This is a genomic window from Acidaminococcus sp. (assembly GCF_057597765.1).
Genome location: NZ_DBMBXK010000001.1, coordinates 1 through 57,671, shown reverse-complemented (window position 1 = coordinate 57,671; position 57,671 = coordinate 1). Strand labels below are relative to the sequence as shown.

48 protein-coding genes, 2 pseudogenes, 1 riboswitch and 1 other annotated feature (1 of these 52 running past the window's edge) are annotated in these 57,671 nt (G+C 57.3%); of the genes and pseudogenes, 42 read left to right on the top strand and 8 right to left on the bottom strand.

The window, feature by feature from the left end; all coding sequences use genetic code 11:
* From nusA to ttdB, 15 genes and pseudogenes are all read left to right on the top strand, one after another.
* On the top strand, window positions 1-41 hold the end of the coding sequence (gene nusA / locus ACZOF8_RS00250) for a transcription termination factor NusA (protein ID WP_279127009.1). 1,048 nt of this gene lie to the left of the window's left edge; only the last 41 of its 1,089 coding nucleotides appear in the window; the start codon falls outside the window, past its left edge; it ends in the stop codon at window positions 39-41.
* The gene (gene rnpM / locus ACZOF8_RS00245) at window positions 38-310 is read left to right on the top strand and encodes an RNase P modulator RnpM (protein ID WP_022487822.1); all 273 of its coding nucleotides are present in this window, start codon (window positions 38-40) and stop codon (window positions 308-310) included. Before nusA ends, rnpM begins: the two co-directional genes overlap by 4 nt.
* Window positions 297-593 carry a L7Ae/L30e/S12e/Gadd45 family ribosomal protein gene (locus tag ACZOF8_RS00240; RefSeq protein ID WP_022487823.1) on the top strand — a complete coding sequence of 99 codons (297 nt, stop codon included), beginning with the start codon at window positions 297-299 and terminating at the stop codon, window positions 591-593. The genes rnpM and ACZOF8_RS00240 overlap by 14 nt, the downstream gene beginning before the upstream one ends.
* 16 nt (window positions 594-609) lie before the next feature.
* The gene (gene infB, locus ACZOF8_RS00235; RefSeq protein WP_303226399.1) at window positions 610-3,213 is read left to right on the top strand and encodes a translation initiation factor IF-2; all 2,604 of its coding nucleotides are present in this window, start codon (window positions 610-612) and stop codon (window positions 3,211-3,213) included.
* A gap of 9 nt (window positions 3,214-3,222) precedes the next feature.
* Window positions 3,223-3,579 (top strand): 30S ribosome-binding factor RbfA, encoded by a 357-nt coding sequence (rbfA, locus tag ACZOF8_RS00230; protein ID WP_022487825.1) that lies wholly within the window; start codon window positions 3,223-3,225, stop codon window positions 3,577-3,579.
* On the top strand, window positions 3,572-4,528 hold the full coding sequence (locus ACZOF8_RS00225) for a DHH family phosphoesterase (RefSeq protein WP_022487826.1): 957 nt from the start codon (window positions 3,572-3,574) through the stop codon (window positions 4,526-4,528). Before rbfA ends, ACZOF8_RS00225 begins: the two co-directional genes overlap by 8 nt.
* A complete protein-coding gene (gene truB, locus ACZOF8_RS00220) occupies window positions 4,528-5,421 on the top strand; it encodes a tRNA pseudouridine(55) synthase TruB (RefSeq protein WP_481143717.1) in 894 nt (297 codons plus the stop codon). Before ACZOF8_RS00225 ends, truB begins: the two co-directional genes overlap by 1 nt.
* Complete coding sequence (locus ACZOF8_RS00215) at window positions 5,418-6,371, top strand: bifunctional riboflavin kinase/FAD synthetase (protein WP_279127001.1); 954 nt, start codon at window positions 5,418-5,420, stop codon at window positions 6,369-6,371. Before truB ends, ACZOF8_RS00215 begins: the two co-directional genes overlap by 4 nt.
* Window positions 6,372-6,466: 95 nt before the next feature.
* Complete coding sequence (gene rpsT / locus ACZOF8_RS00210) at window positions 6,467-6,730, top strand: 30S ribosomal protein S20 (RefSeq protein WP_012938698.1); 264 nt, start codon at window positions 6,467-6,469, stop codon at window positions 6,728-6,730.
* 140 nt (window positions 6,731-6,870) lie between these two features.
* Complete coding sequence (gene lepA / locus ACZOF8_RS00205) at window positions 6,871-8,676, top strand: translation elongation factor 4 (protein ID WP_022487829.1); 1,806 nt, start codon at window positions 6,871-6,873, stop codon at window positions 8,674-8,676.
* 21 nt (window positions 8,677-8,697) lie between these two features.
* Window positions 8,698-8,883: pseudogene (locus ACZOF8_RS00200) on the top strand (GntR family transcriptional regulator); the annotation flags it as partial.
* Between the two features lie 144 nt (window positions 8,884-9,027).
* On the top strand, window positions 9,028-9,702 hold the full coding sequence (locus ACZOF8_RS00195; RefSeq protein ID WP_368509238.1) for a GntR family transcriptional regulator: 675 nt from the start codon (window positions 9,028-9,030) through the stop codon (window positions 9,700-9,702).
* A gap of 227 nt (window positions 9,703-9,929) precedes the next feature.
* On the top strand, window positions 9,930-11,021 hold the full coding sequence (locus ACZOF8_RS00190; RefSeq protein WP_022487831.1) for an SLC13 family permease: 1,092 nt from the start codon (window positions 9,930-9,932) through the stop codon (window positions 11,019-11,021).
* Window positions 11,022-11,082: 61 nt separating this feature from the next.
* Window positions 11,083-11,982: a L(+)-tartrate dehydratase subunit alpha gene (gene ttdA, locus ACZOF8_RS00185; protein WP_022487832.1), complete on the top strand. Its 900-nt coding sequence runs from the start codon at window positions 11,083-11,085 to the stop codon at window positions 11,980-11,982.
* Window positions 11,982-12,602 (top strand): L(+)-tartrate dehydratase subunit beta, encoded by a 621-nt coding sequence (gene ttdB / locus ACZOF8_RS00180; protein WP_487426409.1) that lies wholly within the window; start codon window positions 11,982-11,984, stop codon window positions 12,600-12,602. The genes ttdA and ttdB overlap by 1 nt, the downstream gene beginning before the upstream one ends.
* Window positions 12,603-12,700: 98 nt before the next feature.
* On the opposite strand, the gene ACZOF8_RS00175 is transcribed toward ttdB, so the two are convergent.
* Window positions 12,701-14,062, bottom strand: coding sequence for an APC family permease (locus ACZOF8_RS00175; protein WP_308664143.1), 1,362 nt, complete (start codon window positions 14,060-14,062; stop codon window positions 12,701-12,703).
* A gap of 265 nt (window positions 14,063-14,327) precedes the next feature.
* Window positions 14,328-15,557, bottom strand: a complete 1,230-nt coding sequence (locus ACZOF8_RS00170; RefSeq protein ID WP_308664086.1) for a MalY/PatB family protein — start codon at window positions 15,555-15,557, stop codon at window positions 14,328-14,330.
* Between the two features lie 275 nt (window positions 15,558-15,832).
* On the opposite strand from ACZOF8_RS00170, the gene ACZOF8_RS00165 reads away from it, so the two are divergent.
* From ACZOF8_RS00165 to leuA, 6 genes are all read left to right on the top strand, one after another.
* Window positions 15,833-16,537, top strand: a complete 705-nt coding sequence (locus ACZOF8_RS00165; protein ID WP_308664085.1) for a helix-turn-helix domain-containing protein — start codon at window positions 15,833-15,835, stop codon at window positions 16,535-16,537.
* 109 nt (window positions 16,538-16,646) lie between these two features.
* A complete protein-coding gene (locus tag ACZOF8_RS00160; protein ID WP_308664084.1) occupies window positions 16,647-17,528 on the top strand; it encodes a DMT family transporter in 882 nt (293 codons plus the stop codon).
* A gap of 801 nt (window positions 17,529-18,329) precedes the next feature.
* A complete protein-coding gene (locus ACZOF8_RS00155; protein WP_487426407.1) occupies window positions 18,330-18,968 on the top strand; it encodes a hypothetical protein in 639 nt (212 codons plus the stop codon).
* 57 nt (window positions 18,969-19,025) lie between these two features.
* Entirely contained in the window at window positions 19,026-19,940 is a 915-nt protein-coding gene (locus tag ACZOF8_RS00150) for a radical SAM protein (RefSeq protein ID WP_487426405.1), read from the top strand.
* Window positions 19,941-20,005: 65 nt separating this feature from the next.
* Window positions 20,006-20,084, top strand: a riboswitch (ZMP/ZTP riboswitch).
* A 47-nt stretch (window positions 20,085-20,131) separates the two neighbouring features.
* Complete coding sequence (locus tag ACZOF8_RS00145; protein ID WP_022487209.1) at window positions 20,132-21,307, top strand: phosphoribosylaminoimidazolecarboxamide formyltransferase; 1,176 nt, start codon at window positions 20,132-20,134, stop codon at window positions 21,305-21,307.
* Between the two features lie 122 nt (window positions 21,308-21,429).
* Window positions 21,430-21,675 (top strand) — a binding site (T-box leader).
* A 59-nt stretch (window positions 21,676-21,734) separates the two neighbouring features.
* Window positions 21,735-23,423, top strand: coding sequence for a 2-isopropylmalate synthase (gene leuA, locus ACZOF8_RS00140; RefSeq protein ID WP_487426403.1), 1,689 nt, complete (start codon window positions 21,735-21,737; stop codon window positions 23,421-23,423).
* A 45-nt stretch (window positions 23,424-23,468) separates the two neighbouring features.
* On the opposite strand, the gene sfsA is transcribed toward leuA, so the two are convergent.
* The 4 genes from sfsA to ACZOF8_RS00120 form a co-directional block, all read right to left on the bottom strand.
* Complete coding sequence (sfsA, locus tag ACZOF8_RS00135; protein ID WP_154487889.1) at window positions 23,469-24,146, bottom strand: DNA/RNA nuclease SfsA; 678 nt, start codon at window positions 24,144-24,146, stop codon at window positions 23,469-23,471.
* A 17-nt stretch (window positions 24,147-24,163) separates the two neighbouring features.
* A complete protein-coding gene (locus tag ACZOF8_RS00130; protein ID WP_154487888.1) occupies window positions 24,164-24,787 on the bottom strand; it encodes a Flp family type IVb pilin in 624 nt (207 codons plus the stop codon).
* Between the two features lie 25 nt (window positions 24,788-24,812).
* Window positions 24,813-25,613, bottom strand: a complete 801-nt coding sequence (locus ACZOF8_RS00125) for an MBL fold metallo-hydrolase (protein ID WP_022487203.1) — start codon at window positions 25,611-25,613, stop codon at window positions 24,813-24,815.
* Window positions 25,614-25,792: 179 nt separating this feature from the next.
* Window positions 25,793-26,968: a PP-loop family protein gene (locus tag ACZOF8_RS00120; RefSeq protein WP_022487204.1), complete on the bottom strand. Its 1,176-nt coding sequence runs from the start codon at window positions 26,966-26,968 to the stop codon at window positions 25,793-25,795.
* Window positions 26,969-27,052: 84 nt separating this feature from the next.
* Here ACZOF8_RS00120 and ACZOF8_RS00115 point away from each other — a divergent pair, with 84 nt between their 5' ends.
* The 20 genes from ACZOF8_RS00115 to yaaA all read left to right on the top strand — a co-directional run bounded on the left by ACZOF8_RS00115 (window position 27,053) and on the right by yaaA (window position 53,712).
* On the top strand, window positions 27,053-28,426 hold the full coding sequence (locus ACZOF8_RS00115; protein WP_329777883.1) for an SLC13 family permease: 1,374 nt from the start codon (window positions 27,053-27,055) through the stop codon (window positions 28,424-28,426).
* 877 nt (window positions 28,427-29,303) lie between these two features.
* Complete coding sequence (locus ACZOF8_RS00110; protein ID WP_279126975.1) at window positions 29,304-30,344, top strand: hypothetical protein; 1,041 nt, start codon at window positions 29,304-29,306, stop codon at window positions 30,342-30,344.
* 270 nt (window positions 30,345-30,614) lie between these two features.
* Window positions 30,615-33,626, top strand: a complete 3,012-nt coding sequence (locus ACZOF8_RS00105; protein ID WP_487426399.1) for a PD-(D/E)XK nuclease family protein — start codon at window positions 30,615-30,617, stop codon at window positions 33,624-33,626.
* 4 nt (window positions 33,627-33,630) lie between these two features.
* Window positions 33,631-36,969, top strand: coding sequence for a UvrD-helicase domain-containing protein (locus tag ACZOF8_RS00100; protein ID WP_154487885.1), 3,339 nt, complete (start codon window positions 33,631-33,633; stop codon window positions 36,967-36,969).
* 584 nt (window positions 36,970-37,553) lie between these two features.
* Entirely contained in the window at window positions 37,554-38,216 is a 663-nt protein-coding gene (locus tag ACZOF8_RS00095; protein WP_487426397.1) for an HAD-IA family hydrolase, read from the top strand.
* Between the two features lie 15 nt (window positions 38,217-38,231).
* A complete protein-coding gene (mtnP, locus tag ACZOF8_RS00090) occupies window positions 38,232-39,059 on the top strand; it encodes an S-methyl-5'-thioadenosine phosphorylase (protein ID WP_022486840.1) in 828 nt (275 codons plus the stop codon).
* Window positions 39,060-39,067: 8 nt separating this feature from the next.
* Entirely contained in the window at window positions 39,068-40,351 is a 1,284-nt protein-coding gene (locus ACZOF8_RS00085) for an amidohydrolase (RefSeq protein ID WP_022486841.1), read from the top strand.
* 92 nt (window positions 40,352-40,443) lie between these two features.
* The gene (locus ACZOF8_RS00080) at window positions 40,444-41,286 is read left to right on the top strand and encodes a sulfide/dihydroorotate dehydrogenase-like FAD/NAD-binding protein (RefSeq protein ID WP_022486842.1); all 843 of its coding nucleotides are present in this window, start codon (window positions 40,444-40,446) and stop codon (window positions 41,284-41,286) included.
* The gene (gltA, locus tag ACZOF8_RS00075; RefSeq protein ID WP_288174301.1) at window positions 41,271-42,671 is read left to right on the top strand and encodes an NADPH-dependent glutamate synthase; all 1,401 of its coding nucleotides are present in this window, start codon (window positions 41,271-41,273) and stop codon (window positions 42,669-42,671) included. The genes ACZOF8_RS00080 and gltA overlap by 16 nt, the downstream gene beginning before the upstream one ends.
* Before the next feature lie 9 nt (window positions 42,672-42,680).
* On the top strand, window positions 42,681-43,847 hold the full coding sequence (locus ACZOF8_RS00070; protein ID WP_308664395.1) for a hypothetical protein: 1,167 nt from the start codon (window positions 42,681-42,683) through the stop codon (window positions 43,845-43,847).
* 173 nt (window positions 43,848-44,020) lie between these two features.
* A complete protein-coding gene (locus ACZOF8_RS00065; protein ID WP_487426393.1) occupies window positions 44,021-45,079 on the top strand; it encodes an OmpA family protein in 1,059 nt (352 codons plus the stop codon).
* Window positions 45,080-45,175: 96 nt separating this feature from the next.
* The gene (locus ACZOF8_RS00060; protein ID WP_154487882.1) at window positions 45,176-45,673 is read left to right on the top strand and encodes an HD domain-containing protein; all 498 of its coding nucleotides are present in this window, start codon (window positions 45,176-45,178) and stop codon (window positions 45,671-45,673) included.
* Between the two features lie 3 nt (window positions 45,674-45,676).
* Window positions 45,677-46,801 (top strand): flagellar basal body-associated FliL family protein, encoded by a 1,125-nt coding sequence (locus ACZOF8_RS00055; RefSeq protein WP_441373883.1) that lies wholly within the window; start codon window positions 45,677-45,679, stop codon window positions 46,799-46,801.
* 16 nt (window positions 46,802-46,817) lie between these two features.
* On the top strand, window positions 46,818-48,389 hold the full coding sequence (locus ACZOF8_RS00050) for a DUF4127 family protein (RefSeq protein ID WP_022486848.1): 1,572 nt from the start codon (window positions 46,818-46,820) through the stop codon (window positions 48,387-48,389).
* Window positions 48,390-48,440: 51 nt separating this feature from the next.
* A complete protein-coding gene (locus ACZOF8_RS00045; protein WP_022486849.1) occupies window positions 48,441-49,739 on the top strand; it encodes an amidohydrolase in 1,299 nt (432 codons plus the stop codon).
* 372 nt (window positions 49,740-50,111) lie between these two features.
* Window positions 50,112-50,633 carry a hypothetical protein gene (locus ACZOF8_RS00040; protein WP_487426390.1) on the top strand — a complete coding sequence of 174 codons (522 nt, stop codon included), beginning with the start codon at window positions 50,112-50,114 and terminating at the stop codon, window positions 50,631-50,633.
* Between the two features lie 2 nt (window positions 50,634-50,635).
* Window positions 50,636-51,070: an HD domain-containing protein gene (locus tag ACZOF8_RS00035; RefSeq protein WP_154487880.1), complete on the top strand. Its 435-nt coding sequence runs from the start codon at window positions 50,636-50,638 to the stop codon at window positions 51,068-51,070.
* Between the two features lie 37 nt (window positions 51,071-51,107).
* Window positions 51,108-52,010, top strand: a complete 903-nt coding sequence (locus ACZOF8_RS00030) for a tetratricopeptide repeat protein (RefSeq protein WP_487426387.1) — start codon at window positions 51,108-51,110, stop codon at window positions 52,008-52,010.
* A gap of 494 nt (window positions 52,011-52,504) precedes the next feature.
* Complete coding sequence (gene bcp / locus ACZOF8_RS00025; RefSeq protein WP_022486596.1) at window positions 52,505-52,960, top strand: thioredoxin-dependent thiol peroxidase; 456 nt, start codon at window positions 52,505-52,507, stop codon at window positions 52,958-52,960.
* Entirely contained in the window at window positions 52,957-53,712 is a 756-nt protein-coding gene (gene yaaA / locus ACZOF8_RS00020) for a peroxide stress protein YaaA (protein ID WP_022486595.1), read from the top strand. The genes bcp and yaaA overlap by 4 nt, the downstream gene beginning before the upstream one ends.
* A 468-nt stretch (window positions 53,713-54,180) precedes the next feature.
* Here the strand turns inward: yaaA and ACZOF8_RS00015 are convergent.
* A pseudogene (locus ACZOF8_RS00015) lies at window positions 54,181-54,897 on the bottom strand (Rpn family recombination-promoting nuclease/putative transposase); the annotation flags it as partial.
* A gap of 397 nt (window positions 54,898-55,294) precedes the next feature.
* Window positions 55,295-56,260, bottom strand: a complete 966-nt coding sequence (locus ACZOF8_RS00010) for a hypothetical protein (protein ID WP_487426384.1) — start codon at window positions 56,258-56,260, stop codon at window positions 55,295-55,297.
* Window positions 56,261-57,152: 892 nt separating this feature from the next.
* Here ACZOF8_RS00010 and ACZOF8_RS00005 point away from each other — a divergent pair.
* On the top strand, window positions 57,153-57,671 hold a 519-nt coding region (locus ACZOF8_RS00005), incomplete at its 3' end, for an HNH endonuclease (RefSeq protein ID WP_487426383.1).

The window sequence follows — 57,671 nt, the reverse complement described above, 5'->3', positions numbered from 1 at the left end:
AGGCTCAGGAAGCCCCTGAGGAAAGTGGTGAGGACGCATGAAAGTAAAGAAGATTCCCCAGCGGACCTGCATCGGCTGCGGGGAAATCCACAATAAGAAGGAAATGGTCCGGATCGTCCGGTCTCCGGAAGGAGCCGTGAGCCTGGACCGTTCCGGGAAGAAACCGGGCCGGGGTGCCTATGTGTGCCCCCAGGCTTCCTGTATCGAAAAGGCCTTCCAGAGCAAAGCCCTGGAAAGAGCCCTGCAGGTGAAGGTTTCTCCGGAAACGAAGGAAGCATTGCTGGCGGAGCTCACCCATGAAAACGGATGAACAGCTCTGCTTTGCCCTGAGTCTGGCGCAGAAGGCCGGGAAGCTGGCATCCGGCGATCAGGGCGTATGGGACACGCTGAAAAAAGGCCGTGCCCGTTACGTGCTGATTGCCGCTGATGCCTCGCCCCGTACGGTGGAGAAGATCCAGCGCTGGTGCGATGCCGGGAAGATCCCTTACGGGAAGATCCTGGACCGTGCCCGGCTGGGTGCCGCCATCGGAAAAGCGCCCCGGGCGGCTGTGGTCCTGATGGATGACAACTTCCGGAAGATGATGGGCTTTTGACTATGGAGGTGTGCGGATGACAAAATACAGAATCTATGAGATCGCCAAAGAATTGAACCTGGACAACAAAAAGGTACTGGGGTTCCTGGCTGACCATAAAATCACGGTGAAGAACCACATGAGCACGGTGGAAGCCGGGGTCCGGGACATGATCGTCAAGGGCCTGAAGAACAACCAGGGTGCCGTGAAGGCGGCTGCCCAGAAGGTCCAGGAAAAAGTGACCCAGGCAGCGGCTCCGGTAGCGGCCAAAGTGGCCCAGGTAAAGAGCGATGTGGCAGTGGGCAAAGCAGCCATCCAGGCCCATCATGCGGCCCAGGCCCAGCAGAAGGAACAGAACCGGAACAGCCAGCGTCCGGAAGGCCGGAACGACCGGAATGACCGGAGAAACGACAGCCGTCCGGAAAACCGGTCCAACGACCGGAACCATGGCCAGAACCGGAACGACCGGAGAAACGACCGTCCCCAGAACGGCCAGAACCAGAACCGGGACAACGGCCGCCGGAACGACCGTCCCCAGAATGGCCAGAACCGGAACGGGAACGGCAGCGGGAACAGCCGGTTCAGCCACAACGACCGGAACAACGGCCAGAACCGGAACGGAAACAATGGGAACAACAACCGGAACAAGCCCCAGAACAACCGGGGCGGGAAAGCCGGTGCCCCCATCAACGGCAACAGCGCCCATGCCGGCAAGGATATGGGCAAACGGAACGGCAGCCACAACCATCAGGAAAAACGGGAGAAAATCAAGGGCTCTTACGCCACCCGGGAGGACCGTCCTACCCGCAGTGCTGATCATATGATGAAAAACCATAAACACAAAAACAACAATAACAACAACCGGAACGCTGCTCCTGCAAGAAAGACCGAAGTGGTCCGTCCCACCAGCGTGGAAGTGGGGGAAAGCATCAGCGTGAAGGATTTCGCCAAGCTCCTGTGCCGGGACGTGAACGAAGTGATCAAAAAGCTGTTCATGCTGGGCAAGATGGTCACCATCAACCAGGAAATCGACCATGAAACCGCCGAACTGGTGGGCATGGACTTCAACTGCGAAATCAAGGAACCGCCTCCTGAAGCGGATCCCACGGAAGTGCCGGAAGTGGAAGACGACCCGGCTCTGCGGGTGCCCCGTCCCCCTGTGGTGACGGTTATGGGCCACGTGGACCACGGCAAGACCTCCCTTCTGGATGCCATCCGGAAAACCAACGTAACCGCTCGGGAAGCCGGCGGGATCACCCAGCACATCGGTGCTTACCGGGTGGTGTGCCAGGGCAAGCCCATTGTGTTCCTGGATACTCCCGGCCACGAAGCCTTTACCGCCATGCGTGCCCGTGGGGCCCAGGTGACGGATATCGCCGTGCTGGTGGTGGCCGCTGACGACGGGGTAATGCCCCAGACCATCGAAGCCATCAACCATGCCAAGGCCGCCAAGGTGCCTATTATCGTGGCCATCAACAAAATCGACAAGGAAGGGGCCAACCCGGACTTCGTCATGCAGCAGCTGTCCGAACACGGACTGATCCCGGAAGCCTGGGGCGGGGACACCATCATGGTTCCCGTATCTGCCCGGCAGAAGACCGGTATCTCCGACCTGCTGGAAATGATCCTGCTGGTGGCTGAAATGCAGGATCTGAAAGCCAACCCCAACCTGCCTGCCCACGGCACCATCATCGAAGCCAAACTGGACAAGGGCAGAGGGCCTGTGGCCTCCGTGCTCATCGACCGGGGGACCCTGCACATCGGGGATTCCATCCTGGCCGGCACCTGCTACGGGAAGGTCCGTGCCATGGTCAACGACCGGGGCGAAAAGGTGAAGAAGGCACTGCCTTCCACCCCTGTGGAAGTGCTGGGGCTCAATGACGTGCCGGAAGCCGGGGACATCATGGACGCCTGCGACGAACATGTGGCCCGGACCGTGGCGGAAAAACGCCTGGCCAAGCAGAAGATGGAAGAACAGAAGAAGGCCAAGGTTTCCCTGGACGATATTTTCAACCGGATCCAGGAAGGGGAACTGAAGGACCTGAACATTGTGGTGAAGGCCGACGTACAGGGCACCATCCAGGCCCTGGAACAGGCACTCACCAAGATCAAGAACGATGAAGTGAAAGTGGTCATCGTCCATTCCGGGGTAGGGGCCATCAACGAATCCGACGTGATGCTGGCTTCCGCCGCCAACGCCCTGATCATCGGCTTCAACGTCCGTCCGGATGCCAATGCCCGGAAGACCGCCGAACAGGAAAAGGTGGACATCCGCACCTACCGGGTCATCTACGATGCCCTGAACGATGTGGAAGCCGCCATCAAGGGGATGCTGGCTCCCAAATTCAAGGAAAAGATCATCGGCCATGTGGAAATCCGGCAGGTGATCCCCATCAACAAGATGCTGATTGCCGGTGCCTATGTGAAGGACGGGAAGATCACCCGGTCTGCCAAAGTGCGGCTGGTCCGGGACGGCATCGTGATCCACGAAGGGGAACTGGATTCCCTGCGCCGGTTCAAGGACGATGTGAAGGAAGTGGCGGCCAACTTCGAATGCGGGCTGACCCTGGCCGACTACCGGGATATCAAGGTGGGCGACCAGCTGGAAGTCTACACCATGGAAGAAGTGGCGGCAGAATAAGGAGGGACCATGTCCAAACTTCGTGCGGAAAAACTCCAGGCGCTGATCAAGCAGGAAATGAGCAACATGCTGATCCGGGACGTAAAGGATCCCCGGGTGAAGTTCGTTACCATTACCGGTGTGGAAGTGAGCAACGACCTGAGCTACGCCAAGATCTATGTAAGCCTCTACGGCAGCGAGGAACAGCAGGCGGCAGCCTGGAAGGGCCTCCAGTCCGCCCTGGGCTTCTTCCGTCGGGAAATCGCCCGGCGGATCGATCTGCGGGTGGCTCCGGTGCTCAGCTTCCACAAGGATACCTCCATGGAATACAGCGCCCATATTGAATCCATCCTTCATGAGCTGAAGAAAGAAGAGCATCATGAGTAAGGCACTGGATCTGAAAGAAACCTGGCAGCTGCTCATGAGCGTCCAGGACCTGGTGCTGGTGAGCCATGTGGGGCCTGACGGGGATACCCTGGGTTCCACCCTGGGCCTGGCCCGGGCCCTGCGCCAGGCTGGGAAAAAGGTGCGGCTGCTGGTGGATGATATCCTGCCGGCGGTGTACCAGTTCCTGCCCGGACTGGATGCCTATGAACAGCCCAAACAGGGGGAGAAGATCCATTGCGACCTGACGGTGGTGGTGGATGCTTCTTCCAAGGACCGGATGGGGGAGGCGGAAGAATGCCTTTCCGCGCCGATCCTGAACATCGACCATCACGTGTCCAACACCCGGTATGCGGATTATCTGCTGCTGGATGACCAGGCGGCGGCCACCGGGGAGATCATGTATCTGATGCTGGAAGAGAACGGGGTGCCTGTGGACCAGGAACTGGCCACGGACCTGTATACGGCCATTGTCACCGACTGCGGCTATTTCAAGTACGCCAACACCACTCCCCGCTGCATGCGGGTGGGGGCGGACCTTTTGGCCCTGGGGGTGAAGCCCAACGAGATTTCCGACCAGCTGGAACTGAAGGCCCGGAATTCCGTGGAGCTGCTGGCCAAGGTACTGCCCAGCCTGAGCTTCTATGCAGGAGGGAAGATCGCCACCCTGGAGGTGCCCCTGGCCCTTTATGACAAGACCGTTTCCACCGAAAGCTTCATCTACCATCCCCGGTACATTGCCGGGGTGGATGTGGCAGTGCTGTTCAAGCAGGTGGAACCCCGGTCCACCCGGGTGAGCATGCGGTCCAAACAGGTGGATGTGAGCAAGGTGGCGGTGGCCTTCAACGGCGGGGGACACCCCAAAGCCGCCGGCTGCACCATCGGGCTGCCTCTGGAAGAAGCCAAGAAGGCTCTCCTGGAAGCCCTGGAAAAGGCCCTGGAGGAACTGTGATGGACGGGATTTTCAACGTACTCAAACCACCGGGCATGACCAGCCATGATGTGGTGGGGGCCCTGCGGAAAATCCTCAACATGAAGAAAATCGGCCACGGGGGCACCCTGGATCCTCTGGCTGCCGGGGTACTGCCGGTGTTTACCGGCATTGCCACCCGGTTCCTGGAATATGCGGCCCATGAGGAAAAAAGCTACCGGGCGGAACTGACCTTCGGGTTCCAGACCGATACCGGGGATACGGAAGGGAAGGTCATTGCCCAAAGTCCCGTGCGTCCGCTGACGGATGAGGAAATCGAAGCAGCCCTGGCTTCCTTCCGGGGAGAGGGGACCCAGATCCCGCCCATGTATTCCGCCATCAGCGTAGGGGGCACCAAGCTGTACAAGCTGGCCCGGCAGGGCATCGAAGTGAAGCGGGAGCCCCGGCCCATTACCCTCTATGAACTGGAAAAGGTGGACTATACCGGGGACACCCTGGTGTTCGACGTGACCTGTTCCAAGGGCACCTTCATCCGGACCCTCTGTGAGGATCTGGCGGAAAAGCTGGGGATGAAGGGGACCATGAGCTTCCTGCTCCGGCGGAAGGCCGGGGTGTTTACCCTGGAAGAGTCCCATACCCTGGAAGAGATCGCCGCCGACCCGGAAGGGTGCTGTACCGGGGTGGAAACGGTACTGGCGTCTTTCCCCAAACTGGTGGTGAACAACCTCCAGGGCCGGCGGATCGCCCAGGGGGTGGCCACCACCCTGCCCGGGATCCAGGACGGTACCCTGTACCAGCTGTGGACCCGGGAGGGGCTCCTGGTGGGCCTGGCCAAAGCTGTGGACGGCCGGCTCCGGCCCCACAAGATCATCCACATCCCTGACGTGGAAACAAGGACGGAAGATAGAACATGAAACTGATTACATCGCTGGACGAACTGCACAGCGCCCATCTGCTGCCTTCTGCGGCGGCACTGGGGACCTTTGACGGGGTCCACCGGGGCCACCAGGAGGTGATCGGGACCACCCGGCTCTATGCCCGGGAGCACCATCTCCAGCTGATGGTCTTTACCTTCAGCACCCATCCCCTGGCCAGCCTGAAGCCGGAGCTGGAACCGCCCCGGCTGCTGGACAATCCCGCCAAGGAAAAGCTCATGGTGGAACTGGGGGTGGACATCCTGGTGAACATCCCCTTTACCCGGGAACTGGCGGCCATGAGTGCCGACGCGTTCCTCCAGATGCTGGTGGACTGCGGGGTGAAGGCTGTGGGCATCGGGGACAATTTCAGCTTCGGTGCCGGAGGCAAGGGGAACGTCCGCCTTTTAAAGACGGAACACAGCCGGTTCGGGCTCACCATCCTGTCCCGGCCCCTGCTGAAGCAGGATGGGCTGGTGGTGAGCAGCACCAACATCCGGAAGGCCATCGCCGAAGGCCGGGTGGAACTGGCGGCCCAGATGCTGGGACGGCCTTATGCCATCCGGGGCCAGGTGGTGCCCGGAGATCACCGGGGACGGCTGCTGGGGTTCCCTACGGCCAACCTGAAGATCCTGGGCCAGCATTTTGCCGTGCCTGCCTTCGGGGTGTACGCCGGCCGGGTACTGGTGGCAGGGCAATGGTATGACGCCATGGTGAACGTGGGGGACAATCCCACCTTTGCCAACCAGGAAGCCCGCCTGGAAGCCCATCTGTTCCGGTTCGAAGGGGATCTCTACGGCCGGGAGGTGCTGGTCCAGCTGGTGGCCCGGCTCCGGGGAGAAGAAAAATTCCCTGACCTGGACCGGCTCCAGGAACAGCTCCGGAAGGACGCCCGGAATGCCCAGAGCCTTTTGGCCATGGAGGAAGAATCCGCTGGCCGGAAGGGCTGAACAGAAAGATTGAGAAATAAATGGAAAAATCCCTTGCACAAAGGGAGCATCCATGATATTATATTTTGGTAAAGCTTATTGGTGGAGGTGAGAACATGCCGAATATTAAGTCTTCCATTCGTAGTGTCAAGACTGATGCCGAACGGCGCGCTGCCAATGGCCCGGTGAAAGCTGAAATCCGCAGCACCGCACGCAAGGTTGAAGCTTTTGCTGCTGCAGGATCCAAAGAAGAGGCCCAGGCCACTTTGAAAGTAGCAGCGAGCTTATTAGATAAAGCTGCTCGGAAAGGCACGGTGAACAAAAAAGCCGCAGCCCGCAAGAAATCCCGTTTAGCTAAGAAAGTCAACGCAGTAAAATAAGGCTGAACAGCAGGAAGGCTGACAACTTCGGTTGCCGGCCTTTTTTGTTGCGTGTGGAAGGGCCTCCCCATACATGGTATAATAAAGTATTGAAACATCTCCGCCTGTTTTTCAGGCGTTGACAGAAAGTGAGAGAATCCATGGCAAAACGTGATCATATTCGAAATTTTTCCATTATCGCCCATATCGACCACGGCAAATCCACCCTGGCCGACCGGCTTATTGAAATGACCGGGACCCTGTCCAAACGGGAAATGGAGGACCAGATCCTGGACTCCATGAGCCTGGAACGGGAACGGGGCATCACCATCAAGGACCAGGCAGTCCAGCTGGACTACAAGGCCAAGGACGGGAACGACTACATCCTGAACCTGATCGACACCCCGGGGCATGTGGACTTTACCTATGAAGTTTCCCGGGCCCTGGCGGCCTGTGAGGGGGCGCTCCTGGTCATCGACGCCACCCAGGGCATCGAGGCCCAGACCCTGGCCAATGTGTACCTGGCCATGGACCACGATCTGGAGATCATCCCGGTGATCAACAAAATCGACCTGCCCAGCGCCGACGTGCCCCGGGTGGAAAAGGAAATCGAGGACATCCTGGGCATCGACAAAAGTGACTGTGTCCTGTGCTCCGCCAAAACCGGCCTGGGAGTGGACCAGGTGCTGGAAGCGGTGGTGAACCGGGTGCCGGCCCCCAAAGGGGACCCGGAATCTCCTCTCCAGGCCTTGATCTTCGATTCCAAGTTCGACGCCTACAAAGGGGTCATGCTGTATGTGCGGGTGGTGAACGGCTGCCTGAAAAAGGGCATGTCCATCCGTCTCATGGCCACCGGCAAGGTCTATGACGTAACGGAAGTGGGGGTGTTCAAGCCTGCCATGGTCAACGTGCCGGAACTGGGAGAAGGCCAGGTGGGTTTCCTGGCGGCAGCCATCAAGACCGTCAAGGACGCCCGGGTGGGGGATACCATCACCGACAACAACCGGCCGGCCAAAGAGCCTCTGCCAGGGTACCGGAAGGCTACCCCCATGGTGTACTGCGGCCTGTATCCCATCGAGAACTCCGACTATGACAACCTCCGGGACGCCCTGGAAAAACTCCAGCTCAACGACGCTTCCCTGACCTTCGAGCCGGAAACCTCTTCCGCCCTGGGCTTCGGGTTCCGGTGCGGGTTCCTGGGCCTGCTCCACATGGACGTGATCAAGGAACGGCTGGAACGGGAATACGGCCTGAGCCTGATCACCACCGCCCCCAACGTTATCTACGAAGTGGTGAAGACCAACGGGGACATCGAAATGGTGGACAACCCCTCCCAGTTCCCCAACCCCACAGTGATCGAGCATGTGGAGGAACCTTTCGTGAACGCCACCATCATCGTGCCCAAGGACTTTGTGGGGCCGGTGATGGAACTGTCCCAGGAAAAGCGGGGAGAATACCAGAACATGACCTACCTGGACGAAACCCGGGTAATGATCCACTATGCCCTGCCCCTGTCGGAAATCATCTTCGACTATTTCGACCGGCTGAAAAGCGTGTCCCGGGGCTATGCTTCCCTGGACTATGAGCTCAGCGGCTACCGGCCTTCGGACATGGTGAAGGTGGATATCCTCCTGAACGGGGATCCGGTGGATGCTCTCAGCGCCATCGTCCATCGGGACCGGGCCCAGTACTGGGGCCGTGCCCTGGTGGAAAAGCTCCGGAAGCTGATTCCCCGGCAGCTGTTCGAAATCCCCATCCAGGCGGCCATCGGCAGCAAGATCATCGCCCGGGAAAACGTCAGCGCCCTCCGGAAGGATGTGCTGGCCAAATGCTACGGCGGGGACATTACCCGGAAGCGGAAGCTGCTGGAAAAGCAGAAAGCCGGGAAAAAGCGCATGAAGCAGGTGGGCAGCGTGGAACTGCCTCAGGAAGCCTTTATGGCCATCCTGAAAATGGACGACAAATAACCGGTGAAAGGAGGGAGGGCCATGGTGACCCTGCAGAAATCCACCCAGGATCTGATCTGCCAGTCTCTCCGGAGCCGGATCGCCTCCGGTGATCTGGAACCAGGGACGGAACTGAAGCAGGTGGAACTGGCCAAAACCTACGGGGTGTCCCGGATGCCCATCCGGGAGGCCCTCCAGGGCCTGATGCTGGAAGGACTGGTGACCCGGCTCAGCAACCGGCACATGGTGGTGTCTTGCCATGCCCGGGAGATCCTGGAGAACCGGAAGGTGCCCCGGACTGAGGAAAATGAGGCTCCGGCACCGGAAGAAAAGGCGGCTGGTTCCCCGGCTTACCGGGTGGAGACGGAAACGGTGCCGGAAACCATCGGGAAGATTCATCTCCTGCCGGCACGGGAACAGGTGGCCTCCTATCTCCGGAAGGCTATTCTCCGCCGGGAAATCCCGGAAGGGAGCGTCCTGACCCTGGAAGAGACCGCCCGGCACATGGGGGTGTCCACCACCCCGGTCCGGGAAGCCCTCCAGCTGCTGGCCACCCAGGGGCTGGTGAAGCTGCGGCCCAACAAGGGGGCCGTGGTGCTGGGCATCGACGAAAAATCCATCCGGGACCATTTCGCCGTCCGGGAGATCCTGGAACGGGAAGCGGCGGCCCTGGCCGCCCGTCCCGGCAGCGACCTGCGGGAAGTGGAGCGGGTGTACGCCGGGATGCAGGAGTGCCTGGCCCAGCACCGGTATGCCGAATACAAGCACTACAACGAAAGCTTCCATATGGCCCTGTGGGAGGCCGCCGGGAATCCCAAACTGACCCAGATCCTGGCCAGCCTGTGGAACGGCCTGTCCCTGGGTTTCCTGGTGACGGAAACCGATTACGCCAAGATCTCCTTCTTCGAACACGAGCAGCTGATGGAAGCCCTCCGGGCCCACGATCCGGAAAGAGCCAAAAAGCTCATGGACGAACACATGAAACGGAGTATGGACAATATCCTCACCAACTACCGGGAACAGGTGGGGAAGGGCGGGGGTGCGTGAGCGCCCCTTTTTTGGCCGCTGACCAATGAGTGCTGTTTTTGACAGCACTCATTTTGTATTTATGATATTATATCCAAATTTGTAGTCAAAAATCAGATAATTCCATAACCCCATTGACTCTTTCTGCCAATGGGGTTATAGTATCATCAAGAAATGGATACATTATCAAATATCAAAATTAATTCAAGCGCGCAGGATTGATGGAGAACAAAGGAGGAGAAAACATAATGTCACCCATTGCCATTACTTTGACTTTGCTGGTACTGGTCATCATCCTGTTTGTCACTGAAAAACTTCCCCTGGCGGTTACGTCCATGATCGCCCTGATGGTTCTGGTCCTTACCGGGGTACTGAGCCCCAAGGATGCCTTTGCAGGCTTTGTGGACAGCAACCTGATCCTGTTCGTGGCCATGTTCGTCATCGGCGGTGCCTTTTTTGAAACGGGCATGGCCAACAAGGCAGGGGGCATCGTCACCCGGTTTGCCAAAACCGAACGGCAGCTGATCGTTTCCGTGATGCTGGTCACCGGCATCATGAGCGGCTTTTTGTCCAACACCGGTACGGCGGCCATCCTGATCCCCGTGGTCATCGGCATCGCCTCCAAATCCGGTTTCGCCCGGTCCCGGCTGCTGCTGCCTCTGATTTTTGCGGCGGCCATGGGCGGGAACCTGTCCATCATCGGGGCCCCTGGTAACCTGCTGGGGAAAAGCGCCCTGGAAGCCATCGGTCAAGATATCAGCTTCTTCGAATACGGCTATGTGGGGCTGCCCATCCTGCTGATCGGCACCCTGTTCTTCGCCACTGTAGGCTACCAGTTCCTGCCGGACCATCAGGCCAAAGCCGGAGAAAGCATCTATGACAAGGCTCCGGATTTCTCCCAGGTGGCTCCCTGGAAACAGAAAGTTTCCCTGATTGTCATGGTCCTTACCATTATCGCCATGATCTTCGAAAAACAGATCGGCATCAAGTTCTACCTGTCCGGTTGCATCGGGGCTCTGGTGCTGGTGACGGTGATCCTACTGCTCAGCTGCATCATGACCAACTTCATGAGCAACTTCGGCACGGCGGCCCTTTTGATCCCCATCAGCGTGAACATTTCCGAAGCCATGGGGGCTGACCCCAAGGCCGTGATCGTAGCCACTGTCATCGGTGCTTCCCTGGCCTTTGCCACTCCCATCGGGATGCCGGCCAACATGATGGTGTTCGCCCCTGGGGGATACAACTTCAACGATTATGTGAAGGCCGGCCTTCCCATGGTGATCATCGGCTACATCGTCTCTCTTGTCCTGCTGCCCATCCTGTTCCCCTTCTATCCCTGATGGTACGGGAACATGTGAATAGAAAACAACCTGTGTGTTCAAGTATAAGGAGGAAATGAAAATGTCCAAAGAAGCCCAAGTCAAACAAATGACCGACATTATGGCCAAGTTCGTCGGCTACACCGCCAAGGTGCTGCCCGATGATGTGGCTGCCAAACTGAAGGAACTGGCCGAAAAGGAAACGGTGCCCATTGCCAAGCTGCTGTATGAAACCTACGCCAAGAACCAGAAGCTGGCCAAGGAACTGAACCGTCCTTCCTGCCAGGATACCGGCGTGCTCCAGTATTTCGTGAAATGCGGCACCAACTTCCCCCTCATCGGGGAACTGGAAGGGCTGCTGAAGGAAGCCACTGTACAGGCCACCTTCGCCACCCCCCTGCGCCACAACAGCGTGGAAACCTTCGATGAATACAACACCGGCAAGAATGTGGGGAAAGGGACTCCCACCGTGTTCTGGGAAATCGTGCCCGATTCCGACACCTGCGAAATCGACACCTACATGGCCGGGGGCGGCTGCACCCTGCCGGGCCACGCCATGGTGCTGATGCCCGGGGAAGGGTATGAAGGGGTCACCAAGTTCGTCCTGGAGCGGATGTACACCTATGGACCCAACGCCTGCCCGCCCTTCCTGGTGGGGGTAGGGGTGGCCACCTCTGTGGAAACCGCCGCTCTCCTGTCCAAAAAGGCTCTCATGCGTCCTCTGGGTTCCCACAATCCCAACCCCCGGGCTGCGGAAATGGAAAAACTCCTGGAAGAAGGCATCAACAAGATCGGTCTGGGGCCTCAGGGCATGACCGGCAGCGCTTCCGTACTGGGTGTACACATCGAAAACACCGCCCGGCATCCGTCCGCCATCGGGGTGGCTGTGAACATCGGCTGCTGGAACCACCGCCGGGGCCACATCATTTTCGACAAAGACCTGCATTACACCATCACTTCTCATAAGGGGGCTGAATTATAATGGCTAACAAAGTTGTGCTGCATACACCCATTAAATCCGAAGACATCGAGAACCTGAAAATCGGGGACATCGTCTATCTGACCGGCAAGATCACCACCTGCCGGGACGTGGCTCACCGCCGGCTCATCGAAGAAGGCCGGAAGCTGCCGGTGGAACTGGAAGGGGGCGCCATTTTCCACGCAGGCCCCATTGTCCGTCCCATTGAAGGCCAGGAAAACGCCTATGAAATGGTTTCCATCGGACCCACCACTTCCATGCGGATGGAAAAATTCGAAAAGGATTTCATTCCCCAGACCGGCGTGAAGCTGATCGTGGGCAAAGGGGGCATGGGCCAGGACACCATGGATGCCTGCCAGAAGTACAAAACCATCTTCTGTGTGTTCCCGGCCGGCTGTGCCGTGGTATCCGCCGTCCATTTCAAGAAGATCATCGACGCCCAGTGGAAAGACCTGGGGATGCCGGAAACCCTGTGGACCAGCGAAGTGGAAGAACTGGGGCCCCTGATCGTGGCTGTTGACACCAAAGGCGGCAACCTGTTCGAAGAAAACAAGAAGACCTACAAGAAACGGGCTGAAGAAGTATACGAGGAAATTATCCCCAACGTCCGGTTCATTAAATAAGGAAAAATGTAAGAAAAAAATGCCGCCTGCAGGCGGCATTTTTTGTCATACGTGGATGGCGGAGAACTTCCCTTAAGGTCAGTTCTTTTTTTATGCTGTTACCCATTCAAGGTCTCTGTCCTGATGATTTCTTCTTTCCGCTCTTCCAAAATCCTGCGGTCCACATTTCCCACTTTCAGGGAACGCCAGCTGAGAGCAAGAGGCACCACAAGGACAATTACAGCCACGATGGCATCTTTGAGGGCCATGTCTTTCAGGAGAGTGATGCCTACTAACAGGGCGCTGATGCCGCCCAAGATACAGCACAGTTTGTAGAGCCAGAGAGGGCAGCGGATGGAACGTCTGGCGAACTGCTCCGGGTATTTCTCCGGAATCTTTATGCAAGCCGTGTTCAGATAGGCGTTGATGAACATGCAGGGAATCATCAGCATACTGATTACATTGTTGAAATCCATACCAGTCAGGATGGGGATGGCGGCCAGGATGTACACAAGGGTGAAGGCACCGTAGGGATATCCGTCCTTTGCCTTTCTTCCAAAGAATCCCGTCAGCCATCCGTCATCGGCCATGGAAGCCAGGGGTTCACGGATCATAACCAGGACGCCCAGGAAGGAAGAGACAATGGCGCAGGCACCGCCGCCGATAATGAAAAACGCAAATAGAACAGGATTCAAAAAAGCGGAAGCCACCACACTGAGGTTCTGGTTGGCCACTTTGTCATAAGGCAGCACACCGGCTGCCACATAGGACATCAATCCATAGACCACTGAAACAACTGCACAGGTTACCAAAATCCCCAAAGGAATCGTAAGTTTCGGGTTCTTTGTAATCCGTGCTACGCCTACAGGTCCCATGGTGGTTCCCTGGCAGGCAAACCCCATGATGGCAATGGCACTGATCACACCGCTCATTCCGCCGTGGAAAAAGCCTCCATCAGCGGCAGGGCTGAAGAAAAAGGCGGGATCCACATGGGGGACGCCCAGAATGATGAAGAGAAACAGGGCAATCAGGAGGAAGGCCGTTGCTGTATTCTGGAATATGGTGACGATCCGGTTGCCCCGGATGGTCAGCAGAAAATGGACTGTCAGAATTACCATACTTGTGATGGATGTATGTTCTCCCAAAACAGGCCAAAGACTGCTTAAATAGCTGGTCAGAGCCAAAGAATATCCGGTAATCCCAAAGGCCCACATTACGTTAGTCCATCCGCCATATCCAGTGAGCACCGGCGGCAGCATCATGCCTCTCATACTGTAGTCGCCGCCATTGACCACAAAGATACTGGAAAGAGCCAAATTGTACCAGTAGGCGAATAACATATAGAATACACCAATCAGCGTAACCACCAGGACGGACCTGCCCGTCATGCCAATGGCTGAGCCCAGTGTCACAAATATGCCGGATCCGATGGCACCGCCGACTCCCAATCCAATAATATTCACAAGACCGATTTTTTTCATCTGCTCGCTGCTCATTCTTTTTCTCCTCGTATAATATTTTTGTGAGAAAGATAAAATCCGTATGCACTCCCTGCAGTTTCCTTTGTCAATTTCAATATTTACGGTAAATTCTGTCTTTTTAAAAAAGAGAAAAAATCCACCTCTTCAAGTAAGAAATCCATATGATTCCGGAACGCTGCTGTCGGAACAGGAATTTTGCGGACTCCTGTTCCAACTGCAGAATTCTTTCAGGAAAATGTGCAGGTGAAATGCGCAGGTGCGTACCTTAGCCTTTTTCTGCTTCTCTTTTGAGGACAGCATCGCAAATTCTGTCCAGTCCTTTTTTAATGGTGGCCTTCGGCATTGCCAGGTTCAGACGGATAAAGCCTTTTGCATTATCTACAAAGAGGGAATCCCCGCCTTCCAGCAGGACGCCCGCCTGGTTGGCCATGAAGTCGGGAATATTCTCTACATCTCCCAGATACGGGTTCATATCCACCCAGGCCAGATAGGTTGCCTGAGGAATCCTGAACACAATCTTCGGCAGTCTTTGGGCCAGGGTGTCCTGGACCAGCTTGAAATTTCCATCCAGATACGCTTTCAACTGATCCAGCCATTCATATCCGTGCTGGTAGGCCGCTGTGTGGGCCGCAATGGAAAGGGGATTCACGTTCATGGCGTAGGTATCAGTATACTGTACATAGAGTTTTCTCAGGCTTTCATCCCGAATGATGATTTCTGCAAACATCATCCCTGCCATATTGAACGCTTTGGAAGCGGAGGTGCAGGAAATCAGCTTTTGGTAGCCGGGCATGATCTTTGCCATGGGGATATGGTGTTCTCCCTGGCGCAGCAGGTCGCAGTGGATTTCATCACTGATGATCCACAGGTTGTGTTTTTCCACGATGGCAGCAACTTTCTTCAGTTCTTCCTCCGTCCAGACGCGGCCTGTGGGGTTGTGGGGGTTGCACCAGATGAGAAGTTTGGTCAGCGGGTTGGCGGCATCTCTTTCCAGTGCATCAAAGTCGATGGTCCAATTGCCTTCTGCATCGCGTTTTAGTTTGTTATGGATGGCGTGTTTGTGCTTGTAATCGATGGGATGCTGGAAATACCCGTAGGCAGGGGTGTTGATGATGGCATATTCATGGTCGGTGAGCAGCAGTTCCACCAACTGGTACAGGGCGGGAATGATTCCCAGGGAGAAGCAGATTTCTTCTTTCGGATAAGTCCAGCCGTACATTTTCCGGTTCCAGGCATTATAGGCCTCATAAAAATTCGGTTCAAAAACCTGGCTGTAGCCGATGATTCTCTTGTCGGCACGGTCTTTGATGGCCTGGATGATGTCCGGGCACATGGCAAATTCCATATCGGCCACCCACATACGGATGAATTCTTCATCTTTAAAGGGGAACTTCTTTTTGCCTTCATAGTCATGGAAAATATAGCCTCGGAAACCATCCGTGTTCAGGGCATTGGTATGACGCCGTTCCACATATTCATCAAAATTATATTGCATGGTAAAAATCCTCCTTGAAAACTGTTCATTTTCCAACGATTTCGTTCAAGGAGTCTGGCCAGAATCCTCTTAACGTCTACATGCGCATTATAGCGCAGAGGCTAGAGCCTGTAAAAAGAAGGAGAGTTTCTTAATATGAAACTTTTAATCCGTTATGTTTCACCTGAGTGGATTTTTTTACGCATCTCATGATATAATTATCTGAAATCATGAAATAATTGTCGGATTTATGAATTTGTTGATTTATAGGAAACAACAGACGGAGGTCTTTCAGTATGATGATCAGGGAAGAAATCGGTAAAAAGATCAACATTTACCGGCGGGCGAAAAAAATGACCCTGGAGGAACTTTCCCAACGGGTCTGCAAAAGCAAGTCCACTCTTTCGAAATATGAAAAAGGGGCTATTTCCATCGATATCGAAACTTTGTACGATATAGCTTCCGCACTGAATATCCATGTGGAGCAGCTGCTGTATATCACACCCCAGGAAGGAAATCTTCAGAATGATGCGGCCGGTCCTGCATTTTTTAAGGATCTTTCCCGGTTTTATGCTTATTATTTCGATGGAAGGGACCACCACCTTGACCGCAGCGTGTTCGATGTCCTTTCCAGGGGGGAGGAAGGGAAATACCGCCTCATGATGTATATGAATTTCAAAAATTATGATTCCTATCAGGACTGTGAAAATACGTACTGGGGCTATATCCAACACTTTGACGCTATGTCAAGGATCACGCTGACCAATAAAGATACGCCCATGGAAAATGTCATCATCCAGGTGCTGGCCTCTTTCCTGGATTCTCCTGTGAAATGGGGCCTGTTTACAGGATTTTCCTCCCGTCCCATGATGCCGGTGGCTTTGAAAATCCTTCTGAGCAAGCAGCCCCTCAAAGAAGAGGAATCCCTGGTCAAGAAACTGAAAGTTTCCCGGGAAGATGTGCGCAACCTCAAACACTATAACATGTTTTCCGTGACATGATTCCAATCCTGCCACCGGCAGGGGCAGAAACGATTCCCTTTGCAGCCACCCTTTTTTGTGGTATCCTTTTTTTATTAGCCATGAACATGAAAAGGGGAAAGCTTTGAATATGGAACGAATGAAAGGAAACCTTCTTCTGCTGCTGACGGCTCTTATCTGGGGCAGCGCCTTTGTGGCCCAGAGCGTGGGCATGGACTATGTGGGGCCGTTTACTTTCAATGCTGTCCGGAACCTTCTGGCCACCGGGGTGCTGGTGCCGGTGGTGCTGGCCTTTGGGGGAAAACGCCAGGGGAGCCTGTGGCAGCGGCTGAAGCCGGATGGAGTGACCCTGAAAGGGGGCCTTTGCTGCGGGCTGATCATGGGAATCGCCAGCAACCTCCAGCAGGTGGGCATCGCCCAGACCACCGCCGGGAAGGCCGGGTTCATCACCGCCCTGTACATTATCCTGGTGCCCATCCTGGGGCGTTTTCTGGGCCGGACGGTGCGGAAGATCATGCTGCTGTGCGTGCCCATGGCCCTGGTGGGGTTCTATCTCCTGTGCGTGAAGGGGGATTTTACCGTTTCGTTCGGGGATTTCCTGGTGTTCTGCTGTGCGGTGTTCTTCGCCCTCCACATCCTTTTTGTGGACCATTTCCTCCGGAAGGGAGCCAGCGGGGTGCGGATGGCCTGGCTCCAGTTCGCCATGACCTGTCTTTTGTCCGCCCTGGGGGCCGGGATGTGGGAAAGTGTGCCGGCAGGGGGATTGGCCAGTGCCCTGTGGGCGGCCCGGTGGCCCCTTTTCTATACGGCGGGGCTCTCCAGCGGGGTGGCCTATACCCTGCAGATCATCGGCCAGAAATACACGGACCCTACCACTGCTACCCTGATCATGAGCCTGGAATCCGTGTTCGCCGTGCTCTCCGGCTGGCTGTTCCTGGGAGAAGTGATGACAGGACGGGAAATCGCCGGCTGCGTGCTGGTGTTCGTGGCGGTGCTGCTGGCCCAGGTGTGAGGGCCTGCTGCAGAGACCGCAGGTCCCGTCAGCTGTCAACGGTCAGCGGCCGAAGAATCAATTTGCAGTAAGATTTTCAGGAATGGAAACGCAGCCTGCGGCTGCTAACCCACCACCATTGCGCAAGCGCAACGGTCCCCCGCCCTTGCAAAGGGCGGATATACGCTGGGGCTGGCGCCCATCGCTTTTTGTAAATACCAGGGCGCGAGCCCGCGTATTTTATCCGCCCTTTGCAAGGGCGGGGGACCAGCCGCAAGGCTGGTGGTGGGGGCATCGGCGACAGCCGATACTTCGCAGGACCGGCAGACAACAAGAAAGCGTATGGCAGGAGCAGGAATATGATGATTTCAGTTTTCGTTGCTGCATTCCCAGCCGATGAGCCCGTACCCCCGTCAAGGTATTCGGTCCTTTCAGGACCTCATGCCCCCACCACCGGGCAAGCCCGGTCCCCCGCCCCTGCAGGGCGGACTTGGCCTCCGGCCTTGCTGGTACTTTTTGCGGGTATACATCGATTCTCCGGGCGGAGAGCCCTCGCGGGTGTATGGGTATAGAAGTTTTTGCCCTCTGGGCGGCCGGGACGGGTTTGCCTGCGGCGAAACCCCTACGTCGTCGACCTCAAAGCAACGATAAAAAATTTTTGACTCCATTTCTGAATAACTATACGGCGATGAAGGATTCACCGAGAACTTGTTGACACATACCGGTTCTGGCGGTACCCTTGAAATTTCTGCCTTTTTCGCGTATAATTAAAGAGATTTCTTATGCTTTTGAATCTTAACGTTGGGAGATGTGCATGACCGCATGAATAAAGTCGTACTCACTGCTGTTGTCTTTTCTTCGCTGACTGTGTCCGTATCTGCATCTGCAGCCGGTATGGCCCGCCGTGCCGTGCCTTTTAACTATGGCACTCGTGCGTCTTCTGCTGCATCGGCAAGGGTTTCAAGCAATCCGGGCTACCGGGTTTCCACCATGGAAAACCGGGGGAAGGCTCTGTCCTATACGCCTATTTCCACCAAGCAGGCCTATGCCTGGCGCCGGGATTTCGGCAAAAGCAACCTGCGGAAGTGGAGCAGCACTGAGGGGATGGATACTCCCTGGCGGAGCAACGGTACCACGGATACGGTTCATTTCAAAGCCTCCACGGTGGCCTTCCTGGACCATCTGAATGAGCTGGCCCGACGGAACGGAGTCACCTTTGTGATCACCGGCGGGGCGGAACGGGGCTACCATGCGTCCGGCACTTATTCCCACGAAAACGGATACAAGGTGGACATTTCCGATGAAGGCGCCATGTGGGGGTCCAAGCCCTTCAAGGTGCTCCATATGGCTCTGGCGCCCTTCAAGCACCAGATTACCCACGAACTGGAAAATGCCCATTACGACATTACCATTTATCCCTACAATTACCGGGGACGGTATTCCTGGGGGTATAAATACTGAATTGGAGAGGGGCTGTTGCACATGCAACAGCCCCCATCTTTTACGAAAGGACCCAACATGACCAAATGTACTCTTTGTCCCCATGAATGTGGGGTGGAACGGCCGGAGACTTCCGGGGACCCCGGGCAGCTGGGGTGGTGCCGGATGCCCTGGCGGCCCCGGGCAGCACGGGCGGCCCTGCATCTCTGGGAGGAACCCTGTATCAGCGGCACCTCCGGAGGCAGCGGCACGGTGTTCTTTTCCGGCTGCACTCTCCAGTGCGTGTTCTGCCAGAACAGCGAAATCAGCAGCGGGGGAAAGGGCTGGGAAGTGACCGCCGACGACCTGCGGCGGATCTACCGAAATCTCATCGCCCAGGGGGCCCACAACATCAACCTGGTGACTCCCACCCATTTCCTTCCCACCATCCTGGAATCCCTGGAGCCGAAGCTGCCGGTGCCGGTGGTGTACAACTGCGGGGGCTATGAAAAGGTGGAGACCCTCCGGAGGCTGGAGGGGAAGGTGCAGATCTACCTGCCGGATCTGAAATACGTCAGCGAAGAAGCGGCCTGGCGGTACAGCCATGCAAAGAATTATTTCGCCGTGGCCACGTCAGCCATCCGGGAAATGTTCCGGCAGACCGGGCCTTACGAAATGGATGAGGGAACCGGGCTCCTGAAAAAAGGGGTAATCATCCGGCACATGATCCTGCCGGGGCTTTTGGAAGACAGCAAGCGGATCATCGACTGGGTGGGGTCCAATTTCGGCCCGGGTCAGGTGCTGTTCAGCCTGATGCGCCAGTATGTGCCCTGCGGCCTGGCCAAAGAGGGAAAGTATCCGGAAATCGGCCGGCCCCTGACCGAAGAAGAATACCAGGAAGTGGAGGACTACCTGTTCCAGAGCCCCATCGAGGACGGGTTCGTCCAGGAAGCCAGTTCTGCCGACAGCCAGTTCATCCCGGCCTTCGACGGGACGGGGGTGAAGGGGGAATGAAGGACCCGGCTGCGGGCTGTGACCCCTTCTTGACCATTTCCCGCTGACAATGCTATAATGAAACGGACAGATCATGTGACTGACGGAAGTGGGTTTACCCACAGGGAGCATGGTCGTAGAATGCCGACCGTCTGGGCACCTGCTGTGGCCCGGGGTCGGCTTTTTCTTTTGACCTTAAGGAGGAATCTTTCATGAAAGAACTGAAACTGAAGTATGGCTGCAATCCCAACCAGATCCCGGCCCGGATCTATATGCAGAGCGGGGCGGACCTGCCCATTACGGTGCTCAACGGCAGACCCGGGTACATCAACTTCCTGGATGCCTTCAACAGCTGGCAGCTGGTGCGGGAACTGCGGAGAGCCACCGGTCTGCCGGCAGCTGCTTCCTTCAAACATGTAAGCCCGGCCGGAGCGGCTGTGGGCCTGCCTCTGACGGATACCCTGAAGAAGATCTACAGCGTGGAAGGCATGGACCTGTCCCCTCTGGCCAGTGCCTATGCCCGGGCCCGCGGGGCGGACCGGATGAGTTCTTTCGGGGATTTCGTGGCTCTGTCCGACGTGTGCGACAAATCCACCGCCCTGGTGCTCCAGCATGAAGTGTCCGACGGGGTCATTGCGCCCGGGTACGAACCGGAAGCCCTGGAAATCCTGTCCGCCAAGAAAAAGGGCAAATACAATGTGATCCAGATCGACCCGGCCTATGAACCGGAAGAACTGGAAACCAAGCAGGTCTTCGGCATCACCTTTGAACAGAAACGGAACAACGACCATATTACGGAAGACCTGCTCCAGAACCGGCCTACGAAGAACAAGGAAATCCCGGAAGCAGCCCGGCGGGATCTGCTGATCGCCATGATCACCCTGAAATACACCCAGTCCAACTCCGTATGCTATGTGAAGGACGGCCAGACCATCGGCGTGGGCGCCGGCCAGCAGTCCCGGATCCACTGCACCCGTCTGGCCGGGGACAAAGCGGACAAATGGTGGCTGCGCCAGAGCCCCAAGGTGCTGAACCTGCCCTTCCGGGCGGATATCCGGAAACCGGACCGGGACAACACCATCGACGTGTACACTTCTGACGACTGGGAAGATGTGCTGGCTGACGGGGTATGGGAAAACTTCTTTACGGAAAAACCGGAACCCATGACCCGGGAAGAACGGAAGGCCTGGATTGCCAAGAACACCGGGGTAGCCCTGGGTTCCGACGCCTTCTTCCCCTTTGGGGACAACATTGAACGGGCCCACCGGAGCGGGGTGGAATACATCGCCCAGACCGGCGGCAGCATCCGGGACGACAATGTAATTGCCACCTGCGACAAATACAACATCGCCATGGCCATGACGGGAGTACGGCTGTTTCATCATTGATGGGGAGGGTGCTGTTGCTTATGCAACAGCACCTATTTTTTTTAAACATTTTTCCACAAAACTGTTGACAGCCATTATAAAAGGCTCTATAATAAGCACCATCAAGTTCAAAAGTGTAACCAACAATGACTGCGAAGGAAAGAAGATCAGAAAGGGAATTCACAGAGAGTCGACATTTGCTGGGAGTCGATAGTTCGCTTCTGAATGATAACTGGTTCCAGAGTCGTCCGGGTGATAAGTAGTCCGGAACGGGAGGTCCCGTTACAGACCTTAGCCTTATACTTGCTTGAGTAAGAGGTGAAAGGGCCGGCTTTTTGGCTGGCTGAATCAGGGTGGTACAGCGTGGAATTATTTGCCTCGCCCCTAGAGAAAACAGGGGGCGGGGATTTTTTTATGACCGCCTCGAAAATCCAAGGAGGAATTCATTATGCATAAGCCCATTAAAAAGTACATTCCCTTCCAGGGAGTCAGCCTGCCGGACCGTACCTGGCCGGACAAGACCATCACCAAGCCCCCCATCTGGTGCAGCGTGGACCTGCGGGACGGGAACCAGGCCCTGGTGACCCCCATGCAGCTGGAAGAGAAGCTGCTGCTGTTCACCACCCTGGTGAAGATCGGTTTCAAGGAAATCGAAGTAGGGTTCCCTTCCGCTTCTGATACGGAATATGAAATCCTCCGGACCCTGATCGAGGACAACTACATCCCCGATGACGTGACCATCCAGGTCCTGGTCCAGGCCCGTCCGGAACTGATCAAAAAGACCTTTGAAGCGGTGAAGGGCGCCAAGAACGTGATCATCCACTTCTACAACTCCACTTCCACCCTCCAGCGGAAAATCGTGTTCCGGAAGGACATGGAAGGAATCACCAAGATTGCCGTGGACGGGGCCAAACTGATCCGGGAACTGACGGAAAAGGAAATCGCCAAAAGCGGCATGAACATCCGGTACGAATATTCTCCCGAAAGCTTCACCGGCACGGAAACCGACTATGCGGTGGAAATCTGTGAAGCGGTGATGGATACCCTGGGAGCCACCAAGGAAAAACCGGTGATCATCAACCTGCCTTCTACGGTGGAAATGTCCACCCCCAACACCTATGCGGACCAGATTGAATACTTCATCCGGCACCTGAAGGACCGGGACCGGGCCATTATCAGTGTCCATCCCCACAATGACCGGGGCGAAGGGGTGGCCGCCACGGAACTGGCCATGATGGCCGGTGCGGACCGGGTGGAAGGGACCCTGTTCGGCAACGGGGAACGGACCGGGAACGTGGACATCGTCACCCTGGCCCTCAACATGTACACCCACAATGTGGATCCCCAGCTGGACTTCTCCCACATCAACCGGATCAAACGGATCTGCGAAAGCGTCACCAAGATGAAAGTGGAATCTCGTCATCCCTACGCCGGGGAACTGGTCTTCACCGCTTTCTCCGGATCCCATCAGGATGCCATCCGGAAGGGCTTCAAGTACATGGCAGATACCAACAGCCGGTACTGGGAAGTTCCCTATCTGCCCATCAACCCGGCGGATATCCACCGGGAATATGAACCGGTGATCCGGATCAACAGCCAGTCCGGCAAGGGCGGCGCCGCCTTTGTAATGCAGCAGGCAGTGGGGTATTACCTGCCGAAAGAAATGCATCCGGAATTCGGCCATATGGTGAAGGAAGCCGCCGATGAATACGGGGACGAACTGAGCGCCAGCCAGATCGTGGAACTGTTCAACAAAAAGTATGTGGACTATAAGGGCAAGTTCGAACTGGGAGCCCACAAGGTGTACGACAACCACGAAGGGGATGAGGATACCAGCACCATCTTCGAAGGGGATGTGAAGGCCGACGGTACGGTGATGCACGTGACCGGCAACGGGAACGGGCCCATCGATGCCTTCTTCAATGCCCTGAACAAGATCGGGGTGGACGGGTTCGAGTTCATCAACTATCACGAACACGCCATCAGCCAGGGGTCCAATTCCAAGGCCATTTCCTACATCGAACTGAAGAAACCGGACGGAAACCACATTTTCGGTGTGGGCATCCATCCCAATATCAACACCGCATCCCTGTTGGGCATCGTCAATGCCATCAACCGGGCGATCGGACAGAAATAAAAAAATGTGGGGTGCTGCACGTTTTGTGCAGCACCCCACATTTTTTTACAACACAATCTCCACCTGCTTCCCGATCTCCAGGGTCCCCGGGGTTACGTTACAATCGTAGGCCAGGAGGGTCACTCCTTTGTTTCGGGCTTCCTGGAGGGCCTGGGCGAAATCCGGGTCGGTTTTCCGGTTGGGTTCGAAATGGTCCACATCTGCCATCTGGATCACCAGGAACACATAGGCTCCGTAGCCTTCTTCCGCCGCCCGGATCAGTTCGTGGAGGTGCTTGGCACCCCGGGCGGTGGGGGCATCGGGAAAACGGACCACCCCGTCTTCTTCCAGGGTGACGCCCTTCACTTCCAGGAAGGATTTCCTGTCCCCCTGTTCCAGGTAGAAGTCGAACCGGGACTGGTCGTACCGGAATTCGGGCTGGATTTTGGTCAGGCCGGGGAGGCCTCCCTGTTCCAGCCATTCCTGGACCACCTTGTTGGGAGCCTGGGAATCCATGTTGATGAGCCGGGAGCCTTTTTCCACGGCCACCAGGTCGTATTTGGTCTTCCGTTTGGGATTGTCACTGGCGGTAAGGTACACGGCGGCACCGGGGACCAGCAGTTCCCGGCACCGGCCGGTGTTCTTCACATGGCAGGTTTCTTCCTTCCCGGCAATCTCCACCTGGGCGATGAAACGGTTGGGCCGGGAAAGGAAGGTACCGGCTGTGATGTTGGGATAGTGCATACAGTCAGGTCCTTTCGTCAGGGATTCCAGATTTCTTTCTTGTAGTTGTTGCTGTCGGAAGGCCGGAACCCGTCTTTATTTTCATTGGTGTAACCGGTGCCTTCCCGGTATTTCACCTGATAGGAGTTTTCCCCTGTCCGGGTGATTTCCACGCCGTACCAGTCTACATTTTTCTGGTCCACGGAAGCCCCGGTATAGGATTTTTCCCCGTCAACAGACTTCCAGAAACCGTAAAATCCCCCGTTAGCCATATAGTTTTTTCCGTTGACTGTCACTGAGCCTGTTTTTCCCACCAGGCCGTTGATGTGGTAACCATCGGCGTTCCCGTTGTTGGCATTCTGGGCATAGATGCCCACGGTGGCTCCTCTGTCAAGCTGAACCGTCCCCTTGGCAATGGCTGCCTTCAGCATTTTCGCCATGGCGTCTGCATAGCCCCGGTCGTGGATCACCGCCGGGTCGCTTTCTTTTTCCACGGTGGCCAGCAGGTTGTTGGCATTCCCGAATACGGCCTGTATTTTCTGGCCGAAGTTGTTCTGGCTGTAGATCAGGAATCCGATGCCTACGATAATGGCCAGCATCAGGGCGTATTCAATGATGTTCTGTCCTTTGGAGCGCAGAGCGTGTTTTCTGTTGTGCTGCATGAGAAGGCCTCCTTTCCCTCTCTTCTTACCACAGTTTCATTTGTTCCAAATCATCCGGCACCCACAGATTTCCCCGGTAGTAGTTCTTTCCTTCAGCGGTATACAGCTCTTTCCGCTGGGGCAGGTGGTTGTCTTCGGTGTGGTACAGGATCAGATTGGGCACCTGGAGCCGGTCGGCGTTTTCACAGGCTTCCCGTACAGTGGAATGGTGCTTTTCGTAGGGACGGAACCGGTCCCGGTCCCGGTACAGGCAGAAGGCTTCATGGAGGAGCCACTGGCTGCCGGAGAGCCGGGTAAAGTTATGGTCGTTCATGGGTTCATCCCCGCAGCAGCCCAGTTTGTGGCCGTTGCTTTCCAATACATAGCCGAACTGCTTGGCCTTGGTGGAATGGATGTCGAAAAAGGTCACGTCCCAGCCCCGGATCTTCCGGGTCTCTCCGTCTTCCACGGTGATGAAGTGGAGCCGGGTGTCCAGGTATTTCAGGTCTCCCGGGTCCAGCAGCAGCCGGGCCGTGCTCCGGAGCAGGGTGATCACCTCATCGTGGCCGTAGATCCGGGCTTCTCCCACATAGGTGCCCCGTTTCATGGCCTTCACGATCATCCGGATTACCCAGAAGACCCCCAGCACATGGTCCATATGCCGGTGGGTGACAAAGATGTCCTTGATCTTTTGCCAGGGCAGCCGGGCCCGCTTCAGCTGGCGCAGGATCCCGTTGCCGCCGCCCCCGTCCACCAACAGGTAACGTTCATTCTGGCGCAGGACATAGCAGGTGTTGTAGCACCGGGTGGAGATGGCATGGCCTGTACCTAAAAATAAAATTTCCATACAGTTGTTTTCCTTCCCTTATCTTACCATTAAGTATACTCTATATGGACGCTGTAGGGAAGGGGGAGGTTCCGGATGGGTGTGGTGACAGTGTCTATACGGACATTAACTGTTGGAAGACAGTCGGCCGTTGACCGCTGACAAAAAAGAGACTGTTGCATGCGCAGCAGCCTCTTTTTTTACATGTCCTCCAAAAACGAATGTTCCTTTCCTTTTTCCTTGTACTTCAGTACCGTGTCCAGGTTCACGTTTTCCAGGCTGTGGAAGATGTTGGCGGGGACCTGGGGGTTCTTTTCCGCCAGGGCGGCAATGAGCTTCTTCACTTCCAGCCGCTTGGAATCGGTGGTGCCGTCGGTGTGGCAGGTGGAGCAGGTTTCGGTGAACTTGCAGGCGCACTGGATGAAGTACAGGCCGTTTTCGTCCCGCCAGCTTTTGATGTCGGCTTCCCGTACATAGTACAGGGGCCGGATCAGCTCCATCCCCGGGCAGCTGGTGCTTTTCAGCCGGGGGAGCATGGTGCGGATGGCGCCGGAATAGAGCATGCTCATAAGATTGGTCTCGATCACATCGTCGAAATGGTGGCCCAGGGCGATCTTATTGCATCCCAGGTCCCGGGCCTTCCGGTACAGGTACCCCCGGCGCATTTTGGCGCACAGGTAGCAGGGAGAATCCTCCACATGGAACACGGATTCGAAAATGTTGGTGGAAAAGAAGGTCAGGGGCACCTGGAGCAGTTTGGCGTTTTCCTCGATGATCTTCCGGTTCATTTCATTGTATCCCGGGTCCATGCACAAAAACACCAGGTCAAAGGGGATCTTGTTGTGGCGCTTCAGGTCCTGGAACAGTTTGGCCATGAGCATGGAATCCTTGCCCCCGGAAATGCACACGGCGATCCTGTCTCCGGGCTGGATCATGTCATAATCGCAGATGGCCTGGACGAATTTGCTGGAGATCCGCCGTTTGTACTTCCGGCGCAGGGAGGATTCGATCCGTTTCAGCCGCTGGGAATCTTCCGCCGCCAGGGCGTTCTCCCGTTCCAGCTTCTTCTGGAGCCAAAGGGAATAGCCCCCCTGAAGGGAAACGGCGGTCCAGCCCTGGTCCCGGAGGTTGGCGGCAAGGCCCAGGCTGATTTTTCCCCACATGCAGAGCAGGACGATCAGTTTGTCTTCCGGCAGGTCCACGCTGCCTGCCTGGAGTTCCAGGGGGTTCAGGTTCACGGCGCCGGGCACCGTGCCCCGGTCAAAAGCCGCCGGGTCCCGGATATCCGCCAGGAACACCTGTTCCGGGGCCAGGGCCGCCAGTTCCTCCACCGTGATTTCAGTTTTGTCTTCCCAAAGGGAAAGGGTAGTATCCATAGATGCAAAAGCTTCCTTTATAGTAGAATATTTTCCATTTTACCATGCTATAATGAACCTATCAACCAAAAGGGGGGAAGGGTCATGAAGAAACGGATCTGCCTGGGGCTGGGGCCCGGGCTGCTTTTGCTCTGCCGGTGGGTTTTGGCAGGGACCTTTGGGGCCGGCGGGGCCTGGGCTCTGGGAGTGTCCCTGTGGATGATCTTCTGGTGGATCACCCGGCCAGTGGGGCTGACGGTGACGGCCCTGGTGCCGGTGGTGGCCAATGCCTTTCTAAGCCTGGCGCCCATGGACCATCTGCTGGCCCAGTACGCTTCCAGCAGCATCGTCCTGCTGTTTGCCGCCACCCTGCTGACCCTCCCCTGGGAAAAAATCGGCCTGGACCACCGGATCGCCCTCCGGTGCCTGGCCTTTATCGGCCCTTCCATGAAAAGCCAGATCACCGTATGGTTCCTGGCGGCCACCCTGTTTTCTATCGTGCTGCCCAATGCGGTGGTGGTAGCCGTGTTCACCCCCACGGCCCTGGCCATGCTGAAGGCTGCCGGGTACCGGGGCAGCGACCCGGCAGCGGGGCCCATCCTCTGCGCCATTGTGTTCGGTTCCGTGGTGGGAGGGGTGGGGACTCCGGTGGGAGGCGCCATGGACGTAATCGCCGCTGCCCTGTACCAGCAGGCCACCGGAGAGGAATTCCTGTTCACCCGGTGGTTCGGAGCCTTCCTGCCCTATCTGGGAACAGCCACCGCGGCCACCCTGGGGGTCCAGCTGCTCCAGAAGGACCCGGTGAGCCGGCTCCAGGGCACCCGGGAATACTTCCTGGCGGAATGCCGGCGGCTGGGGGCCATGAGCCGGGATGAAAAAATCTGCCTGGGACTGTTCGGCCTGGCCCTGGCAGGGTCCTTTCTCCGGCCTTTGTATGCCCCTGTGCTGCCCGGGCTCCAGCCGGCCTATCTGTACGGGAGCCTGGGGTTCCTGTTGTTCTTTATCAATGGAAAGGACGGAAAGCCCCTGCTCACCTGGAACTATGCCCAGCAGCACATGATCTGGGGCGTACTGATCCTCTTCGCCGGAGGCCTGGCCATGGGGGATCTGCTGGAAGCCTCAGGAGCCAACGGCCGGCTGGCCCGGTGGGTGGGGGAAATGGCCCCGGCGCCGGGGCTGCCTTTGGTGGCGGGAATCGTCCTTTTGGGGGCCTTTCTGTCCGAAGTGTCCAGCATCACCATCTCTTCGGCCCTGACGGTGCCCCTGGTGATCACCTACACCCAGAGTGCCGGCCTGCCCCTGCTGCCCTACTGGATGGCGGCGGTGATGGGGTTCAACGGAGCTTTTCTGCTGCCCACCGGCATCCGGGCCATTCCCTGCGGCGCCGGCCTGGATACGGCCACCCTGTTCCAAAGAGGGCTGCCCGTGTGTGCGGTGCGGATCTTGTGTGCAGCGGTAATGGGATGGATGGCCGGATAGACGGCAAGCCATCGTCAACGGCCGCTGACTGTTGACCATTGACAGGAAGGAGTTGCCCTGGCACCCTATGCAGGTACTCATCAATGCAGCATTGCCAATTACAGACCCAGCAGCAGTTCCATGGGACACTTGGCCGCAGCACTAAACTGGTGATGGGAACGGACACAATGTCCGCCCAGGGAGGGGCGGGGGACCGTGCGGAGCACGGTGGTGGGGGCATCGGCGACAGCCGATATTTTGCAGGTCCGGCAGACAACAATGGAGTGTACGGGTAGGAGCAAGGCCTCTGGGTCTACAGTTTCCATTGCTGCATTTCCAACCGCTGAGTCCGTTCCCTCGCCAAGGTATTCGGTCCTTTCAGGACCTCATGCCCCCACCACCGGGCAAGCCCGGTCCCCCGCCCCTGCAGGGCGGACTTGGCCTCCGGCCTTGCTGGTACTTTGTACGAGTATACATCGATTATTCGGGAGCCGGGAGGGCAGGCCCAGGAGGAGTCGGCGGGACAACATCGGGTGTTGTCGCTCCTGGGGTGGAGCACGCGGGCGATAGAGTCCGGTTTCCTGGTCCGTAGCCGCAGCCTTTGACCGAAAGGGCAAGGCGATAGGCTGTGAGCCTCCCGCCAGGGACGAACGGGTCTGCCCTCCCGGCGGAGCGCTTTCGCGGATGGAAGAGTATAGAAGCTTTTTGCCTTCTGGGCGGCTCCTACGGTTCTGTGCTCTTCACTCTGCGCTTTCGGCCCCATGAACGAATAACTATACTGTGATGAAGGGTTCACCGAGAACTTGTTGACACATACCTCGTCACTCCCTTCCTGTTGCCCACGCAACAGCCCCATGGTATACTGATAGGAATGAAACAAAGGAGGCTTTTTTTGTCCATGACGGAGGAAAAGAAGAAACGGTCCTGGATCCGGTCCAAACTGCCCTTTCTGGTACTGACCCTTTTGGTGATCCTGGGGGTGGTGGGGTACAATTACCGGACGGACATCGAGATGCGCATCGTCCATTTGAAACCCCAGCCGGTGCGCCAGGTGGAACTGGGAAAAATAGGGCTCCAGCTCCAGCGGTTCAATACCCCGGAAATCACCAGCTACGATGTGGACAAGATCCTCAGCTTCGTGATCCGGGACGACCGGTTCTATCTGGCCCTCCGGAGCCAGGACGGGGACAGCACGGCGGTCCAGGCCTATGAACGGAAAGAGGGGAGCCTGTTCCCTCTCCGGAGCTTCGGGAAAAAGGGTACTTACACCATCCCGGATAAAATGGTCCTGAGCGTGAACATTGCCGGGAACGGGGACATTGTGTATGTGAAGAAGGGGCTCCACACCCTCCGGGACGGGAACGACATCATCAGCCTGAAGGGGAACACCACCGCTACCCGGGTGGCCTTTCTGCCCAGTGGGGAACAGGCCTATCTGTACGGCAACGACAATTTCACCCTGGCGGAGTACCATGACGGAGCCTTTGAAAAGAACAAGCCCGCCTTCCTCCACAACCGGGCCAAACCTTTTGCAGGAGGCCTGACCCAGGTGCGGATCACGAAAGACGGAACCATTTTCGGGGGCGGACGGATCAAGCCCAACGGCCTGAATATGGTGGAAGCTTTCAACAGCAGGGGCAAGGCTCTCCGGAGCTTTGGCAGTCCCATCCAGACGGATAAGGATTCCATCTACAACCTGATCGATATGGCGGTGCTGGACCATTATCTGGTGGTCATCGACGGGTTCACCCTGAAGTTCTGGACTCGGGAGGGACAGTACCTGGGGACCCTGAACAGTTCCAAGGTGCTGGGAGACAACCTGAACTGCGCCAAACTGGCTCCCATCGACGGGAACACCCTGGGAATCCTGGCCTTCGTCCGGAACGCCCAGACCCGGCTGGTGGAGATCCGGATCTTCGCACTGACGTTTCCACGGTGAACCAGCCTCATGCGCCCCATATTTTTGAACGTGTAAATCGGTACCGTAGGGGCTGCACGCCGGGCAGCCCGCCAAATCATCGATGATCTGCGCATTTTGCGGGGCGCCGGGCCTGCGCCCCCTACGGTTATACACAGTGATACACAATAAAAAGAACCTGGCCAAAGGACAGGTTCTATCCAGTGGCCCGAGACTCATGACTCGAGACCCGAGACCTGAAAAGGAGGCTGTTGCTTTTGCAACAGCCCCTTTTACCGAAAGGAGCCAATCATGTCCAACATCCTTCACTGCCTCCAGCTGGGGGAATCCATGGGAGACCGGTTCATAGCCGCGGCCCGGGAGCTGCCTTACGGGGCGGCCCTGTTTCTGGTGCCCAACCGGTACTTCTTCCAGAAGGTCCGGGAAACCGGGGCGGTCCGGGCTGCCATCCTGGATGCCCTGCCCCGGGAAATCCTCCGGTGGAACCGGGCGGAAACGGAATTCACCCGGATCACCCGGCCTGCCCAGAAAAAGATCCTGGAAGACACCCTGGACTATCTCAAGGGGCAGCTGTCCTACTTTTCCTCCCTGGTGGGGAAGGACGGGTTCCGGGACAGCCTGCTGACCCTGTTCGACGAATTTTCCCGGGATGATCTGGACCCGGCCACTTATCAGCAGGTGCTGCTGAACTGGAACCGGGAGGGAGCACTCCGGAACAAAGACATGGACCTGGCCAAGCTGTATCTGGTGTACAGCAGCAAAGTCCGGGAGCGGCGCCTGGAAGACCTGTCCCAGGAATACGCCCGGGCGGCGGAAGTACTGGAACAGGGAGGCACCGTGCCCTGGGAAAAATGCTTCTTCAGCGAATTCTACCAGTTCACCCCGGTCCAGCTCCGGCTGCTCCGGGCCCTGGGACACTGCTGCGAAGTGGAAGTGGGCCTGTTTTATGATCCCAAACGGCCGGAACTGAGCCAGGTGACGGAAAAAATCTACGGGGATTTGCTGGGGGACGGATTCCTTCCGGTCCAGGAAGAACCGGTGACAGAAAAGCCGGAAGACCTGGCTGCCCTGACCCGGGACTGGAAGCCGGGAGCCCGGACGGATACCGGGGCGCCCCACATCCACCTGGGGGAAGGGGTGAGCCAGGAACAGGAAATCCGTCTGGCCCTTGCGTCCATTAAAGAACGGCTCCAGCAGGGAGTGAAGCCGGAGGAAATCCTGGTGCTGGTCCGGAAACTGGCGGATTACCAGGGTCTGGTCCGGTCCTTTGCTGAATACGGGATCCCCTGCCGGCTGCCCCAGGCGGCGGACCTGAAAAGCCAGCCTCTCACGGATTTCTTCACCAAGCTGCTGGCAGCGGCCAAAGAAAAGTGGGACCTGGCCCAATGGCAGGCCCTGTTCCGGTGTCCCCTGATGGAAGTACTGTACCGGACGGACCGGGAAAAACTGGACCTGCTGTACACCCAGGAATATTTTCCCACCGCCGGCAGCCTCCTGTCCCATATCCAGCGGAAGGAACTGGTAGATACGGATTTCTGGACCCTGACGGACTTCCTCCAGGCCTCCCATACCCCGAAAGAATGGCGGGACGCCCTTACGGAAAAACTGGATGGATGGCAGCTGGCCCTGGCCTGGGGAAAACTCCACCAGGAGGGGAAGGTGGACCTGGCCCAGGTGAAGGTGCTGGCCAAAACGGAGGATTTCGTCCGGAAGACTTTGGACAGCCTGGTGAAGACCTGGGAACAACTGGGAAAAGCAGATGAAGAAATCAGTCTGGACCTGGTGCAGAAATTCTGGAAAGATTCCCTGGACCAGGGCAAACTGCCCCTGACCCCCGGGGAACCTCAGGGGGTGCCGGTGCTGGAAGCCGGGGAAATCCAGGGAGTATCCTTTCCCTACGTGTACATCCTGGGTGTCCGGGAAGGGCTGTTCCCGGCGGTGAAACGGGAAAGCTGGCTCTACAGCGACCAGGAACGGGGAGAACTGAATGCCCTGGGCCTGGAACTGAGCCTGACCGCCCGGGCCCTGGATACGGACCGGTACTTTTTCGGGTCCGCCGTGGCCCTGGCCGGCCGGGAACTCCACCTCAGCTGGTACCGGGATGAGGAAGGGGGCCCCAGTCCCTACATCACTGAACTGGACCATTTCTTCGGGACAGAGGCCCTGCCGGTGACGGTCTATGAAAACACCCCGGACCGGTGTGCCAGTGCTGCCCAACTGGTGGATTTCCTGGGGGAACAGCCCCATCTGGCCCCCCGGGAGAAGGCCTTCCTGCTGGAAGCCGCCGGACCGGACTTTTTGGAACGGTCCCGGACGGAACAGCGCCGGTGGGAAGAGACGGACAGCCCCTGGAACGGTACGGTGCCCGGGGTGGTGAAGCGGCCCCTCCATCTGTCCGCCTCCAGCCTGGAGGGATATCTCCAGTGTCCTTTTGCCGCCCTGGTGAGCCAGGTGTGGAAGCTGGAACCCTGGGTGGAACAGGGTGCCTTCCCTGCGCCGGATGTGGTGGGGGACCTGATCCACCGGACCCTGGCGGCTTTTCTGGGGAAACATCTGGGAAAGGGCCTGGCCGGACTGGACCGAAAAGCCCTGGAACAGGAACTGGATGGGGTTTATCGGGACATGTTCCACAAGCTCTGCCTGGAAGGGAAGATCCCTGACAGTCCTCTTCTGGATCATCTCCGGGACCGGTACGGGAAATGGCTGAAGGCCTGGCTCCGGAAGGAAATGGAATATGAAGCCGCCGACCTGCTGGGCCTGAAGCCCGGCCGGGTGGAATGGAGCTTTGGACGGGAGCACAGCCCCTGGCCGGATCTGGTGAAAACCATCGACGGGGAAAAGGTGTATTTCTCCGGCCAGATCGACCGGATCGATACCAATGGAAAGAACTGGACCCTGCTGGATTACAAAACCGGCACACCCCCTTCCGGCCAGGACATCCTCCAGGGAAAGGCGGTGCAGCTGCCCCTGTACCTGGAAGCCCTGGAAACTCTGGGAAAAGTGCCCAAAGAGCAGATCCTGGGGGCCGGCTATGTGCACCTGCGCAGCGGGGACCGGAAGGGTGGCGCCTGGGACAAGGCTGCAAAGACCGCCTTCCCCTGGATGGCCAAAGCCCGTCCCCCGGAAATGAAACAGGCTCTGGAAGCCGCCCAAAAGGCGGTGGACCAGGCGGTGGGGGATATGAGAAAGGGCCGTTTCCCTGCCCGGCCTGCAGGAAAATGCCCGGCCTGGTGCCCGGCCCGGGACCTGTGCCGGATCGGGGAGAACCCCCACAGAACTGAGATCGAAAAGGAAGAGGAGTGATACCATGGCCAGTTTTACCCCACAGCAGCAGGAAGCCATCTCCACCCTGGACCGGAACGTGTCCGTGTCCGCCGGGGCCGGGTCCGGGAAGACCCGGGTGCTGGTGGAACGGTTTTTGAAGATCCTCCAGGAACGGAAGGCCACTGCCCAGGAAATCCTGGCCATCACCTTCACCCGGAAAGCCGCCCGGGAAATGCAGGAACGGGTGCGGAAAGGGATCCTGGAACGGCTGACGGAGACCCTGGATCCGGAAGAAAAGGCCTACTGGCAGGAACAGCTCCAGCTGGCGGACCGGGCCCCCATTACCACCATCGACAGCTTCTGTTCCCAGGTACTCCGGGAGAATCCGGTGGAAGCCGGCCTGGATCCCGATTTCGCCGTCAGGGAAGAATACCAGATCCGGGCCTTCCGGGAAGAAACCGCCCAGGCCTTTATCCAGAAGGAAATCCAGCAGCAGGCCGGGGATGTGGCGGCCCTGTTGGACCTGTACCCGGCGGACCGTCTGGCGGGGATCCTGACCGCCCTCATCGATGATCTCCCGGCCATCCTGGCGCTGCCGGGAGGTCTGGCCGCCCCCTATGAAGCCAGCCTGGCAGGGGAAGAAGAGGGGAAGATCGCAGCGGAAGGGGCCCTGGATGCCCTGCTGGAAGCCCGGGACCAGGCAGGCCCCAAAGGCCGGGAAAAGCTGGAAGTCCTGGCCGGCCAGCGGGAAGAGATCCACCAGTGGATTGCTGAGGGGTGCTATGACAGGGCTGCTGCTGCCTTAAAACCCGTTTCCGCCGCCGGAAAGGTGAAAGACCTGGTAAAGGAGGCCAAAGCCGCCCTGGACCGGCTCCAGGTGCTGTCCCTGGATGCACTGGGGGCGGAGCAGGCCCGGAACTGGGAAACCGTCCTTGGCCGGTTCCGCCAGACCCTGCTGGATACGGCGGAAGCCAAAGAAATGTACAGTTTCGGGTACCTGTCCGCCAAGGCGGTGGACCTTCTGGAAAAACGGCCCAATGTACTGCTCCGGTACAAGAGCCGGTTCAAGTATGTGATGGTGGACGAATTCCAGGACACCAACGAAGAACAGAAGAAACTGGTGTATCTCCTCAGCGGAGGCAGCAGCCAAAGCCTCCAGGGCCGGAACCTGTTTGTGGTGGGGGACGCCAAGCAGTCCATCTACCGGTTCCGGGGGGCGGATGTAAGCGTGTTCCGTCAGGTACGGGACGCCATCGGAAAGACCGGCGGGAACAACATTGTCATGGACGACAACTTCCGGTCGGCGCCGGAGATCATCGGGGCCTGCAACACCCTGTTTGACGACCTTCTGGGCACCGACAGCCAGTCCGATGTGACCGCCCAGCCCCTCCATCCCCATCAGCCCTCGTCCCGGAATCCTGTTTTTGCGGTGCTGAAGAAGGGGGACTGCACCCTGGAGGAATGCCAGCAGGCAGAAGGCCGGTATGTGGCCCAGGCCATCCGGCAGCTCCGGGAGGATACCGGGCTCCCCTACGGCCAGATGGCCATCCTGCTGCCCGCCATCCACCTGTCCCGGCAGTATGAGGAAGCCCTCACCGCCCTGGGAATCAAATCCCAGGTCAGTGACGGGAAGGGGTTCTACGACCGGCAGGAAGTGGTGGACTGGATCAACCTGCTCACCTTCCTGCTGAACACCCGGAAGGACTGGGCCCTGGCCGGGTTCCTCCGGTCCCCCTTCTGCGGGATCAGCGACCGGCAGATGACGGATCTCCTGAAGCCCTGGCCGGAACTGAGCCTGTGGGAAAGCCTGGAACAGAGCCTGGAAGAACCCTTCGTGACCCTGTCCCGGAAGCTGGAGACCCTGCACCGGACTGCCCTGTTCCAGTCCCTGCCGGAACTGATGGACGGCTTCCAGGAAGCCTTTGCCGTGGAACCCACCCTGCTGGCCCAGCGGGGCGGACGGGAAAAACTGGCCAACTTCCGGAAGCTCCGGGCCCTGGGGGTGAAGGCGGCTATGGAAGAAGGGTTCACGGCCCGGGATTTCCTGGACCGGCTGGATCTTATGCGCCAGCTGTCCGCCCGGGAAAGCGCCGCCAACCAGGAGGAAGATCCGGAGGCAGTGAAGATCATGACCATCCACAAGTCCAAGGGGCTGGAATTCCCGGCGGTGTTCCTGCCGGATCTGTCCAAAAAGGATCCTTCGGACCATCTGGGGATCCAGTTCCTCCCCGGCCAGGGATTCGGGGTCAGGGTGGATCCGGGGGACGGGAACCTGGCGGAAACGTCCGTATACACCCGGCTGAAAGGGGAAAAACACCGGCTGGAACGGGCCGAAAAGCACCGGCAGCTGTACGTGGCCATGACCCGGGCGGAAAAATACCTGTATCTGGTGAATGTGGACGAAACCAAAGAAAACAGCAAGGCTCCGGATCCGGACAAGGAAAAATGGGGTCAGTCCCTCCAGCGGGTGTTCGCTCCTGGCGGTCCTCACGGGGACCAGATGGACTGGGAGATGCTGGATGTGGCGGAAATCCTGGAGGCAGAGGAAACCCAGCAGGCCGGGGAAGGGGAAACCTTCGTCCTGGATCCGGCAGTCTATGACCGGATCCGTCCGGTGACCGTGCCCCGGAACCTGGAACTGTCCGCCAGCGCCCTGCTGGAATACGACAACTGTCCCCGGAGCTTCTATTACCATTATTTCCAGCACATGCCCGGTATCGACCCGGATACGGTGGGCATCGGCACCAGCCGGATTTCCGCCATCGACCTGGGGACCTATGTGCACCGGGTGCTGGAACTGCTCCAGGAAGAACCGGAAAAGGAGGCCCTGGAAGAAGCTCTGGTCCTGCTGGACCGGACGGAGGAAGAAAAGCAGGTGTTCCTCCGGGAAGGGCGGAAAATGGTGGAAAAATACTGCGCCAGCCCCCTGTTCCAGGAAATCGCCGGCCTGCCCGCCCAGGCGGAACGGGATTTCGAACTGGAACTGTTCCCCCTGGAAGCGGGGAAAGTGACCTTCCAGGGGAGCATCGACCGGCTGGTGACCCTGCCGGAGGGACAGCTGGGGATCGTGGACTACAAAACCGGCCATCCTCCGGCGGACGGGGAAGAAAAGCAGGGGTACACCCGGCAGCTGACCATCTACGCCCTGGCGGCGGAAACCCTGTACCTGGGACAGAAAGTGGCCTGGGCCAGGCTCCATTTCCTGAAGGACTGCAGCAGCTGGGAACTGAAGGACCGGGCCAGGGAAGAAGAAAAGCTGAAGACCCTTCTGGAAAATCTGCTGACCTGGGACAAAGAAGAACAGTTCCCAGCCAGGAAAGAGGGGTGCCAGTGGTGCCCGTACCGGTACTTCTGCACGGAGGGAGCAGCTGACAGTCACTAGGCATCAGTCTGCAGCCAAAGGAAGGAACCTGCGGCGGCAGGTTCCTTTGATGGGAAATGCAGCTGACGCTGCTAACCCACCACCACTGTGCAAGCGCAGCGGTCCCCCGCCCTTGAAAAGGGCGGATATATAAGCAGAATAATAGTTTGAGTCCTGCAGTCTTGGGCCCGCGCGGCGATCCCTCCTTTGAAAAGGGCGGATATATAAGCGGAATGATGGTTTGAGTCCTGCAGTCTTGGTCCTGCAGGAGGCAATATACGCTGGCGCCTGAAATCCATGACTTTTTTGCATCAGGGCTTCAGCCCGATGCGCCATATCCGCCCTTTACAAGGGCGGGGGACCAGCCGTAAGGCTGGTGGTGGGTTAGGCGCCGCCATTTTCGGCGCCGTTTCCTTTTGCCCGCCAGGGAAGAAGGGCGGGCCGTATGTTCTGCGCCGAATGCTTAGCATTTGGCTTCCTTCGGCCATTGACCATTGACCATTGACGGGGCTGCCGCGAGTGCGGCGGCCCCTTTTTAAAATCCTTTAATTTTCTGTCGATTCATGGTAAAATGACCGTTGTAGTATGTTCGAAGGAGGCTTTCTGTGGCTGCACGGGGAATTTTATTTGACTTTGACGGGACGCTGGCCAACACCACGCCCCTGATCCTGGCCACCTTCCACCAGACACTGGACCATTTCGTCCCAGCAAATCAGGTGGATGACCAGACCATCATCAACACCTTCGGCCTGCCTCTCCGGGACGGCCTGGCCGGGATCACCGGCTGCACCGATCCGGAAGAGATGGACCGGATGGTGGCTTATTACCGCCAGTACAACACCGCCTGGCACGACGCCATGATCCAGCCCTTTCCCGGAGTGAAGGAGGGGCTTATTGCCCTGCGCCGGGCCGGGGTCCCCATGGCCATTGTCACCAGCAAGTTCAAAGCCAGCTGCCTTAGGGGGCTCCGGTGTCTGGGGCTGGAAGACTGCATCGACGGCATCATCGGGTGCCAGGAATGCAGCGCCCACAAGCCGGACCCGGAACCTATGGAAAAGGGCCTGGAACTGCTGGGCCTTGCCGGAGAGGACTGCCTCTGTGTGGGAGACAGCCCCTATGACCTGGTCAGCGGCCACAAAGCCGGCTGCCAGACGGTGAAGGTGGGCTGGACCTCATTCCGGCAGGAATTCTTCGACCGGTTCATTCAGCCGGATTATGTGATCCGGTCCCTGGGAGACCTGCTTTCCTTTGTTGAACCATCAAACTGAGCGAGGTGATTCCAATTGCGGAAAATCGGCATCATCGGCGGCACCGGGGTGGAGGATGCGTCCTCCTTCGGCCGGCTCACCGCCTTAACGGTGGATACGCCCTTCGGCCAGGCTCACTGCCTGAAGGGGACCGCCGCCGGCCATGAGATCTATTTCCTGGCCCGGCACGGCCTGGACCACAGTGTCCCGCCCCACAAGATCAACTACCGGGCCAACATTTTCGCCCTGAAGAAGCTGGGAGTCACGGAGATCCTGTCCTTTACGGCGGTGGGGTCCCTGAACCGGGGACTGCCTCCGGGGACTTTTGTGGCCACCACCCAGATCCTGGACTTTACCAAAAGCCGGGTGAACACCTTCTTCAACGGGGAGAACGGCCAGGTGGCCCATGTGGATTTCGCCCAGCCCTACTGCCCGGCTCTCCGGGAACGGCTGATCCGCTGCCTGGTGAAACTGGGGCTCCGGCACAGCAAACAGGGGACCTATGTGGTGACGGAAGGGCCCCGGTACGAAACGGCGGCGGAAGTGCGGATGTATGGAGCCATGGGCGGGGACGTGGCCGGGATGACCAACATGCCGGAAGCGGTACTGGCCCGGGAAGCGGAAATCTGCTACGCCAACTGTTCCGTGGTCACCAATATGGGTTCCGGGCTGGCGGCCCGGGCCCTGTCCCACGAAGAAGTGACGGAAGCCATGGAGAAGCTGGGAAAGCAGATCCTGTCCGTGATCGAAGCCTATGTGCAGGATGACGGGCCTCTGACCCACAGCTGCCATTGCGCCCAGGCCCTGCAGGAATACGGGGGCTTCCGGCTGGAGGCTTTCGGCGGGGACAAAAAGGAGGAATGACGCTGGACATGGTATATGATATCGTATTGCAGAATGTGGAACTGACAGATCCCGGGGACGGGACCCTGTTCAACATCGGGATCAACGGCAGCACCATCGGGTATGTGGGCACAGAACCGGTGGCAGGCCGGGAAGTGATCGACGGACGGAATCACCTGGCGGTGCCCGGGTGGGTGAACGCCCATACCCATGTGGCCATGACCCTGTTCCGCAGCTATGCCGACGACATGGCCCTGATGGACTGGCTCCAGAACCGGATCTGGCCCCTGGAAGCCAGACTGGACGGCCGGGCGGTGTACTGGGGGAGCCTGTTGGGGATCGCGGAAATGATCCGCACCGGCACCACCTGTTTCGCCGACATGTATTTCTTTATGGAAGAAACTGCCAAGGCTGCAGCGGACAGCGGCATCCGGGCAGTACTGTCCCGGGGTCTCACCGGCAGCAGCGTGGCAGACGGGGCCGCCCGTCTGGAGGAGAACACGCAGCTGTACAAGACCTGGAACGGGGCCCAGAACGGACGGATCACCGTGATGTTCGGTCCTCATGCCCCGTACACCTGCAGCCCGGATTATCTGAAATCCGTCATCGCCCGGGCCCGGGAACTGGGAGCGGAGATCCACATGCATCTTTCGGAAACCGCCGGGGAAGTGGCGGACTGCCGGAAACAGTACGGCAAGAGCCCCATTGCCCTGATGGAAGAACTGGGGATGTTCGACGGAGGGACCCTGGCGGCCCACTGTGTCCATGTGGATGAGGAGGATATGGACATTATGGCCCGGCACCAGGTCCGGGTGGCCCACAACCCCCAGAGCAACCTGAAACTGGCCAGCGGCATCGCTCCTGTGGCCCGGATGCTGGAAAAGGGCATCACCGTAGGTCTGGGCACCGACGGGGCCAGCAGCAACAACAATCTGGACATGCTGGAAGAAGTCCGGCTGGCGGCCATGCTGGCCAAGACCCAGTCCGGGGATCCCAAGGCGGTACCGGCTTCCCAGGCCCTTGCCATGGGCACCTGGATGGGGGCGGAAGCTGTGGGCCTGAAAAACCTGGGGAAACTGGAAGTGGGCCAGAAGGCGGATGTGGTGCTCTACAACATGGCCTCCCCGGCCTGGTACCCCCGGCACGACCGCACGTCCCTTCTGGTGTATGCCGGGTCCTCCGCGGACGTGGACACGGTGCTGGTGGACGGAAACATCCTGCTGCGCAAAGGAGAACTGACCACCATCGACCTGGAGAAAGTCACCGCGGAAGTGGGACAGTGTCTGAAGGAAATGACAGCCAGTGCAGAGTGAAGAACGGGGCCGCTGGCCGGACCCCACCACCGTCCTGACGGACGATGAACGGCTGACGATGAATGAAAAACGACAATAAAGGAGTGTTTGGTGTGGCAAAGATCTTGAAAAAACTGCAGTTGGCACCTGCAGTCTGGGAATTTGAAGTGGATGCGCCTCTCATTGCGCACAAATGCAAACCGGGACAGTTCGTCATGGTACTGGTGGATGAAACCAGCGAACGGATCCCTCTGACCATCGGCGATTTCGACCGGGAAAAAGGCTCCATCACCCTGATGGTCCAGGCGGTGGGGAACACCACCCGGCACCTGTGTGAAGATTTCGCCCAGGGAGACGATATCCAGCACATCCTGGGACCTCTGGGCCAGCCTTCTGAAATGGGCAAATTCGGTACCGTGGTCATGGTCTGCGGGGGCATCGGCGTGGCGCCGGTCCATCCCATCGCCCGGGCCTATCACGAACTGGGCAACAAGGTGATCACCATCATCGGGGGCCGTCACAAAGACCTGATCCTGTGGCGGGACCGGATGGAAAAGATCAGCGATGAAGTGATCATCACCACCGACGACGGGTCCGAAGGCATCAAGGGCTTTGTTACCGATCCCCTCCGGAAAATGCTGGAAGCAGGGAACCATCCGGATCTGGTGGTGGCCATCGGCCCCATCATCATGATGATGAACGTGGCCAAGGTCACCCGGCCTTACAACGTGAAGACCACTGCCAGCCTCAGCTGCCTTATGGTGGACGGCACCGGCATGTGCGGCGGCTGCCGGGTGCAGGTGGGCAATGAAAGCAAGTTCACCTGCTGTGACGGGCCGGAATTCGATGCCCATCAGGTGGACTTCAAGAACCTGATGCAGCGTTCCAAGATGTACAAGGACCAGGAAGCAGTAGAATACAGTTGCGGGGGGCATTGCAGATGCGTGGAGGAATGAGAAATCCCATGCCGGAACAGCCGGCTGATGTACGGAACCATAATTTCGAGGAAGTGGCCCTGGGCTATCCGGAAGACACGGCGGTGGATGAAGCCCAGCGCTGCCTGAACTGCAAGAATCCCCAGTGCGTGAAGGGGTGCCCGGTGAACGTGGACATTCCCCAGTTCATCCATGCCCTGACGGAAAAGGATTTTGACGGCGCCATCCACATCCTGAAGAACAAGAACTCCCTCCCTGCCGTGTGCGGCCGGGTGTGCCCCCAGGAAAACCAGTGCGAAAAACACTGCATCCTGGGCATCAAGGGAGAACCGGTGGCCATCGGCCGGCTGGAACGGTTCGTGGCGGACCGGGCCCGGGAAAAGGGCACGGACATGGTGAAGGAAGGCCTGGCTCCCAAGAACGGCATCAAAGTGGCTGTAGTGGGCGGAGGTCCCTCCTGTCTCACCGCTGCCGGGGATCTGGCCAAAATGGGCTATGACGTGACCCTGTTCGAAGCCCTCCACAAGGTAGGCGGGGTGCTCATGTACGGTATCCCTGAATTCCGTCTCCCCAAAGCCATCGTCCAGCACGAAATCGAACAGCTGAAGGTATTGGGCGTGAAGATCATGACCGATGTAGTGATCGGCCGCACCTTTACCCTCCACGAACTTCTGGGGGAAGAAGGGTTCCAGGCTGTGTACGTGGGTACCGGCGCCGGGCTGCCTCACTTTATGCGGATCCCTGGGGAAGCCCTCAACGGGGTGTACGCTGCCAATGAATTCCTTACCCGGGTGAACCTGATGGGGGCCTGGAAGTTCCCGAAAATGGCCACTCCTGTGTATGTAGGGAAGAACGTGGCCGTGGTGGGGGCCGGCAACGTGGCCATGGATGCCGCCCGGACCGCCAAACGGCTGGGGGCGGAAAACGTCTACGTGGTCTACCGCCGGAGCGAAGCGGAAATGCCCGCCCGGAAGGAAGAAATCCAGCACGCCAAGGCGGAAGGCATCGAACTCCACATGCTGAACAACCCGGTGAAGATCCTGGGGAACGAAGATGGCTGGGTCACCGGCATGGAATGTGTCCGGACCCAGTTGGGCGAACCGGATGCCTCCGGCCGCCGGAGCCCGGTGGAGATCCCCGGCTCCAACCATGTGTTCGATGTGGACATGGTGGTGATGGCCATCGGCCAGGGCCCCAACCCCCTGCTGAAACACACCACCCCGGATCTGGTGACCAACCGGAAGGGGCTCATTACCGTGGATGAAAAGGAAGAAACCTCCATCCCGGGAGTCTTTGCCGGCGGTGACATCGTCACCGGGGCAGCCACCGTCATTTCCGCCATGGGGGCCGGCAAGAAGGCCGCCCTGGAAATGGATGCCTATCTGAAAGAAAAATTAGGGAAGTAACTGCAGAGCATGAATAAACTGAAACGATGGGGGCTGGCTGCGGCTCTCCTGTGCCTGGGTCTGTTCCAGGCCGGGGAGGCCGGAGCGGCAGCACCCAAAAACACCTACAAACCTGCCAGCGGAGGCTATACCCTGACGGTGCCTCCCGGCAGCAAAGAGATTTACCATACCTCCACGGGGATCCGCTTCACCGTGGGGAAGGATTTCCTGGTCAGTGCGGATCTGTACACCCTGCCCAGTTTTGTGTCCGTCCCCATGAAGCAGTACTCCACGGAGCAGAAGAAAGATTTCAAGAAGTTCCTGGGGAAGATCCAGGACCAGGAAAACGACACCATCCAGGATGACGGCAGCTCCCGGAATTTCGGCAGCCAGCCGGCCCTGGACGGGATCTTGGGAGAAAAGCTCCGAAAGTACCGGAGCACCTCCGGGGAACCGGAACCCCAAAAGGACAAGAAGAAGGATCTGGACAGCTATACCTATGTGGCGGTGCCGGAAGACAAGCTGCGGACCCACCGGCCCTTTCTGATCGGCCGGGCCTATCAGCCGGAAAAGAACGTGCTGCTGGTGGTGAACGTAAGCGCGCCGGAAAACCTGGATGCGGCGGCCCGGTCCGCTCTCCAGTCCCTGTGTTCCGACCTGACGCTCAGCCGGGTGAAGTACACTGACGTGAATCTTTTGACCGTGCCCGGCATGGGCTATGAAATGGAGATTCCCAGCGGCTGGCGGATGTACACCCTCCGGGCGGACAATGTGCTGTTCGGACGGTCTCTGAGCAGCGTCCACACCGACGGGATGATGGTCCGGGAATTTTCCGATGACACCTTTGCGGAACTGGGGAATTCCACCCCCGAAGGGCTGAAGGAAGTGGAAAATGCCTTCATCCAGAAGGTGACCCGGTATACACCCAACATCACCATCCTGCGCCACGAACCCATTTCCGTGGGCACCCTCAACGGGAGCATGGCGGAATGCACCGACAGCGGGGACCTGAAAAAGGTCTTTGTGGTGAACACCTATCTGATGAACGCCCAGGGCAACGGGTACCAGATCCGGTACCAGACCGACGACACCATCAACTACGACCTGAAACTCCGGGCCTTCAAACAGTCCGTGGAAAGCTTCAGCCTCCTCCAGAACAACGACGGAAGCGGCCTGAAGCCGGGGAAGGATATGTGAAAAGGGACTGTGAAAAAATGAGAAATCATTTTTTCACAGTCCCTTTTCACATTTATGTCACAAACCATTCATAATCTCTTCATCCAGAAAGGTATACAATATGAATTGTAAAGTGACTGGTCAGTCCAGTACTTTTTATATGGAAAAAATTGAACGGGAAGAAGGAATCTTCAATGCAGAAGAAAGCATTTGCAGTGACGCTGGCTGTACTGGCTTCCGTTGCTTCCATGGGTTTTGCAGCTCCTCAGACCAGCTGGGATCAGGGAGAATGGCAGCTGAACGCAGAGGCCTGGGCTCCCAAAGCCAAATTCGACGGGAATGAATCCAGTACCAAATGGAACTTTGACGGTGGCCTGGGCTATGGGATTTCCGATAAATGGGCTCTGGAATACAACTATCGGGGCCTGAAGACCAAAGCCGGAGATTTCAAGACCGACGGTGACCAGAACGAAGTGAACCTGGTATACAGCCTGGGCAAGAACTGGGCTCTGTTCGGCGGCTGGAACCGGATCAACAATGATTTTGACGGCAGCTACCATGGGGCACACACCGGCAGCGCTGACAGCGTGATCAACAACGTGGCTCAGTTCGGTGTACGGACCAAATACGACCTGGCCAAGAACCTGGCTTTCTATGCAGAAGGCGCCCTGGGCACCAAGAAGACCAGCCAGTGGGATGCCGGCCTGGCTTACACCTTCGCTGACAACTGGGATCTGAACGCCGGATACCGGTATGTGGATACCAAGCTGGATGACGACAACAACATCAAATACCGGGGCTTCCTGGTAGGTCTGTCCTATCGGTTCGGCGGCCACAAGAAAGCGGCTCCGGCACCTGTGGAAGAACCGGTGGCACCGACGGTGGCTGAACCGGTTGCTCCGGCTCATGTGTACAATGACTACTATCTGGACAGCATCCACTTCGATTCCGACGTGGATACCCCGAAGGCTTCCGAAGCTGCCAAACTGGCCAACTTCGTAGCCGTAGCCAAGGCTCATCCGGATTCCACCTTTAAACTGGTAGGGAACACCGACTCCGATGCTTCCAACGCCTACAACGAAGACCTGTCCAAACGCCGTGTGCTGAACGTGGCCAAATACGCCAACGACAACGGTGTGGCTGCTTCCCGTATGCAGCTGAACTACAAGGGCGAAAACAACCCTGCGTCCAACAACGCCACCGAAGCCGGCAAAGCCGACAACCGCCGTGTGGATATCTGGGAACATAAATAATTGAAAAAGCAAAAGGGCTGTTGCACGGGCAACAGCCCCTTTCTTTTTCCCCCTTCTTCCCCTATAATATCCCTATCAGAAAGGTCGTGATCATTTATGGAACCATTGGAAAAAATCGCCCGGGCTGCCATTGTCTATGATGCAGGGGATCCCCGGCGGATCCATCATCTTTTGAAAGTCCATGCTTTTGCCCGGCTGATCGGGATGGGGGAGGGGCTGGATCCCCGGACCCTGTTCCGGCTGGAAGCCGCCGCCTATCTCCATGATATCGGCATCCACGAAGGAGAACGCCGGTACGGCCACTGCACCGGGAAGATCCAGGAAGAACTGGGCCCGGACATTGCCCAGCCCATCCTGGCAGACGCCGGCATCACCGGAGAAGACGCAGAACGGATCAAGTGGCTCATCGGCCATCATCATACCTATGCCAGCATCGACGGCCCGGACGCCCAGATCCTGGCGGAAGCGGATATGCTGGTGAACCCCTACGAAGACGGAGATAACCGGCAGCAGGATGAAGCCCTGTATCAGCGGCTGTACAAGACGGAAACCGGGAAGAAGTTGTTCGAGGAGCTGTATTTGAAGGACCGATAAATCATGACAAAACAGCAGACCGCCGGGAATCCTTCGCCGGATCCCCGGCAAAAAGAACAGGAGCAGGCACAGGCCCGGCGCCGGAAAAAGAAAAAAATCGCTCTGGGGGCGGCCCTGGCGGTGCTGATCGGGGCCGTTTCCGGCTGGTACTTCCTGTACTATATCCGCACCCCCCAGTATGCGGTGAAACTGATCCGGGAATCAGTGAACAAGCACGATATCGTTACCTTCCAGGACCATACGGACCTTACGAAAGTGGTGGACAAGGGGTATGATGCCCTGCTGGCCGCCCAGGGGGAAAATGACGTGGAGGACGGTTACACCGAAGGGGAAAAGGATGAAATCACCCGGCACCTGGAGGAATTGATCCACAATGCCGTCCTGACCGGGGACTGGACCGATTCCTACCGGAAGACCCACCCGGACAAGGTGCTGCCAGTGGACTGGAATGCCCTGAAGGTGAAGGACATCCAGCCCGGGGCCAGCTATCCCCAGGACGCCCTGGTGAACGTCCAGCTGGATAATCCGGCGGTGGGCACGGATACCCTGGTGCTCCACATGCAGAAAAATGAAAAAGGGGACTGGCAGCTGGTGGAAATCACCAACCTGAAAGGGTATTACGGGAAGATCCTCCAGAAAAATCCCCGGACCAAACAGACGAAACAGGCGGCAGGAGTGGCCGGAGCCGTGCTCCAGGCGGCCCAAGGACTGGAAGACACCCCCCTGGCTCCCCTCTATGAAGCAGTCCGGGACAAGGTCCAGGAAGCCACTGGCAGTGATGAGCCAGCAGGGGGCAGTGGGACACAGGGAGGCACCCGGCGGAAAAGTGCCGGCAGCCAGGGCACCGTTCTGCCTCCTGCGGTCCAGGGACCCGGAACCACCAGCCCGGAAACCCTGGAACAGCAGCGTCAGGCCCTCCAGAAGGCCCTGAACAGCCCCCTTATAGGCAAAGTGGTAAGGACACTGGTGGACCACCAGGATGAGATCCTGGCCAAACTGGACCAGCTGGCCCAGGCTGCCCAGAACGGCCAGGGAGATGCCGCCATCCAGCAGGAAATCAGCAAATACCAGGGCCAGCTCCAGACCATAGCCAAGATCCTGGATCTGGCGGCCAGATGGATGAATTAGAAAAAGAGGTGCAGACTTGGGCTGGTGTAAACGTTTTGGTGCTTTTGTTGTGCTGCTGATGGGTGTTTGTGCACCGGCGGCAGCGGAGAAAATCCTTTTCATTCCCCTGGACAACCGTCCCGTGTCCCTGGCCTATACGGTGGACAGCTTCCGGAAGGCAGGGGTCCAGGTGGTGACCCCGCCGGAGAAGTTCCTGGCCAGCGACCGGCAGAACGGGGACCCGGACAAGCTGGCCCAATGGCTGGACCAGGAAGCCCGGGGAGCGGCAGGAGCGGTGGTGTCCACGGACAGTCTCATTTACGGGGGCCTGGTGCCTTCCCGGACTCATGAACTGGATCCGGCGGTGCTGGCCCAAAGGGCCAATGCTCTGCTGGCCTTCAAAAAGCGGCACCCGGGAGTGCCCCTTTACGGCTTTGCCACGGTGATGCGCTCCCCCAAGTGGAGCAGCGCTCCGGCGGAACCGGCTTACTATGCCCAGTACGGGCCTCAGATCTTCCGGTGGGGACAGCTCCGGGACAGAAAGCGGCTGGGGATCCTCACCCGGAAGGAGAAAAACGAACTGAACCAGGTGGAACAGGCTCTGCCCCTGGATATCCGCCGGGATGTACTGGAACGCCGGGGAAAGAACCTGTTTGTGCTGAAAGGGCTTACCCGGGGCCTGGAAGCAGGGAAAATGGACTATTTCCTCATCGGACGGGACGATTCCGCCCCCTATTCCGAAGCCCATAAAGATGCGGCGGACCTGGAAAATTTCGCCGACCCGGCCTTCCGGTACAAGTTCCGGAGTTTTTCCGGGGCGGACGAACTGGGGATGGTGCTGCTGAACCGGGCCCTGAACAAGGCACGGGGAGAGACCCCTCTGGTATACGGCTGGTACAATGGGGGCACCGGAGCCGCCACTGTGGCCAGTTACGAGGACAGCCCCATGGGCACCAGTTACCGGCAGCATGTGCTGGCTGCAGGAGGATACCCGGCCCGGACGGACAAGCGGGCGGACCTGGTGCTGGGGCTCTATACCCCGGGGGACGGGGTGACCCTGGGTGCGGATTCTGCCGCCAACGGACCGGATCTGGATGAACAGGGCCAGCAGTTCCTGGCCACTGCCCAAAAGTACGTCCGGCAGGGACGGAATGTGGGGATCGCCGACGTGGCCTTTGGAAACGGAGGCAGCACCGCCCTGGTAAAGGGCCTGCTGACCGGGGAACCGGGGCAGGAGCCTTTGGGGTACCGGCTGGGGTCCTACGCCGGGTGGAACACTGCCAGCAACAGCCTGGGATACGCCCTGGGCCAGGGGATGCTCCGGCCGTATCTGAGCGACCGGGACCGGCAGGACCTTTTGACCGTCCGGTACCTGGACGACTGGCTCTACCAGAGCAAAGTCCGGCAGCAGGTGCGCCAGGAACTGATCTGGCCCCGACAGTGGACGGACGGAAAGCTCACCGATGCCCAGACCGCCCAGGCGGAAACCCTGGTCACCGAAAAAATGCTGAAAGAAGGAGTGCCCCTCCTGGGCAAGCGGCCGGAACAGTACCGGTACAGCCTGCCCTGGCACAGGACCTTCGAAGTGGCAGTGAAGAGGGCAGAGTGAAGAGTGAAGAGAGCTAGAGACTGTTCAAATATATTCAGGGAGGATAAAACCATGACCTATTATGAGGAAGCTTTGGCAATGAAAGACGAAATGATCCAGCAGAGACGGGATCTCCATGCCCATCCGGAAACCGCCTGGACTGAATTCCGCACTACGTCCATCATCGCCACAGAACTGGAAAAACTGGGATATGAAGTGAAAATGGGCGCCGACGTGCTGGACGACAGTGCCCGGATGCTGGTGCCCGACGAAGATACCCTGAAAAAATGCGCCCAGCGGGCCATCAAGGAAGGGGCCAATCCGGTGCTGGTGGACCGGATGAAAGGGGGCATGACCGGCTGCGTGGGGATCATGCACTTTGCCAAACCTGGTAAAACCGTAGCTCTCCGGTTCGACATCGACTCCCTGTTCGTGGCCGAGGACCCGGCACCCAGCCACCGGCCCAGCGCCTTGGGGTTCCAGTCCAAACACCCCGGGCTCATGCACGCCTGCGGCCATGACGGCCATGCCACCATTGGCCTGGCCGTAGCCCGGCTGGTGGCTGCTCATAAGGACAAAATGGCCGGTACCCTGAAGATCTGCTTCCAGCCCGGGGAAGAAGGGGTGGTAGGGGCCAAGAGCATGGTCCAGAGCGGCATTGTGGACGATGTGGACTACTTCCTCAGCGGCCATATCGGTCTGGGGGATTACAACGACGGATCCCTGGTGTGCATGACCAAAGGGTTCCTGGCCACCGACAAACTGGATGCGGAATTCACCGGGGTGCCCAGCCATGCAGGCGCCGAACCGGAAAAAGGGAAGAATGCCCTTTTGGCCGCTGCCCAGGCTGCCATTTCCCTCCACACCATCAGCCGCCACAGCGGTGGTTCTTCCCGGATCAACGTAGGGGTCCTGGAAGCCGGCACCGGCCGGAACGTGGTGCCCGCCAACGGTCTGATCAAATTCGAGACCCGGGGAGAAACTGCCGAAATCAACGACTTCATGGCCAAAGAAGCCAGACGGATGTGCCGGGCCGCTGCCATGCTCTATGATGTGGACGTAAAGATCACCCCCCGGGGCAGCGCCACTTCCTCCAACTCCTCCAAGGAGATGGGAGAAGAAATCTATGATTTGGTGAAATCCCAGAATCTGTACCAGCATGTGGTAAAGGAACAGAAAGTCAGCGGCAGTGAAGACTGCTGCTACTTCATGAGCCGGGTCCAGGAACACGGCGGCCAGGCCGTCTACATGCTCTACGGCACCAAAGAAGCCGCCGGCCATCATCAGAGCGATTTTGATTTCAACGAAGACGTACTGCCCCGCACCGCCGCAACCATCACCCTGCTGGTGGAGCATTTTGGGAACAAGTAAGAGTGCAGAGTGAAGAGTGAAGAGCGGGCCTGTGGCCTGCCCCTACGGCGTCAGGGTCGGATGAAATGATCCCAGAAACGGAATTTTCGACAATTCCGTTTCTGGGATTTTTTTTGGATCGATTGATACCAAGGTTGTAGGGGCTGCACCCAGGGGAACCCGTCCCGGCCGCCGGTTTTTCCATGCAAGGCCAAATGGCCAGGCATTTGGCCTCCATGTGCAGTTCTGTGGGCTGTCTCATGGATGGGTCACTTTCCTTTGATTGTTAAAAAATATCTGTCCCCTTTTTTCCCCATTGGATGTCTTATAATAAGAAGAGAGAAAGCAGAGAACCAAGGATCCAAAGAGAGATTTCTATAGGAGGAATGGAGTATGGAGAGCCAATTGCTGGATCAGTTCGGAACGCGGCACTGTGGGGTATTCCTGGGGGTGGATCCCGAAAATCTGGAAGCCCTGAAGCGGTGGCTGCGTCTGGTGAATTTTCGCTGTGAATGGGTCTGGGGCGGACGGGAGCCCTGCTGTCAGGTACTGGTCCATATGAATGCACTGTACCGGCCGGTGTTGGAACGGCTGGGCCCTGCCATGAGCCGGCGGTTTGGGCAGAAAGGAACCCTTTTTGCCGACGAAAACGGCCAGGCCTGGGAATTTTCCCAAAAGGGAGACAAGGGCAAAGCCCTGGGACCACTGACACCCCAGGTGCTGGATCGGTTTTACAGCAGCCTCCTGGGGGAACCCTTCCACTTTCAGGGGTTCCGATTCATGTACACGGTGAATACCGGAGTGCCTGCCATCATCATGGCCCAACATGTCCATGAGCTGATGGAAAAATATGAAGACTGGGATGTACGGTTCCTGGAGAGAATGGGAAATCCAAATGTGAATAAGGAGTGGTGAAAATGGATAAACTGGTATTGGCCTATGAAGTGGCAAAGAAATTCCACGCCGGACAAAAGGACCGGGCCGGGAAAGACTACATTTATCATGTGAAGTTCGTATCGGATCAGGTGCTTCCCCTGGGGGAAGAATATGCCCTGGTGGGGATGCTCCATGATACCCTGGAAGATACGGCCATGGACCGGGGAACCCTGGAACAGTTGTTTGGGAAAACCGTGGCAGATGCGGTGGCCCTGCTGACCCATGACAAGAAGGTGCCCTATCTGGAGTATGTGCGGCAGATCAAAGAAAGCGGGAATCCCTACGCCATCGCCGTGAAAAAGGCGGACCTGCGGAACAATATGGACCTGACCCGGCTGCCGGAAGTGACGGAAAAGGACCGGAAACGGGTGGAAAAATACCGCAAAGCGTACGGGATTTTAAGTGAAGAGCAGTAGGCCGACAGAGAGCTGGGCATCGCAGGAGGTTCAGACTATGGAGAGCAAAGCAGGGGAAAAAGTAAAGCAGGCAGATGCAAAGGAACAGCTGGGGAAAGAAACTTGTGAACTGGATCAACTGTTTTTGAATCTTCCAGCTGGGGAGGCTTATCCTCAAATCCAGGCGAAAGCCTGGGATGGCTGCGGCCGGGCTCTTTTTCTTCTGGCTCTGTACCTGGATGGAGGATATGGAACCTTCTTCCTGGATGAGGGACTGGCCCGGTCTTACGCTTCTGCGGCTTCCCGGGCCGGGGATCCGGTGGCTCCTGCCTTTGGCGCATTGAAAGACCTGCCCGGCCTGGGCGAATCCGTCCGGGTGTTCGTCCGGCAGAGAGAAAAAATCCGGGCCCGGGCAGCAGAAGGAGACTTCCTGGCACAGTATTATCTGGGAATCATGTACGCCTATGGAGAAGGCGTGGATCCATCCTATGAAGAAGCTCTGATTTGGTTCGGGAAGTCCGCTGCCCAGGGCTTTGCAGCGGCCCAGCTGGCCATGGGTTCCTTTCTCCGGCTGGTGAGTGAAGAGAAAAATGAAAGCTGGCGGGAGAAACGGCTGGCATGGTATCAGAAAGCCGCTGCAAAAGGCCATGCAGAAGCCCAGGTGCGCCTGGCCCAGGAATACCGGCTGCGCTGCCATGACCTGGAACAGGCCGGAATCTGGTATGAGAAAGCCGCCCGACAGGGCCATCCCGGGGCCTGTGAAATCATGGGACACTTTTGGGAAAGTGGATACCTGGGCCAGGCAGACCCTGCCCAGGCCCTGGTCTGGTATCGGAAAGCCTGGTTACGAGGCAGCCTCAGCGCCTGCAATGCCATTGCCAGACTGTACGAAGAAGGCAGGGGTGTTCCCCAGTCATGGAAACAGGCAGCAATGTGGTATAAAAGGTATTGGGGGAGATAGAAAGTTTGTGAAATGGGGTGGGGACTTTCAAGTCTCCGGGATTTAAAAGGAGACCATCTGCCGGAGGCAGATGGTCATGAGCTGACAGTCACTAGTCTCTAGTCTCTAGCGGAAGGAGGGAACCCGCCGGGCGGGTTCCTGGGAACGTATAAAAAGCGCAGGCCGGGATGGGCGTGCCTTTGGCGCGCCCCTACGGCGTTGGGGTCGGATGTTGGATACAACGGTCACAGGAACGGATTTTTTGACAACCCCGTTTTTCTGATTTCCTGCTGGTCCTCTGACCCCAACGTGGTAGGGGCTCCCCGCAGGGGAGCCCGTCCCGGCCGCCCAGAGGGCTATACGTTCAACGGCAAATGCCCGGCATTTGCCATCCACAACGACGAACGACTCACGATGCACCAAAAGGCCTCCGGATTTTCCGGCGGCCTTTTCCGATCCATTCTATGTTATAATATCTTCCAAATAAACTGAGTGTTTTCAAGGAGGGGTTTGCCATGCTGGAAATTGGAACGGCGGCACCGGATTTTACGCTTCCGGATCAAAATGGGGACATGCATTCTTTGTCCGACTATCGGGGACAGAAAGTGATCCTGTATTTTTATCCACGGGATAATACCCCCGGCTGCACCAAACAGGCCTGTGCCTTTGGAGAACTGTATCCTCAGTTCCGGGAGAAGGGGGCTGTGGTACTGGGGGTCAGCAAGGATTCGGTGGCTTCCCACAAAAAATTCCAGGATAAATACGGTCTGCCTTTTACCCTGCTTTCTGATACGGAAAAAAACGTGCTCCAGGCCTATGACGTCTGGAAGGAAAAGAAGCTGTACGGAAAGGTATCCATGGGCGTGGTGCGCAGCACCTATCTGATCGATGAACAGGGAATCATCGTTAAAGCTATGGGAAAAGTGAAACCGGCAGAAAATCCCGCCCAGATGCTGGAGGCGCTGGAATGAGGATCATCATTTCCCCGGCCAAGAAAATGCAGGTGGATCTGGAATCGGGGTGCTCCTGCACCCCGCCTTCTTTTTTGAAGGAAACCCGAAAACTGCTGACCTGGCTCCGGGGCCTGTCTTTTGAGGCGCTTCAGAAACTGTGGGCCTGCAGTCCGGCCCTGGCAGAAGAAAATTATGCACGGCTCCGTCAGATGGATTTGGACCGGGAGGTTACGCCGGCGATCCTGGCTTATGAAGGGATCCAGTACCAGTACATGGCCCCTGCTGTGTTCGAAGACGGACAGATGGACTGGGTGGGGGAACGGGTCCGGATCCTTTCAGGATTTTATGGAGTGCTGCGGCCCTTTGACGGGGTGGTCCCCTACCGGTTGGAAATGCAGGCCAAGGGGGCACCGGAAGGGTCCCGGAACCTGTATGAGTTCTGGGGAGACCGGCTGTACCGGGCCTGCCGGGATGAGGACGGGGTAATCATCAATCTGGCATCCAAAGAATACAGCCGGGCAGTCGAAGCTTATTTGCAGCCGGGAGACCGGCTCATCCAGGTAATCTTTGGAGAATGGGCAGGAGACAAGGTGGTCCAGAAAGGGGTCTATGTGAAAATGGCCCGGGGAGAAATGGTCCGGTATCTGGCAGGCAAAGGAGCGGCAAAGCCGGAAGACATGAAAGGGTTCTGCTGGAGCGGCTATGTCTGGAGCCCGGAACTGTCCCGGGATGACCGGTATGTGTTTATTCGGGATGACAGGGCGGAGTGAAAGAGAAGTCAGAAACGGCCTGCTGCTTTTCCGTCTCACGCCGATGGAGACCATCTGCCGGGGGCAGATGGTCATGAGCTGACAGTCACTAGTCTCTAGTCTCCAGCGGAAGGAGGGAACCCGCCGGGCGGGTTCCTGGGAACGTATAAAACCCGGAGGCCGGGACGGGCGTGCCTGTGGCGCGCCCCTACGCCGTTGCTGTCATATGTTCAAGCCGATGGTCACAGAAACGGAATCTTCGATAACTTCGTTTCTGTGAATTTCCGTTGCATCTCTGATCCCAACGTGGTAGGGGCTGCCCGCAGGGAAGCCCATCCCGGCCTGCGTTTTTTTATGTTCAAAGGCAGATGTGTGAGCATCTGGCATCCGAAACGACTCACGACGAACGACCAACGATGAACCAAAAGGCCGCCGGATTGTCCGGCGGCCTTATCATTGGGAAGGAAAACGCCCTGAGCGTTTTCTAACCTACAGCAATCCATGCAATTTTCCCAGTTTCTGGATCTGGTCCAGAGAGTAATGGGTGATCCGGGAAATGGTCTCCATGGGGATCTTTTCTTTCAGCATGGCAACAATGTTGGCTTCCCGTTCTTCCTGGCGGCCTTCTTGTATGCCTTTCTGTATGCCTTTCTGCATACCTTGTAGCATACCTTGCCGCATACCTTGCCGTATGTCTTTTTCTTTCTGGCGTCTTTTGAATCCACCACTTAAAATAATCATATATTCTCGCCTCACTTTATCCATACTCTTTACCAGATGGACTTCCTGATCCAGGCTTTCCACGAATTTTCCTTTTGCCGCTTTTCCATCCACGTACCGGAGAAAAGCGGCAATCTCAGGATCAACCGCATTTTCGCTGCCTTTACTGTTCAGGAACATCCTGGTTTCCTCATCTTTTAATTTTACCCTGTTATCTTCCTGACAGCAATGGGTAAATGTGTAAATTGGCAGATTCCGATGGAACGGGTCGAACGTGCAGATAAAGATTACGTGGGACGGGTTCAGTTCTTCATAGGGTTTGCCTTTATCCAGCAGTTCCCCATCAATCAGACTCTGGTAGAAACGGCTGCGTTTGGCCAGATCATTTCTGGGGGAGTTGGTGCACTGCATCTCGATGTCGTACACGCGGCCTTCTTCGTCTTCCACATATACATCAAGACGGATGCTTTTGCCGTCCAGCCGGAGGTTGACGGTCTTTCTGCCGGAGGCCGATGGTCATGAGCTGACAGTCACTGGTCTCTAGTCTCTAGCAGAAGGAGGGAACCCGCCGGGCGGGTTCCTGGGAACGTATAAAAAACGGAGGCCGGGATGGGCGTGCCCGGGGCTCGCCCCTACGCCGTTACTGTCATATGTTCAAGCTGATGGTCACAGAAACGGAATCTTCGATAACTTCGTTTCTGTGAATTTCCGTTGCATCTCTGATTCCAACGTGGTAGGGGCTACCCGCAGGGGAGCCCGTCCCGGCCGCCGGTTTTTCATGTTCAAAGGCAGATGCGTGAGCATCTGGCATCCGAAACGACTCACGACGAACGACCAACGATGAACCAAAAGGCCGCCGGATTTTCCGGCGGCCTTTTCCAATCTAAAGCAATCCATGCAATTTCCCCAACTTCTGGATCTGTTCCAGAGAGTAATGGGTAATCCGGGAAATGGTTTCCATAGGGATTTTTTCTTTCAGCATGGCGACAATATTGGCTTCCCGTTCTTTAAGGCGGCCTTTTTGTTCACCTTTCTGCATGCCTTCTTCCAGGATGGATTGTCCGTATGTACACATGGTGTCCGCCTCCTTTTTCATCTCTACCGTCATGGGGATGTGGTAGTCCTGTTCCAGAATCCCCCGTTTTTCTTCTGGCTTTATTTCCGGTGTCAACAGCACACTCAGAAGTTTCAGGATACCCTTCTGGGGACTTTCATGGTTCCCCAATCCGAGGACTGCCATCGTTTCCATATCATATTCCATTTTATCATATTTTCCCGCACCCACCAACGATTTTGGCTCCAGGGAAAATACAGTCATGGTATTTTGCCAGGCTTTGGGTACTTTGATACAAATCCAGATGGAATAGACCTTTTCCAGTTTCCCATAGTCATCGCCGAAGAACACGGTTCCTTTCTGCCGGGAAATAAGCCGGCTGGAATAGTAGACGGCCCGTTTCAGTAGGGGGTAACCAGGGTTCCAGCGGTTCTGGTTTTCCACATTGACGATAATCTGACAGGTTTCGTTGGTTTTGGGCAAACGGGAGGTGAAAAGGATATCGTATAGAACAACTCCCTCTGTCACACTCTTGTCTGCGGTACTGTCACCAATAATCTTGCCAGGTTCCTGGTTCTTCACGTCCTGGTCCACGGCAACGGTTCGGACTTGTGGAGTGTCTTCCAGGCAGTCCATGATTTCTTCAATGGAACAGTCCTGGTAGTCCTTCACCGTATCCCGAAGCAGCCAGGCCAGGATGGGTTTGTTGGCCAGCAGCCGGCAGCAGGCGGTGTCGAACCGTTCGATCATGGAATAACTGGTGAGTTCCTGGGCAATGATGGTTTCTTTCTGCAACTCGTCACCTTCTTTTGCTGTATTTTGTAAGGGTCATGGGTTCAGCATAACATGTATGTTTCTGTATAGGCAATACCCTGCAGGATGAAAGGTAGTTTTTGAGCAGTGAATGAATTAGAAGATTGAAAAAGACGTAAAAACACCCAATCAAAGATGTTAAAATAAGGGTGAAAAGCGGCAAGGCGCCTTTCCGTCTCACGTCTCACGCCAAAGGAGACCATCTGCCGGAGGCGGATGCTTTTGAACGAATGAAAAAACTGGCGGCCAGGGAAGGGCGTACAGGGGTACGGGGAACATCGAAAATCCGGCGGAACGGGCGGATCAGGCGGGATCGTTTCGCGACCCTGGGTCCGCACCCTACGGATTTTTAACGGAACCTCCGACAAGAAGCCGTAGGGAATGATCGGTTCAACGAGAATCTCCGACCCCAACGCCGTAGGGGCTGCCCGCAGGGGAGCCCATCCCGGCCGCCCAGGGGGCCACGATGAACGACCAACGAGGATAAGAAAGGTGATTAAGTGTTTAGGTGGTTAAGTGTTTAAGTGGTTAGGGTCGTTGAAACGGGCTGCCTGTCTGGCGTCAGCACGACCCGTTTGACAAGCAGAGAAAAAGTTCGACTCAAATCACTTAGCCACACAGCCACGCAACCACTTAGCCCCTTAGCCGCTGCCTGCCAGACCCTTTACAAGCCAACTGCCAATTTCTTATAGCCTGCCCAATTGGTTAGAGATAGCGGCCGCGGATCAGGATGCCGGATATACTTAGGCACTGTATTGCATGGCCAGGGTTTTTAGAGATAATTTGTTATGCTATAATGGATTCAGATATCAGATTTTATGAATTTTTAAAGTTATATTTTATTGTTCATAAGACGATTGGAAGAATATAGCATATGAATATACGAAAAAACTGGGATGAAAAGGAAACCTTAATAGCCCTTGCGTTATTTTATGCTGTGCCTTTTGGACAAATTACTTCGGGGAATCCATTGCTGCAGAAGGTTGCCAATAATCTGGGGAGAACGCCTGCTGCGTTGGTTATGAAAATGTGCAATCTGGCACATTTTGATAAAGAACTGCACGATCGAAATGTCAGTGGGTTATCTCATGGAAGTAAGATGGATAAAAGAGTATGGGATAAATTTGGGCAGGACTATACTCTTTTGGCTAAAATCTATAATGAACTTTGCGGTAATAGCGATTATGCGGAAACTAAATTTCATATAAAGGAAACTTTGGGGATAGAAAACAGTGGATACGATACAGAACGAATTGCTAAAGAACGGGTAGGACAGAATTTTTTTCGGACTGCAGTATTAAGTGCTTATGACTATCGGTGCTGCATTACAGGAATTAATGTTCCGGAATTTTTAATAGCTAGCCATATTAAACCTTGGGCGGAAAGTGAAAAT

What these genes read in the sequence shown, in the direction of transcription:
- rnpM (WP_022487822.1), top strand. Translation starts at nt 38, where the DNA reads ATGAAAGTAAAGAAGATTCCCCAGCGGACCTGCATCGGCTGCGGGGAA.
- ACZOF8_RS00240 (WP_022487823.1), top strand. Translation starts at nt 297, where the DNA reads ATGAAAACGGATGAACAGCTCTGCTTTGCCCTGAGTCTGGCGCAGAAG.
- infB (WP_303226399.1), top strand. Translation starts at nt 610, where the DNA reads ATGACAAAATACAGAATCTATGAGATCGCCAAAGAATTGAACCTGGAC.
- rbfA (WP_022487825.1), top strand. Translation starts at nt 3,223, where the DNA reads ATGTCCAAACTTCGTGCGGAAAAACTCCAGGCGCTGATCAAGCAGGAA.
- ACZOF8_RS00225 (WP_022487826.1), top strand. Translation starts at nt 3,572, where the DNA reads ATGAGTAAGGCACTGGATCTGAAAGAAACCTGGCAGCTGCTCATGAGC.
- truB (WP_481143717.1), top strand. Translation starts at nt 4,528, where the DNA reads ATGGACGGGATTTTCAACGTACTCAAACCACCGGGCATGACCAGCCAT.
- ACZOF8_RS00215 (WP_279127001.1), top strand. Translation starts at nt 5,418, where the DNA reads ATGAAACTGATTACATCGCTGGACGAACTGCACAGCGCCCATCTGCTG.
- rpsT (WP_012938698.1), top strand. Translation starts at nt 6,467, where the DNA reads ATGCCGAATATTAAGTCTTCCATTCGTAGTGTCAAGACTGATGCCGAA.
- lepA (WP_022487829.1), top strand. Translation starts at nt 6,871, where the DNA reads ATGGCAAAACGTGATCATATTCGAAATTTTTCCATTATCGCCCATATC.
- ACZOF8_RS00190 (WP_022487831.1), top strand. Translation starts at nt 9,930, where the DNA reads ATGTCACCCATTGCCATTACTTTGACTTTGCTGGTACTGGTCATCATC.
- ttdA (WP_022487832.1), top strand. Translation starts at nt 11,083, where the DNA reads ATGTCCAAAGAAGCCCAAGTCAAACAAATGACCGACATTATGGCCAAG.
- ttdB (WP_487426409.1), top strand. Translation starts at nt 11,982, where the DNA reads ATGGCTAACAAAGTTGTGCTGCATACACCCATTAAATCCGAAGACATC.
- ACZOF8_RS00175 (WP_308664143.1), bottom strand. Translation starts at nt 14,062, where the DNA reads ATGAAAAAAATCGGTCTTGTGAATATTATTGGATTGGGAGTCGGCGGT.
- ACZOF8_RS00170 (WP_308664086.1), bottom strand. Translation starts at nt 15,557, where the DNA reads ATGCAATATAATTTTGATGAATATGTGGAACGGCGTCATACCAATGCC.
- ACZOF8_RS00165 (WP_308664085.1), top strand. Translation starts at nt 15,833, where the DNA reads ATGATGATCAGGGAAGAAATCGGTAAAAAGATCAACATTTACCGGCGG.
- ACZOF8_RS00160 (WP_308664084.1), top strand. Translation starts at nt 16,647, where the DNA reads ATGGAACGAATGAAAGGAAACCTTCTTCTGCTGCTGACGGCTCTTATC.
- ACZOF8_RS00155 (WP_487426407.1), top strand. Translation starts at nt 18,330, where the DNA reads ATGAATAAAGTCGTACTCACTGCTGTTGTCTTTTCTTCGCTGACTGTG.
- ACZOF8_RS00150 (WP_487426405.1), top strand. Translation starts at nt 19,026, where the DNA reads ATGACCAAATGTACTCTTTGTCCCCATGAATGTGGGGTGGAACGGCCG.
- ACZOF8_RS00145 (WP_022487209.1), top strand. Translation starts at nt 20,132, where the DNA reads ATGAAAGAACTGAAACTGAAGTATGGCTGCAATCCCAACCAGATCCCG.
- leuA (WP_487426403.1), top strand. Translation starts at nt 21,735, where the DNA reads ATGCATAAGCCCATTAAAAAGTACATTCCCTTCCAGGGAGTCAGCCTG.
- sfsA (WP_154487889.1), bottom strand. Translation starts at nt 24,146, where the DNA reads ATGCACTATCCCAACATCACAGCCGGTACCTTCCTTTCCCGGCCCAAC.
- ACZOF8_RS00130 (WP_154487888.1), bottom strand. Translation starts at nt 24,787, where the DNA reads ATGCAGCACAACAGAAAACACGCTCTGCGCTCCAAAGGACAGAACATC.
- ACZOF8_RS00125 (WP_022487203.1), bottom strand. Translation starts at nt 25,613, where the DNA reads ATGGAAATTTTATTTTTAGGTACAGGCCATGCCATCTCCACCCGGTGC.
- ACZOF8_RS00120 (WP_022487204.1), bottom strand. Translation starts at nt 26,968, where the DNA reads ATGGATACTACCCTTTCCCTTTGGGAAGACAAAACTGAAATCACGGTG.
- ACZOF8_RS00115 (WP_329777883.1), top strand. Translation starts at nt 27,053, where the DNA reads ATGAAGAAACGGATCTGCCTGGGGCTGGGGCCCGGGCTGCTTTTGCTC.
- ACZOF8_RS00110 (WP_279126975.1), top strand. Translation starts at nt 29,304, where the DNA reads ATGACGGAGGAAAAGAAGAAACGGTCCTGGATCCGGTCCAAACTGCCC.
- ACZOF8_RS00105 (WP_487426399.1), top strand. Translation starts at nt 30,615, where the DNA reads ATGTCCAACATCCTTCACTGCCTCCAGCTGGGGGAATCCATGGGAGAC.
- ACZOF8_RS00100 (WP_154487885.1), top strand. Translation starts at nt 33,631, where the DNA reads ATGGCCAGTTTTACCCCACAGCAGCAGGAAGCCATCTCCACCCTGGAC.
- ACZOF8_RS00085 (WP_022486841.1), top strand. Translation starts at nt 39,068, where the DNA reads ATGGTATATGATATCGTATTGCAGAATGTGGAACTGACAGATCCCGGG.
- gltA (WP_288174301.1), top strand. Translation starts at nt 41,271, where the DNA reads ATGCGTGGAGGAATGAGAAATCCCATGCCGGAACAGCCGGCTGATGTA.
- ACZOF8_RS00070 (WP_308664395.1), top strand. Translation starts at nt 42,681, where the DNA reads ATGAATAAACTGAAACGATGGGGGCTGGCTGCGGCTCTCCTGTGCCTG.
- ACZOF8_RS00065 (WP_487426393.1), top strand. Translation starts at nt 44,021, where the DNA reads ATGCAGAAGAAAGCATTTGCAGTGACGCTGGCTGTACTGGCTTCCGTT.
- ACZOF8_RS00060 (WP_154487882.1), top strand. Translation starts at nt 45,176, where the DNA reads ATGGAACCATTGGAAAAAATCGCCCGGGCTGCCATTGTCTATGATGCA.
- ACZOF8_RS00055 (WP_441373883.1), top strand. Translation starts at nt 45,677, where the DNA reads ATGACAAAACAGCAGACCGCCGGGAATCCTTCGCCGGATCCCCGGCAA.
- ACZOF8_RS00045 (WP_022486849.1), top strand. Translation starts at nt 48,441, where the DNA reads ATGACCTATTATGAGGAAGCTTTGGCAATGAAAGACGAAATGATCCAG.
- ACZOF8_RS00040 (WP_487426390.1), top strand. Translation starts at nt 50,112, where the DNA reads ATGGAGAGCCAATTGCTGGATCAGTTCGGAACGCGGCACTGTGGGGTA.
- ACZOF8_RS00035 (WP_154487880.1), top strand. Translation starts at nt 50,636, where the DNA reads ATGGATAAACTGGTATTGGCCTATGAAGTGGCAAAGAAATTCCACGCC.
- ACZOF8_RS00030 (WP_487426387.1), top strand. Translation starts at nt 51,108, where the DNA reads ATGGAGAGCAAAGCAGGGGAAAAAGTAAAGCAGGCAGATGCAAAGGAA.
- bcp (WP_022486596.1), top strand. Translation starts at nt 52,505, where the DNA reads ATGCTGGAAATTGGAACGGCGGCACCGGATTTTACGCTTCCGGATCAA.
- yaaA (WP_022486595.1), top strand. Translation starts at nt 52,957, where the DNA reads ATGAGGATCATCATTTCCCCGGCCAAGAAAATGCAGGTGGATCTGGAA.